Raw genomic sequence first — 57,671 nt, forward strand, 5'->3', positions numbered from 1 at the left:
ACATCCTCCCAGTAACTGGTATAGTGGGACTTCAGGAGGATGGTTCTGGTAGTGATAAGTTAGTTGCAGCTGACCAGACTATTACATTAACTCCCCGTCATCAGTACAACAAGGATGAGGACTGGGTCGTTGATGGGATTAAGCTGAGTTCAGACGGCGATGTCTATGCCACCCCCACTGGCATGCAGCCAGACAGTAACTATAGGCTTGGTAAGTTTAACCGTACGGTTACATGGTTAGCACCTGCAAAGTACAGAAATGTTTCATTTAAGTTCAACGGAACAGTTACCACAAACACTGGGAAGAATCTTGGTGTATTTAGCGGTTCTGTTACCCAATATGCTAGTGTGGTCAATCGGCTCTCAGGCAATGTGAGATATGACACCATGGGTGCAATAGTTGAAGAGGCGTATCAGTCTCTCCCGGTAGATGGTAAGCGTACAGTCATTGTAGCGTCTGGTGATAATTTCCCGGATGCGCTGGCAGCTTCTGGACTGTCCGGCTTGCTTGATGCTCCTATCGTGTTGACTAATTCGTATCAGCTTTCCGCTCGTGCAGATGGTCAGTTGGCACGTTTGCAGCCGAAGAGGGTTATTGTGGTAGGTGGCCCATCTGCAGTGTCTAATGGAGTTGTCGACCAGATTGCCAAGAGAGTAACAGCCCCCACTGAAGCTGACGTTGTCAGAATTGCTGGTGCAACTCGAAGGGATACTGCCAATGAGATTTTCGCTCAAGCTGAAAAGCAGCATGCCAAGGGACTGCCTGATGAGGACTGGAATGCTGATACAGCAGTCATTGCAACCGGTGATAACTTTGTTGATGCTCTGTCTATCTCCTCTCTTGCGAAGCAGAAGTCATATCCTGTCTTCCTGAGCGGGAAGGATGGACTTGATGCAAGCACGGTGAAGGCTATCAAGGATTATGGTTTTGCGAATGTCATCATTGCTGGTGGATCACAAGCCGTTCCGCAGTCCGTTGTAAGCCAACTGAAAACAGCTGGAGTTGCTGGACAGAACATTCATCGTATTGGTGGAGCAACGAGGTACCAGACTTCACTCCAAATTGCCCAGTACCAGCGGCAGTTCGATGGTGCAAGTCTGAAGAGCCCTGTATTCGCAACTGGTGAGAATTTCCCTGATGCTCTTGTTGGCGGTGTCCTTGCAGGTAAGAAGGCAAACCCGATTCTGTTGGTGAGCCCTGATACATCTGTAAACACGGATGCCCTGAACTGGATCAAGTCTGCAAGCAAGGGTGATACTCTTAAGGGCTTCAATGCTGATACAGATTTCGCGTACGTCCTCGGCGGGGTTGATGCAGTCAGTGAAGCGGTTGCAGATGAGATTTCCACGATTCTAGGGGACTGAGCTCAGTCTGCTTATGATTGAGAATCGGTAACCCGATAAGATATAGGAATTCCCAGCGACGAAAGTCGTTGGGAATTCTTTATTGGTTAAATAGGGCATTGAGAATACGTAATATTCAGCGATAAGTAGCCTGGTTGTCTGTAAGCAAACTGATAGCTTTAATTTATTTCTGTTAAAGCTATTGTGCAATATTAGAACATATTGTTTGGTGTTTCTTATAGCTTGCAGCTATTGAGATTGACTGCATGCTCAATGAAATGTGAATATGTGAGAATAAAGTCTCACAGATGAAGCTATATATTCATCTGGTACTTTACGCAATGTTTAATAGGAGCAAAAAATTCTGGATATCAAATAAGAGAATGGGCAAAACTGAAATAGCTTCTTGTGCAATATCTCGCTCTTGTATGGGGCTTCACTGAGTTATGACTAAACCCTACATTTGAATCGGTAAAGTAACCGAACTGATTTTAATATTGCGTAATACCTAAACACAAATTGATTTGAAGACCAAGATAACTAACTGATAGATAACAAGTCTCCTACGAGAATCACGCCGCCTACACTAATTGTCGATTCGTGAACTTAAATTAACCATTGAGATGAGTTGAATAGTATTGTCTCCAAAGATAGACGCAGCTGCTCAATCTGAAAAATTATCTGCTGAGAAATACGGTGTAGGAGAGCCTGTCTAATCTTAGAACAATGACGTTTGCTAAACTTCCGAGGTGCTTACAGGTGAAGACAGATCAAGAGGAGCAGAGAAGGGTACCGGTTAAATGGTTGAGTAGTGGAGTATTTACTTATAAAAGTCATAGACACTGTTTAAGACACTATTGGTCTTACTGCCTGGGTCTTTTACTTGCATTTCTCATTGTTGCAAGCTGGTTCCCCAAAACGTGGACCATGTGGAATCTGCCTATCCAGGCTATTGATGCGCCATCACACTATTACTTCATTCGTAAGCTTATGCAGAACGGTTTGTCAGTAGTATGGGAGCTTAATCCTAATGATAGTTTTTATCCACCCTTGTTCCATGTTTTAGTCTATGTCTTGCTTAGTGTATTGAGCTGGTTAGGGATTCAAGTCAATATATTTACCGGACTGAATTTGATATGGCTGGTCACCTCAGGTCTTCTCTTTCCCATGGGCATGTTGCTGTGGTGCTCTTATTTCTATTCGGATGCATCAAAGAGATGCCGGATAATCCTTAATATTGCAGTACCAGTGCTATCCGTGGTATCGGTGGCGCAACCCTACTGGATGCTGAGCGCCGGACCGCTTATTGCATATGGACTGGCTACGTCGATTCTGCCCTTTCTGATGTATTCCAGTCTTAGGTTAATGGATGCGGTCACTATACGGAGCGAACGCACAGTTGCTCACGTACTTCGTTGGTCTCTGCTGACGATTGTTCTCGGCTTGCTGATGTTATTGGCTCACCCTCGAGTGGCTTTTACTTATTTGGTCTTAATAGGTCCTTTTATACTGGTGAAAATGTCCAAAAAAGACATTCTCTGCTTCCTTCTATGCATTTTCCTCGCAGCGGGGCTTTTCTTTGCGTATGTCTCTCACCGTGATCACGGCAAGGATTACCTGCATCCTGGGTCATGGTTCCATACCTTTCGGCCTACCAGAAGTCTTGGTAATGCAGTGAAGACAGTTTTGACTGACGCCATTCCTGGCCTTGCAGGTATCTTTATGGCAATGTTGGTCTGTATATGTTTTATTGCAGTCCTGTTGCTTTGCGAGGAGCGTTTTCGTGATGCACTAGCTGTGGATGGAGCATTTCTTCTTACTGCTCTGATCTTCGTTTCCAGTTCCGCACTTACTGGGCCAGTGGCCAACGTGATCACTGCTGCCTGGTACCGTGGTGAGACTCGGCCCCTGACCATGATACCTTTGGCGGTTGTTCCTTTGCTGGCCTTTGGCCTGCGTTGCCTTCTTGAGTCTCGTCCTGTCAGAAGCCTGAAGACTCAAGCTCTACGCCGACCCGTTTCTCCACAGGTTCAACTCTCGCCTGTCAGTGTGATCACGGTGTTGCTTCTGGTCGTAGTCTTGGTGGTCTGCTCGTGTTTTGAACCGGCAAAAAGGCAATTGTCGGCCATTGTCGCTGGTAGCACGGATATCGAAACGCAAACTCCAGGGGAGCAATTGAGCCATGATAAATACTATGCCTTGAAGAAGGTACACAATTTGGTGGAAGACAATGCTGTAGTGGTGTCTGACCCCTTGAATGGCTCTATGTATGGAATGGCTCTCTACGGAATGGATATGTTGTATCCGGTATACAACCCCATGGATACGAAAAATGGCCAGGTGTTCGGACGTGTGGAACGTGCATTCGCCTCAGGTGATTCCGAACGCTTGCTGCATACAGTGTGCCCTGTCGTGACCAGCTATAAGGCAAAGAGCCAACCTGAAGAAAGAAGCAACAAGTACTTTTTGACCATGGGTCCGCAATCTCCAAGCTTGCGTATGTTCACCTACAAGGCGCAGTACTATCCCTTCCATGACGACCGTTTGATCAATGAATATGAACAACGGGGAACACTGGTGAAAATCAGTGCACTTGATTCTCCCAATGAGCCGGGGAGTCAATGGAATCTATATCGATTCGCATGCAGATAAGCAGTCTATGCGTCTTATATTTTAGGGCTTGGGAGGTAGTTGTCGGTTAACGGATTGGGATAGATACGAACAGTAGCGTCGCACTGCTGCTGAAAGAAATCAGACGCTGCCGGCCTTCTTCGCAGAAGGACCGGCAGCATCTGGATAAGGCTAGTGCCGACCTTCCACTGCCCTGGCTACCGTTTTCAAGATCTCGCGACGGGCGCTGCCGATTGGGGCGATAGGGTCTACCAATCTGCGGAGTCCATTGTCCTCAGCAATCACGCGTTCATGCTGTGCCACCTGTACCTGGTTATGGGAGGATCCTGACAGGTGTTGTATCAGGCTCTCGTAGAAGGGGGTCTGTCTGGCGTAGGACCAATATACGTCAGCCAGATCACAACTGGCATCATTCCAAGGCTTTATGAATCCAGCGTAGTGAATAATCCTTGGTTGCTTACGGGACTGGAGGTAGTCGCGGTAGGCATTGGCTGGTGCGTGGCTGAATATACGCTCCAGCCTGGTGTCACAGTCATGTATCACGTTCCATGACCAATCCAGATAAGTCACACGGCCCTGGCATTGGGCGTTCAGAACATCCTGGTCGTTGTAAATAAAGCTGGTATTTGAAGACAGCCGCAACCATTCCGGCAGGGAGTGCAGTTTTCTCATCTCAGCAGTGTTCAGCAACAGTACGCCTGCCTGGAAGTAGGAATAAGGATCCCGCATGCCTAATACCTGCCTGCTGTAGCGCAGCCGCTTGCCATCCTTGTTGTTCAGGTTGCCCAGGTAATCGATATCGTGGATAGCCGCTAAGAGATCAGTACCCAGATCTGTATTGTAGAGTTCTGCAATATCGTCGTTCACTACCAAATCTGAATCCAGATACAAAACCTTGTCATAAAAAGGCAGAACAGTCTGGATGATAAAGCGGTAGTAGGTTTCGATGCTGATGTGTTGGTTGGAGGTTGTAAGGTTGCAGCCGGCAATTTCACGTTCCACATTCACGAAGCGCAAGGTGATGTTGTGGGAGGACACAAGGAACTTCCTCATGACCGCCTTATGCTGCTTGCTGATGTCCCTTTCCAGAACGACAATATCGTAGTGATACTTGTCTGATGCGTTTAACAGGAGCGAGTATATGGCTGTAGTCAGCATGGGGACATAGGCGTCGTTGGCCGCGAAGACTACCGGAATGATCTCTTTTGCATTGTCGGCAAGTTTAAGAGGCCTGCAAATCGTCTGCTGTTCGGGGTGGGTAAAATGGACGCATTGCAGCTCTTTGATACGCAATGTGGGCTTGATCCGGCGCTGGTGAATAAGCCAGATGTTGAAAAGCCGCTCGGCCAGATGACCTGGCGTGCGCAGACCCTCCTGGCTGTATGCGGACATGTCGGTGCTCTGCTCGAATTCGTCAAGTATGGGGAACAGCCACTGGCAGTAGGCAAAGAAGAGGTCCTTGCGCATAATAAACATATTGCAGAAGCAGGAAGAATGCCCGTGCAAATACTGCTTGACGTCATCGCTATAGTCAGGGTGCGACTTCATGACGATGGCGCAGGCCTTTTGCAGATCCTTCAGATACAGGTCCGGTGCGGCCCTGTACAGAGCCAGCGGGCTGCCCCAATTGTCGATAGTTGTTCGAAGGTCCTTGATGCCGGTGGTGATAACGTCATAGCCTTTGACAGTTGCAGAGATAGTTGCGTCGTCCAGGCCATATCGTTTGATGGCAGCATCGTCGATATAGTCATCCATGATTTCCCCGTAAGTGTTCTCCCTGTGGGTGTCCTTGGAGAAATCAAAGTATCGGCGGTAATGGCAGAAGCCGTAATAGTCAGCGTCGACGTTTTTCCATGCCCAGTACTGTGTGGTGAGTTCGCAGTATCTGGGGTTTTTCTCTGAGATGTTGATGCCGTCATCATCGTGCAGGGTATTCTTCATCCTTGCCTTTTTAAGGCCAGGGCCTACCTGCACGGGCTGCAGAATCTCGGACTTGGGGATGTCGACCTTTTTGTGCGTTGTTACAAAAATCCTGATGCGTTGCCGGTTATAGGCATCAATCGTCTGTCGGGCCTTGAGATCGCTTAGATGTTCATCGGCCTTGCTGCGCATGCTTTGATAGCGTTCAAGCTGCAGAGGGGGAGCAGAGTTCACAAATATCCTATCTGCGATGGCTTTCCAGCTCCACAGAGGGTCCGTGTCATCAATGGCGGATTGCTGATGGAGAAAGTCATATGCCCTATCTCGAATAAAGCGATAGATCTCCCGGCCGGTGATGGCGGGGCCGAAAACGTCGCTCATAGCATGGGCGGCCTCGGCCTTATGCTCATCATCGATGCGCAGCAGCCAGTCATTGGCCAGTATTTCCGTGCCCTTATGCTCGAAGCCCAAGGCGCATTTCTGCAATATGGCCGAGTGCTGGCTGTTGGCGAAGTCATACGCAGCTGCAAAGTTCGATTGGAATTCCCGGCAATATCGTGCGTACAGCTTGGGGGTAATCTGCGCGGTGCCGCTGATTCCGCGGCCATAGTAATAGCGGTATCCCCTGCATTCCTTGATCGGCTGATAGGACCGCGCAAGCGCTGAGGTGACAAAGCACTCGTACCCGTCCTGGGAGCGGCCTAGACGATTGTCGGTCATGGCGGCAAAGGCTTTTTTGAGCAGGGCCGTTTTATAGAGCCGCTGGGTGAACCGCCAGTCCACCTGTTGTCCGCGGTCTTCATCAAAAATGTCGCGAACGATATCAAGACCCTGGCTTGGCTTGGTGGGCTTGTTATTGAAGCTCTCGAAATCCTGCCGTTCTCTGTCCAGAGTGCCGTTTGCGGCCGTCACAGTGATGCCGAAATGCATGATGTCAGCAGGGTGAAGGTCTATGGCCTCTGACAGCTCGCTGAGCATGGAAGGCGCCAGAGCATCGTCGCCATCTAGGAAGAAGGTGTACTCACCCTTGGCTTCCTGCACGCCAGTGCGTCTTGTCAAATGGGTGCCCATATTGCTGGGGTGCTCCACCAATCGAATTCTCTCGTCTTTGCCGGCCGCTTCCGCTGCAACGGCCGCCGTGTTGTCCGTGCTTGCGTCGTTGATGACCAGAGCTTCGAAGTCCTTATAATCTTGTGAGCTGATGCTGGCAAGGCATTCCGGAAGGTACCTGCCCACGTTGTAGGCAGGAATTACGACTGAGATCTTTGGCATATAGCTGGCATCTCCTTGTATAGCTAATCGGGGGCGACGAAGTCTTTACGTATCTTACCTGGATGCCGCAATAGGCAGGGGCATAACCATTGAATATTCAGCTGGATTACACAACTGGCTCCCTGGCATTCCCAGTATGGGATGAACTGTAGACTGTTAGGTATGAAAATAACGATCGTAGGTACTGGCTATGTCGGTCTGTCCCTGGCCTGTCTGTTGTCACAGCACAATGAGGTGCGAGCCCTGGATGTTCTTAAGGACAAGGTCGATGCCATCAATCAAGGGCATTCGCCCATCAAGGATTCTGAGATCAGCGCTTTTCTTGCTTCCGGAAAATGCAACCTGCAAGCTACGCTGGATCCTGACTGGGCTTACGAGGAGCCGGATTACATTGTTCTTGCCACTCCGACCGATTATGACGAGGAGCGCAACTACTTTGATACCTCATCAATCGAGCATGAGCTCCAGAGGTTGGCTGAACGGCACACCCAGGCATGCATTGTCATCAAATCGACGGTTCCGGTAGGGTATACCGAGACCATATGCAAGCGTTATCCGCAATTGCGCATTGTGTTCTCACCCGAGTTTCTTCGCGAGGGCCATGCGCTTGCCGATAACCTGCATCCATCGAGGATTGTCGTTGGTATACCTTCCGACCACGTGCAGGACTGGAGGCATTATGGTGAGCAGTTCGCTCAGCTGCTCCAGCAGGGCGCTGAGGATGACGGAATTCCTTGCCTGTTGCTCCGGGCCACTGAGGCAGAGGCCATCAAGCTCTTCTCAAACACCTATTTAGCACTGAGGATCTCGTACTTCAACGAAATGGACACCTACGCCGACGTTCGCGGTTTGGACACGGCACAGATCATCAAGGGTGTGTGCCTGGACCCCAGAATCGGCGATTACTACAACAACCCCTCATTCGGCTATGGCGGGTATTGCCTGCCCAAGGACTCCAAGCAGTTGCTGGCCAACTACAAGGATGTGCCGCAGACCCTGATCAAGGCCGTGGTTGAATCCAACGATACGCGAAAGCGGTTCATAGCGGAGCAAATCGCCTCACGCAAGCCCAAACTGGCTGGAATCTACCGGCTGGTCATGAAGAAGGGTTCGGATAACTTCCGTGCAAGTTCCATCCAGGGCATTATGGAGTACCTGGATAGCCTGGGTGTGGATTTCATCATTTACGAGCCCATGGCTGCCGATAGTTTCGCCGGGCATAGGGTGACCCATGATCTCGATGAATTCAAGGCCTCATGTGATCTGATTGTGTGCAACCGGATGACTGAGGAATTGAACGATGTGGCAGACAAGGTCTATACCCGCGATTTGTGGCATCGAGAGTAGAAGCAGTCAATTGCCAATGCGCATGCCAATGCTGTTTACGCTTTATGCAGTATGACTCGCAGCAGTGATTTGACGCGGGAGCGCCTCTTGGAGCCGACAGGAAGTATCTTGTCGGCATACTGCCTAAGAGGGCTGTCTTCGGTAATAAGACGTTTATGATGTCCGGTTGAAAGAGACCCGGTCTTGGTCATGATCGCCAGTATCTGGTGGAAAAGTGGGGAGTGCCGGACGTACAGCCAATACCAGGTGGATAGGTCACACCAAGGATCCAGCCAGGGCTTGTCGAAGCCGGCATAATGAACAATATAGGGCTCCTCACGGGCTTGCGCATATTCCTTGAACGCCTGTGCAGGCGCATACCGAAAGACCGTCTCGACACGGTCGTTGCAATCGTGCAGGACGTTCCACCGACCGTCAAGGAACCTGACTTTTCCTTGACATTCCATATTGAGTATGTCCTGATCGTTGTATATGTAGTGAGGGTTTGCTGCCAGCCGCATCCATTCGTTGGTGGTGTGTATTCTTCGGAGAGCCTTCAGGTTCATCACCAGCACCCCGGCCTGGAAGTATGAATATGGGTGCTTCAGGCGCAACACATTGCGGGCGTATTGCAGACGCTTGCCATCGGAATACCCCAGGTTGCCTAAAAAGTCCAGATCTTTGACTGCTGCCACGGCGTACTGGCTGACGTCGGTATCGTAGAGCTCGGCTATGTCTCGGTTGACAACCACGTCGGAGTCCAAATACACCACCTTGTCGTATTGAGGCAGCACCTCCTGGATCAGGAATCGGTAATAGGTTTCATTGCTGATAAAACCGTTGTTGGTTGTCAGAGCCCTGCCGGCCATACGCTGCCGTACATTAAGGAATTGCAAAGAACACCAGGGGTATTTTGCGAATATGCCTGCAAGGATTTCTTGATTGTCCTTTGATATATCCTGCTCCAGGACAGTGATGCGGTATTGACGATTAGCTGATGAATTGCGTAGTATGGACGTCAATGTCGTGGCCAGCATAGGCACATAGGCGTTGTCGGCCGCCAGTACCACGGGTACAGCCTTGTCCGTTGCGCTTGCCGGTTCAGCAGTTTCCTGAGCATCGGGATAACGGAAGTGCACGCATCCCAGTTGCTTGATTTTCCAATTCCCGCTGGTGCGTTGATGATGGCAAAGGAAGATGTTGAGCAGCCTTTCAGCCAGGTGTCCCGGCGTTCTCAGGCGTTCAATGTCGGCCGTAGATGTATCCCATAAGGCCGTGAACTTTTGCAGGAGCGGAAACAGCCACTGGCAATATTGGCGGAAGATTGCTTTCTTCATTATGAACATGTTGCAGAAAGAACCCTTGTCGCCGTGCAATACGGCATCCGCATCCTCCCTGTAGTCGGGGTAATTCTTGCAAAGAATCTCATACATGAGGCGGAGGTCGCCGACTCGCAGGTGATCGTTGCCTGCATAATGCTGGATCAGCGAATGATACCCCCCCATGGCTTCAACATTGTTGACGGGAGAGGTAATGACATCCCATCCGATCACCTGGCGCTTGATGGATTCATCATCCAGGCCATACCGTCGTGCAGCGGCCTCGTCGATGAAGTCGTCCATGATTTCGCCGTAGTCGTTGGCCCGGTGGGGTACGCCGCTGAAATCGAAGTAGCGACGGTAGTGGCAGAATCCGTAGTAATCGGCATCGACGTTTTTCCAAGCCCAATATTGTGCAGTGAGCTCGCAATACATGGCGTTGAGCGAAGAGATCGAGTCCCCGCTGTCGTCGTGAAGCATGTGCGGGAGCTTTTCCGGTGCCTGCGCTGTTCCGACTTGCAGGAGACTGATCGCATCGCATTGCGGGGCTGCAACGCGTGCGCGGGTGGCCACATAGATTTTTATTCGCTGCCCGTTTTGCCTGTCCTCGTTATTCATGCCGAATAAGACTCCTCGCTCGGTGGTTGGTACTTATGTTACTTCCCAATTGTGGGCTTCCTGTTTATATAAGGTAAAACTGCTGCCTTGCAAGAGGTTCCCTGCGATAATGAGCCTTTGCGCTATTGGACGAGTTCAGTAGAATAGGAGTTTTGTGAAAGCTTCTTTAAAGCGACTACAGCAAAGGTATCGCTACTCGTTTATCGTTTTCAAAGAGTTGGTGAAGACAGATTTTCAACTTCGGTACCAAGGGTCCTTCCTGGGTGTACTGTGGTCGGTTCTCAAGCCACTGATGCTGTTCTGCGTCATGTATGTGGTCTTTGTGAGATTCCTTCATTTCACCGACGGAACGCCCACATTCCCCATTGTTCTGCTTTGCGGCACCTGCCTGTGGAGTTTCTTCTCGGAAGCCACCAGCATGGGGCTGCAATCGATTGTCAACCGTGGAGACCTGCTGCGTAAGGTTCATTTTCCTACATACATCATCGTAGCGTCAGTCACGATGGGTTCCATGATCAGCCTGGCCATCAATCTGGGCGTGGTCATCGTTTTCGGGCTGTTCACTACGGCTCATTTCACATGGAGGATTCTCCTAGTCCCTCTCAATGTTTTTCAGCTCTATATCCTTGCCCTGGGCATTGCCATGATCCTATCCACGATGTTCGTTTATTATCGTGATATCGCCCATATCTGGGAAGTGGTTCTTCAGGCTATGTTTTATGCTGTTCCCATTATTTACCCATTGTCCATGGTGCAAAAGAATTATCCTTTGATTGCAAAATTCATGCTGTTGGATCCCGCAGCCCAGGTCATCATGGACGTGCGTCATAATCTCATTTCTCCTGAGAACGTGCCCACTGTTTGGACCCTGTACGGCAATAAGCTGTTCGCTTTCATTCCTTTGCTATTGACGGTTCTTATTTTCATGTTCGGCCTGTATGTCTTTCGGTCGCATAGCAGAAAATTCGCGGAGGTTCTGTAATGCAAGATGTTGATCAGTTTGATGATCGGCCAGTCGTGCTCTCTGTTGACCATGTGGCCAAGTCCTTCAGGTTGCCGACTGAGCAGGCCACTGGCCTAAAGCAGGCTTTCATCAACTGGACCAAGGGAATCAAAGGGTACAGAGAGCAGGTTGTTCTTAAAGACATCAACTTTCAAGTGCACCAGGGCGATTTCTTCGGCATCGTGGGAAGAAATGGCTCGGGCAAGTCCACACTGCTGAAAATCATCTCGGGAATCTACGTGCCGGAACACGGCAGTGTGGATATTCAAGGCAAGTTGGTGCCGTTCATCGAGCTTGGCGTGGGCTTCAATCCTGAATTGACCGGCCGGGAGAACGTTTTTTTGAACGGCGCGCTTCTCGGCTTCTCTCATGACCAGGTAGCAGCCATGTACGACGAAATCGTTGATTTTGCCGAGCTGGGCGAATTCATGGATCAGAAGCTGAAAAACTACTCCAGCGGCATGCAGGTCAGACTGGCCTTTTCCGTGGCCATCAAGGCACAAGGCGACATTCTGGTGCTTGATGAGGTTTTGGCAGTCGGTGATGAGGCCTTCCAGCGCAAATGCGATAATTTCTTCACTGAAATCAAGAAAGATCCGACTAAAACGGTCATTCTTGTTACGCATAGCATGGATTCCGTCAAGAAATACTGCAACAAAGCCATCCTGATCCGTGACGGCGAGATCGTGGTTTCTGGCGATAAGAATGATGTTGCCAGCCAGTACACCTTGGAGAACCTCCAGGTTGGGCAGAAAAAAACGGAAAAGAAGGTGGAAAAGCAGGAACATGAGCCAGGACTGAGCGATCAGGTGCCTATCTTTAGGGTCTTGCCAGTGTCGCCTCAGCTGCGTACCTGTGACGACACCTTCGAGTTCGATGTGGAGTATGACTATCGGGGAGACAGCGACTTCTACATACCCATGTCGGTCATGGATACCGGTCGGGGAGGGGTCCCCTATGATTGCGGAGCCCACTTCCATGTCAATGCCCCAGGGCATCATCTGGTTCATTTTTCCATGCCGCTCAAGCTCTTCAATGATGGGAACTTCCGCATCATTGCCTCTATGCGGATCATCCCTGACGTCACTAACCTTTCCAATTACGAGCAGCTCGCTTTCACCAGCGATGAGAACGCCTGCGATTTTGTGGTGCGCAATCATGGCACTACCAATTTTGCAGGCCTGATCAATGACAGAAGCATGGAGATCGTCCGTACCGGCATGGAGGACATGGATTGACGGATAAGGATGAAGTTGCCAGCCTTCTTGTCACCGGCGGTGCAGGTTTTATTGGCTCCAACTTTGTTCGATATCTTGCCCGAGTGAATCCGCAGGCGAAGGTCGTTGTTCTGGATAAGATGACCTACGCCGCCAATCCGCATAATCTGGATGGTTTGTCGCGCAAGCCCATAGTGATCAGGGGTGATATCTGCGATTCATCCTTGGTTGAGCAAATCGTCAAGCAGCATCATATTAATGGAATCATCCATTTTGCAGCAGAATCGCACAATGATAATTCCATTAGGGATGCTGCTCCCTTTATTCATACCAACGTTTATGGGACCTACGTTCTTTTGGAGGCCGCGAGACGCCATGACCTGCGTTTTCATCATGTATCTACGGATGAGGTCTTTGGCGATACATCCGTTGGGGATGTGACGAAATTTGATGAGAGCAGTCCCTATCGTCCATCGAGTCCGTATTCGGCGACGAAGGCGGCCTCTGATCATCTGGTCAGGGCCTGGTGGAGGACTTACGGCACCAGAGTGACCATAACGAACAGCTCAAATAACTATGGTCCGTTCCAGCACGTGGAAAAGTTCATTCCCCGGCAAATAACCAATATTCTGACTGGTCACAGGCCCAAGCTGTATGGCCAGGGCGAGGATGTTCGGGACTGGCTCAGCGTAGAGGATGATTGCAGAGCCATCTGGGATGTTTACCGTCGGGGTGGTTTGGGGCAAACCTATCTGGTTGGAGCGGATAATCGCCTCAGCAATCTCGCTGTGGTGCGGATGATTCTGGCAATGATGAACCGGCCTCTTGACGAAGTGGAGTTTGTAAGGGATAGGCCGGGAGCTGACAGAAGATACGCTATTGATGCCTCAAAAATACGGCGCGAGTTGGGGTGGAAGCCTCTTCAGGCCGATTTCGCCAAGAGCCTTGAGGCCACTATTGAATGGTACAAGAGGCACGAATCTTGGTGGATGCCTGCAAAACAAACGACGGAATTGCGGTATCGGCAAGAAGGCCACTGAAATCTCTGATTCAAGGAACTGAACCCGTTGATGTCAACCTGCCAGGTTGTCTGGCACGATAGATAATATATGGTTTATCTGTCTATGTATAAGTTGCATAGCGGGTTGATGTGCTACACCCTCCTGTCACGGAAGGCCCGTGACCTGTAAGTCCAAAGGAGGTGGGTGATGTCTGCGCATAAGTATGAATTGATGTTCATTGCCGATCCGGCCATGGATGAGCGCTCGCTGAAGAAGCTGACCGACCAGTATCTCGAGGTGGTCACCAAGGAAGGCGGCTCTGTCGACAATATTGATGTCTGGGGCCGTCGCAAGCTAGCCTACGAGATCGACAAGCACAAGGAAGGCAACTACGTAGTGGTCGAGTACACCTGCGAGCCCTCCGCCAGCGCTGAGCTTGATCGTGTGCTGAACCTGAACGAGTCCGTCATCCGTACCAAGATTCTTCGCAAGGACGACAAGTAAGCAAACAGCAAAGGACGTCGAAGCGTCGAAGGTTCAAGGGTGCGGGATTCGCCCCAATAGGCTCATTCCCAAATCCTCATTCCGAGGAAAGGTCGTGACATGGCGGGAGATACATACATCACCGTGGTGGGCAATCTCACTGCGGATCCGGAGGTGCGTACGACCTCCAACGGAGGCACGGTGGCCAATCTGACCATCGCGTCCACGCCCAGACAGTTCAATAGGAACTCGGGGCAGTGGGAGGACGGCGACTCGCTCTTCATGCGTTGCTCGGCCTGGGATTCCACCTACAGCCCCATGGCCTCCAACATTCAGGCCAGCCTGACCAAGGGCATGAGGGTTATCGCCCAGGGTCGTCTGGTGCAGCGCTCCTATCAGGATCGTGAGGGCAATAACCGCACGGTCGTGGAGCTGCGTCTGGACGAGATTGGACCCGCTTTGACACGGAACACCGCCCAGGTCACCAGGAACGCCAACACTGGTGGCGGTGGATCCCGCGGTGGTTTCGCCGGCTCCAACAACGGCGGCTACCAGGGTGGGGCTTCCTACCAGGGCGGCGCCAGTGCGGCATCGGCCCCCATGGGTCGTCAGCAGCCAGCGCAGAGCCAGCAGCCCCCTGTTCAGGATCCCTGGTCATCGACCGGGTCCGGCGATTCCTTCGGATCCTTCGGTTCCACCGGCGAGTTCGGTGGTTCCGGGGACGAACCCGAATTCTGAAGTTTCATAGCGTCATCATTCATTTAAGGAGTACCAATGTCACGTAAAAGGCCGCAACCGCCGGTCAAGCCCTTCAAGAAGAAGCCGAATCCTCTAAGGGCCGCCAAGATTCATACCATCGATTACAAGGACGTGGCTCTGCTGCGCAAGTTCATCTCTGACCGCGGCAAGATTCGTTCCCGCCGTATCACCGGCGTCACCGTCCAGGAGCAGCGCGAGATCTCCAAGGCCATCAAGAACGCCCGCGAGATGGCCCTGCTGCCCTACGCCACCAACGGTCGCTGAGGGAGGTCAGGATTATGGCAAAGGAAACCAAGGTTATTCTGACCGATACTGTGACTGATTTGGGTCACAAGGGCGACGTTGTCGGGGTCAAGCCCGGTTATGCGCGCAACTTCCTGATCCCCCAGGGGCTGGCTTTCGCCTGGTCCAAGGGCGCTGCTGCGCAGATCGAGTCTCTGCAGCGGGCCCGTCGCGCCAAGTCCATGGCCACTCGTGAGGATGCCGTGGCCGCCAAGGCAGCCATCGATGGGCAGACCGTCGAGATCGCAGCCAAGGTGTCTGATTCGGGCAAGCTCTTCGGCGGTATCTCCAACGATGCCATCGCCCAGGCTCTTCGCCCTCTGGCCGACGTGGACCCCCGCACCATCTCTGTGGAGACCATCAAGACCACAGGCGAGTTCCCGGCAACCGTGGCCCTGCACCCCGAGATCTCGGCCGCTTTCACGGTCAAGGTCGTCGCTGAGTAGCAGATCCGACTCCGATTATCCCACAAACGATCCTTTGAAATAGGGATCTGGGCTTAAGCAGGAGGCCTTCCCGCAGCAGATTATGCGCGGGAAGGCCTCCTTATGCGTTACTGGGGATTACTCAACTTAGAAATTGCCGCCGTTCCAACCCCAGTCAGTAGTAGCCGTGTAGCGGATGTAGGTGCGGTCCTTGGGGATGGACAGCTCCGATTCCAATGTATCCATGATGGTCTTGGTCAGGCTTTCCCAGGCGGACTTGGGCACGTCGCTGCCGAAGACGTTGACCTCCACATAGGCGGCAGGCTTGCTGTCATCACCGGCGAAGTAGATGGGCATGTCCGACTCGAAGGGGCACATGAGCCAGCCTTCCGACTTGCCGGGGACGGCGGTGATGGCCTTGCCATAGGCGGTCTTGATCCGTTCGCGCTGTTCGGCGGTGATGGGTGTGCTTACATGAGTGTGGATAACGGGCATGGTGCTTCCTTTCCGGTCCGCCAGGCGAATGGCTGACTATATTCCTGTCCCATAGTAGCCTCGACCGGGTTGATGGAGCTCAGCGCCAGCCAAAGGGACGATGACTCAGGGACCAGGCTCCTAGACGGTGGGCCACCGAACGCGGGTTGACCGGCTTGCCAGGCGCGGGCGCGTCCAGCAGCCACTTGCGGATTAGGAAGTTCCAGATGGCCACCACGACGGTGGCAGTGATCTTGGCGATGTTGGCGTAGAGCAGGTACCGGGCGTGCATGGTGGTGATGGCATCCGGGGGCAGCATGGCGGTACCCATCCATAGGATCACCTCATTGATTCCCAGGCCTATGACTGAGGAGACCAGGAAGACCGTCATCTCCATCCATCGGGCCATGTCCTCCCGATGCTTGAAGACGTAGCGCATGCTGGCCAGGTAGTTGAAGACCAGGGAGATCAGGAAGGAGATGGCCCCGGCCAGGACATTGTTCAGGTGCGGCCCCATGATCAGCAGGTTCATGATGCCGATGTCGATCAGGAAGGCGATGACGCCCACGATGCCGAACTTGAGCAGCTGTCCGATTAATCTACGCACGGTAGCCCATTCAATCATTCCTCCTGTGCTGACGGAGTGCCGGGAACCGCTTGTGTGCAAAAGCCTTACGTTATGCCCTAGGCGGGTAGCTCGGTCAGAATGGGCTCCTCAGTGCTGTTGCGAATCTGACGGAAGCCTACAAAGGCGATGGCCAGCGAGGCCAGAGCCAGGGTAGTGACCACCCCGAACCCGCCCTGGGATCCGTAACGGTCGATGAACTGCCCGGCCACAGCCGAACCTGCCGAGGACCCGATCGAATTCATGGCGCTCAGCCAGGCCATGCCTTCGGTGAAGCGGATGGGCGGCACCAGGTGGAGCATGAGCTGGTTGCCATTGATCCAGGTGGGTGCCTGGCAGACACCGATGATCAGGTAGATGACCATGATGGTCCACAGATTCCTGGCGAACATGAAGGTTCCGATGCCCAGGTTGACCACTAGCAGGCAGAAGTAGAAACGCTTCCAGAGAGGGATGATCCAGTTCTTGGCCCCGTAGAGCAGAGCGCCGACCAGAGAGCTGAAGGAGAAGCAGGCGAAGACGAACCCGGTCATCTGCTTCATCCCCTGCTCGGTGGCGAAGGCGATGATGGAGATGGATGCAGCGCTCTGGAAGGCTCCCAGGCCGAACCAGGTGGCACAGATGGCGATCATGCCAGCGCTCCAGAAGGCGCCACTGCGTCCGTTCCCTCCCTCCTGGGCACGCAGACGGGCAACCTGCTGAGCCTGCCGCTCCCGGTACTCCTTGCGGGTGATGCCCTGGGCGCGGGCCATGTCCGTCTGTGAAGGGGGCTCGGTTTCTCGACAGGAGAGGAACATCAAGGCCCCGACCAGCACACAGATCCCGGTGAAAGAGAAAGCCAACACGCCTGAAATGACCGCCAGTATTGAAGCCAATGGGTTGCCGATCACCCACATGGCCTCGTCGAAGACCCCTGACAGGGACAGGGCCTGGTTGGTGGCACGGTGGTCGCCGCGCAGCAGGTGCGTCCACCGGCTACGGCTCATGGCTCCCCAGGGCGGAATGGCAGCCATGAAGGGGGTGACCAAATAGAGCACCCAGGTGGGAGCGTGGGTGGTGATGGCTGTGATCAGGACCGTGGCGGCCACAACCCAGACCAGAACCGTGGGGATGGAGACCTGTCGCTGGCCGAACTTGTCAACCAACTTGCCCAGCATGGGGCTGACCAAGGCCAGGGCCACGGCCTGGATGGCGGTCAGGGCTCCGGCCAGGGAATAACTGCCGTAGTAGTGCTGCACCGAGATGGTGATGGTCATGCCCACCATGGGGAAAGGCATGGAGGCAATGACCGACCCTACTGCGAACCGCGCCGTATGAGGCAGTCGCAGAAGCGCTGAGTATCCTCCGAAGACTCTGTGACCGGCTTCGACCAGAGCCGCCTTCAGTTGCCGTGGCATGGGTTGTTCGTCTCGCTTTCCCTGGGTGTTTTCACGGTCCCGAAGCATGTTTTCACAAGACCTCCTAGACGCACGAAAGGAAGTTGGGGTGCTGGGGGGACTGCTACAGTGGTAACCATATTGGCGCCTGATCGGTGCCATTCGGATAGTGATAATTCTACCCCCCGCCATGGTCACTTAAGGGGCCCGTCGGGGAGCTTGGGAGGTGGGTCGTGCCTGCGACGACCATTCATTTCGTCCGTCATGGCCAGGTTGATAATCCCGATCATATTCTTTATGAGCGATTGCCGGGATTCCATCTGTCTGACAGGGGCAGGGCCATGGTCGAGGCGACGGCCCGTTTCATGGCAGAAGCTCCCGGTCTGCGCGATCTGGAGGCCGTCTATTCTTCTCCGCTAGACAGGACCAGGGAGACCACGGCCATCCTGCTTGAGCAGATCAACCCTGCTCGTGTCCAACACGGCTTGAAACCGTTGGAGCCCATTTATGACCGTCGCCTGATCGAGGCTGGCAACGAATTCCGCGGCAAGCGCATCGGTCACGGGCAGGGGGCTCTCTGGCGACCCTCCAACCTGCGGCTGATCCTGGATCTTCGCCGTCCCAGCTGGGGGGAGTCCTATCGGCAGATCGCCCGGCGAGTGGGGGATTTCGTCCGGCAGGTGGTTCGCAGCCATCCTGACGCACAGGTTCTGGCTGTCTCGCATGAGTCGCCCATCTGGTCGTATCGTCATCTCTTGGAGACCGGCCATCCCGAGCACAATATGCTCCTCAGAGCCACCGCCCTGGCTTCGGTGACCTCCATCACCCTGGACTGTGAAACCGGCAAAGTTCTGGGAATCGCCTATGCGGACCCGGCGGCAGGCGTGTAAAGACCGCTTGTGCGGCTTAGGATAGCTGGGGATACTGTCGTGGATGACTGTCCGAGAACCCGATGAAGGAGCGTGATGATCATGGTGGATGTACAGGCAAGCGCGGAGGCAATAGCCGGACGGCCCGCCGTGGCCCAGGCAGCTGAGCAGGGGGCCAGGCTGGTAGACCTTTGGCCCTTGACGAATGCCGAGCACCTGGCCAACGATGCCAAGTATGCGGAGGACCTGCAGGTACGTATCAGCATGGTGCTGGCGCAGCTGATGACGGGCGAGGATGTGACCATTCCCGACGCAGAATACGTCTATGAGGGCGCTGAGGACATCCCCGGCCGTCCCCAGGAGCTGGTGGATGCCCTCATGGCTGCCAACGATGCCATCGAGGCGGCTGCACAGGCGCAGGACGACCAGTCCAAGATGCTTGCGGATTTGGCTGAAACCTTGGGCAGCGGCTGGGATCAGGCCCGGCAGCAGGAGGTGGCCGCTGGCGTGGCCAAGGCCGAGCAGTCCGTGGATGACCAGAACGAATCTTCCGAATCCTCTCAGGGCAAGGAGGGGGTGGTCCGGGCCCTGGCTATGAGCCTGGAGATCTGCCGTGATCTGCTTCAGCGTGCAGGCGCTGACCCTGACCATGCTGCGACGGCTGCGCCAATTCTGGTCTATGTCAATGAGCTCAACGAGCGACTGGGCATTCCCCGGGCTTTCCTGTCTGACGAGGATGTCGTCCGTGCCCTGGGATTACTGGATGATTCTGAGGCTTTCGCCGACCTGCTGGCCCCTTTGGTGGGCGCTGAGTGGGACCACCATCGTCAGGAGGTGCTCTGGGACCCCGAGGAGGCCAAGCGCAAGGCCAAGGAGGACGACGAGCGCAAGAGCCGCGAGGCCCTGCAGGCCAAGTTTGCCCATGTGCCTGAGGACCCCAACAAGCCTCCTGTGGAGCTTTAAGACCTTCTGTCCTTCGCCTCGGCATCGGTCAAGACGAAGGGCAGGGTGAACTCAACGGTCGAAACGGGCTCCTCGTGGATCGCTGGGTCGGGCCAGCAGAATGATCCCGGCGACGGCTCCGGCGATCATGATCAATGCGCCCAAGCCAAGCAGGGAGAGCGAGGATCCTGGATGCCCGTCGATGATAGCCACAATGGCGAAGACCAGAGGGACGCCGCCCACCAGCTCGCTTACGAAGGGCAGGAGTATCCAGAAGCCGGACATGTTGGTGTCGTGAAGTCGCCGTATGCCCACGGCCAGATTCGGTATGAAAAGTCCAAGGGCGACCAGGAAGGATAGGATCCGTCCCACAAAGACGGATCCTGAGGTGATGATCGAAACCGCAAAGTCGATGAGGAAGATCATGAGAAAAACCCACCAGAATTCCCCACGGGAGGCCCTCCCGGAGAAGACGGAATATTTGACGAAGAAACGCTTGCAAGCGTTTACGAAGTCAATGCCGTACCAGGGTGCGTTCAGTGGCGGCTCGCCGTTGAAGCCGGCGTTCGCATAGGGGTAGGCCGGATACTGCGGGACCTGGGGTCCAGGCTGGTACCCTGCCTGATATCCCGATTGGTAGCCTGCCTGCGACCAACCTTCAGGCGATTGATAAGAGTTGTCCGATGCATAGCCAGCTGGCGGGGTCGTACCATTGGGCTGGCCATTGGCCTGGCCGGGATTCGAATTTTGACCGTAGGGCGTCTGCTGCTGTCCGTAGTACTGCTGCTCATTGGACTGTTGACCATAGGGCTGTTGCTGGTTGTAGCCTGGCTGTTGACCCTGCGGCTGTTGACCGTATGGCTGCCCTTGGTATGACTGTTCCCGTTGGTAATCGTCAGCAGGTTTTTGGGCTTCGTTGATTGGATGGTAGACGTCGCTCTGGTCAGAAGCTGCTTGTGCATAGCCGGGTTGGTCTGGTTGCGGCTGATTCGGGTAGGCTGCGGGCCCTGAACCGGTTCCATCTGTGTGATTGTTCTGGGACCAGCCGTTGGCGGAGCCCAGGTCATTGGGGGTCTGTTTCCCGTCGTTCGTATCATCTGGATGGCTCATGGATATCGTCCCTCTCATCTTCTATTGATAATCCTGAATCTGACTTTTGCGTACATCTCTATTATGGCAGGCCAGTTCTTTTGCTTGCCAGTCGTGGCCAGTGCAGAGGATGGGGGACTCGTCACACTTGCTTGGGCCAATCCGTCAGATTCGGTAGGTGATTGCTGTGGCAGCGCCCTTTACTCGTCGTCCGGATTGACCATGTGATCATCGCCGGCATCGCCGAGCAGTAGCCGCTCGGTCAGGGTGATCAGGCCCAGCAGGAGGGCGGTCAGCAGGATGATGACCAGGGTGGCTGAGAAGATCAGCGGGGTTCTAAAGGAGTTGAAGGCTGACTGCAGCCATATGCCCAGGCCGTTCCTGGCGCCCAGATACTCCGAGGTGGCCGCGGTGGCGAATACATAGGCGGCGCTGATGCGCAGACCGCCGAAGATCTGCCCCGCAGCCACTCTCAGCTTGACGTGCCAGAGGGTCCAAGTCCGGGTTGCCCCGCAATTCAGCGCTACATCCTGGTAGAAGCGCGGCACGGACTTGAGCCCCCGGTAGGTCTGGACCACGATGGGGAAGATGGCGAAGACGGCCACGATGACCACCTTGCCCAGAGGCTCGAACCCGAACCAGATCACGAACAAGGGTGCGATGGTGATCAGCGGAATCATCTGGGCGCCGGCGATCAGGGGGTAGAGGGCATCATGCAGGGTGCGCCAGCTGTAGAGGGCTAGGCCGATCACTATTCCCAGGACCGAGGCCAGGAGGAAGCCCAGAAGGCCCTCAAGAGCGGTGATGGTGGTGGCGGGCAGCAGGTCCTCCCGAGACTGCACTGTGGCAGCCAGGATTCGGCTGGGCGCCGGCAGAACCTGTTCGCTGACTCCGCCCAAGCGGGCAGCCAGTTCCCAGATGATGAGGAGTGCCAGCAGGGTGATGGTCGGAGGCAGCGCCCGGGTTCTGCTCTGCTTCCGCGACCTCATTTACCGGCTGCTTCCCGAACGTACCGATCGGTCCACAGATCCGTGGCCTGAGGGGCCTTGTTGTGGTCGCCCTTCTTGGCATCCCGGTAGGTGCCCGCCTTGAATTGGAAGTCCAGATAGTCCTGGGCATCCTTGACATTGATCAGTCCGGTGATGCTCTTTTGATCCGGACTGTCAACCCAGTAGCCCTCCTTGACGATGCTCTCCATGGAGCGCTTGGCCAGGGTCGGGTCGATGGCCGATCCCTTGGTCTCCTTGACCAGGATGTCCGCCGCCTGGTCGGGATGGCTCAGGGCGTAGTTGTACCCTTTCAGACAGGCCTTGACGAATGCTGTCAGGGCGCGACGGTGGCCGGCCTGCTGCAACCAGGAATTCTTGACCACGAAGCCCAGCTGATCGGGGTTGCCCGGCACTCCCCAGTCGGCCTGGGTGAAGCAGTGCAGGGCTGGGCCCTTGAGCTCGCTCTCCACACCCTCCCAGTTGGCGTAGAAGCCGGCGAAGTCGCCCTTGCCGCTGGTCAGTGTGGCGAAGGTGTTGGTGCCGCTGGTCACCCGCTTGAAATCGCCCTTGCCGCCTGCATAGCGGATCATCTGCTTGACCACGGCCGTCTGTTCGGCCGATCCGAAGCTGACGAAGGTCTTGCCGTCGAAATCCTTGGGGGTCTTAATGTCGGTGCGCGAGGCCAGCGAGCACCAACGTGCCACGGAATGCTGACCTATGTTGAAGACCTGCCGCAGGTCGGATCCCTGGGAGTTGAAGGTGGCCAGGTTGCTCAGCTTGGAGAAGCCTACGTCGGCGACCCCGTTCTGGACGGAGGTCTCGGCTCCCGCCTGGGCCGTCGGCAGGATGGTCAGCTTCAGGCCGGCCTTGTCGAAGTAGCCCAGATGCCGGGCCACATAGATGCCCACATGATTGGTGTTGGGCGTCCAATCCAGCATGAAGGAGAGCTTGGAGCCATCATCGGCCTTGTCATCTGCCCCCTTGGCCCCGCAGGCCGCACTCGTAGCTGCCATGCAGATCGCCGCTGCCAGGGCGAGCGCCCGTACGATCAGTCTGTGGCCGGGAGTTCTCCTGAAGCCACTATTCTCCGACATGCTCATCACTGTCACCTTGCCTCTCCGGCACCCCTGGTGCCCATCCGCATCGGGGCCGCTACGGGAAGGTGAGGAGCCCGCGCGACGATCCGGTACGGTCTTGACCGATGGAATTCTGCGATGTGTGCCACGGCTGCTGCCACCAGCCGCGCGAACAAGACCACTCTAGTCCAACCCAGCCGGTCATGCCTCGCCGTGGTGAAAGGTTGCATCATTTGCCCCTATACTGGAAACTCACGAGAGGTCTGTGCGGGCCGACCGTTGTCGGTCTCGTCCGGAGCAAGACATCCGATTTCGGTAGGGTTCGACGGAGGGTTCCCATGTCGGTGACCATCAGTGATGTGGCCAAGCAAGCGGGCATGTCCGTATCCACGGTCTCCCAGGCGCTCAATGACAAGGGGCGCATCTCCCCACCCACCAAGGACAGGGTCCGCAGGGCGGCCATGGAGCTGGGCTACATCCCCGACAGTCGAGCCCGTTCCATGCGATCCTCGCGCTCGCATGCCGTAGGTCTGCTGGTCCCCGATATTCGCAACCCTTATTTCTCCGAGTTGGTCTACGCCGTCCAGGACCAGCTCTACTCGGCAGGCTACGCGCCCCTGATTGGCGTGTCCTCCTGCCAAACCAGCAGGGAGGAGGACTATTACCGCATCCTTCTGTCTCGGCATATGGACGGTGTTCTGGTCGTGCCTGACGGGCCGACGTCGCCTATGCTGCGCACCATGCTGGCAAGGGAATTCCCTGTGGTCTTCGTGGATCGCCCCGACCGGGCCCTGCCCGGTGTCCCTCTGGTAGATTCTGACCCGGTGCCCGGCTTGGAGGCAGCCTTGGACGCTCTGGCAGCCAGGGGATGCAGGCGAGTGGCCTTTGTCCCGGGCCCAGAGAGCCGCTCCTATACCTTCCGCGAGCGCGAGCAGGCTTTTCTGGACGGCGTAGATGCCCGTCAGGGGCTGACGGGATTGGTGGTCCGCCAAGGATTCGAGGACCGTCCCCGGGCGGCCGCGACCATGCGCCACCTGCTCGGTCAGGGAGTGGACGCCGTTATCTTCGGCTACTCGGCCGATGCCATCAAGGCCATCGCCATGGAATGGGACAGCGACCAGCGCTCGCGTGTGCCCCTAGTCTCCTTCGACGACCTGGAGGTCTTTCAACTGATCAGTCCCCAGGTGTCGGTCATCTCCCAGCAGGTGGATCGCATGGGCCGTCAGGGCGTTGACATGCTCCTGTCCATGATCGAGCCGGGGCGGCAGGCTCCGGAGGGTATGAGCGTGGATCGTCGGCTGCGTACCCAAACCCTCTTCGTACCAAGGGGTTTGCTGGCTTAGTAATCCATTGCGTCCATACGTTCTCTTCTTGTCGTTATCGTATGACGTACCTGCCCAGGCATAACTATTGACATCCATCACAAAGGAGTATGAGCAATTATGAAATTTGAACATCTAGGGACAGCCGCAGCTGAAAGAATCCCCGGCATTTTCTGCATGTGTGATCTGTGCAAGCAGGCCAGACGCATCGGAGGCAGAGAAATTCGTACTCAGTCCCAGGCTTTGGTCGACGATGCACTCCTGCTTGATTTTCCTGGTGATACCTATTGCCATTTTATTAATAATAAGAACTTTGATCTACCGGCAATCACTCAGCTCTTCATCACTCATTGGCATTCTGATCATTTTTACGGTGAGGATCTGGCTTATCGCATGGATTCGTACGCCGATGACAATCCAACCCATATGGATGTCTATGGCTCTGAAACTGTCCAAGGCTTTTACGAGCGGGCTTTCTTCCTGGAGGAGCATTACGATTATGACAAGTTAACGTATCATGCTCTTCATCCTGGTGACAGTGTCACAGTGACGGCTGGGAATGGCAGGACCTACACGGTATATGCTTTTGAGGCAAAGCATGGCCATCATTTCGGTGATTGTCTCTTCTATGGACTGACAGACGGTCAAGTCGGGCTGCTGTATGCGCATGATACGGCCTGCTTCTATGAATCGACCTGGAAGGATCTGGCCAAAGCTGGGCTAAAATACGACTACGTTTCTTTGGATTGCACCCAAGGGTTGACTGATCTCAGTTCCGACGTCCACATGAACTTTTCTGACAACCTGCGAGTCAGGGACCGCATGGTGAAGATGGGGCTGGCCGATTCGCACACTATGTTCGTGTGCAACCATTTCTCTCATCGTGGCAATGCCAGTTATGAACGTATGCAGGAAGCAGCCGTCAGGGAGGGATTTGTCTGCTCTTACGACGGAATGGTGACGAACATCCATCCCCCAGCAGTCTAAGCGTTGCGTTTTGCAGGCGGCTATGACCATTTTGGCCAGGGCCGCCTTTCTGTGTCTTCGCATATGAAAGCTGGAGTGGAGGTGACGTATGCGTTGTCGCGAGGTCTAGACAAAAGGAGTACGTGGTACCGGAGTGTCGGGTAGTTGTGTCGTCCCTGTAACTGACCTCTACTGGTCTTTCGGCCATTTGCCGCCCTTGTCCAGACCCCGCTCTTTGTGACTCAGTTCACAAAACACGGGAATAACTAGATGTAGGAAACGAATCATCCTCAGGCACTACATATGGTGGTCACGACGTGATAGAGTGAGTCCTGTCAGCAAAAATGACATCCATGTGATTCGCCGTTCCCAATACGGAATTTGGGAACGCCAAAGCAACTGCACATGAACAACCGTATGAGGAGTGACGATGGATACTGAGGTCATGACCGATAGCGTGAAGGAGCGTGGCATTTCGGATCGCGATGCTGTCGATGGCATTCTGGTCGAGAAGCGCGACGGCCGGATCGTCGATTTTGATCCCGTCAACATCATGAACGCCATCGAAGCCGCCTTCAAGGACGTCAAGCACGAGGTCAGCCCTGAGGATCGCCAGCAGATCCGGGGTATGGCCCTGACCGTCCAGTCCGAGATCACCGACCGCTACACCAACCCGGTCAAGATCGAAGACATCCAGACCCTGGTCGAGCACGCCCTGGTCAATGCCCACCTTTACGAAATCGCGCGCTCCTATACCTCTTACCGACTCGACCGTGACATTCAGCGCGCCAAGGCCACCGATGTCAACGAGGCCGTTCACCGCCTGACCAGCAAGGATGAGACTCTGGTGCGCGAGAACGCCAATAAGGATGCCAACGTCTACGCCACTCAGCGTGATCTGCTGGCCGGCGCGGTCTCCAAGGCCTCGGCCTTCGCCATGCTGCCCAAGGATGTCTCCAATGCCCATATGAAGGGCGACATCCACTTCCATGACGCGGACTACTCGCCCTTTACGGCCGAGACCAACTGCTCCCTGCCTGACTTCGGCGACATGCTGGCCCACGGTTTCGAGCTTGGCAACGCCATGATGGACTCGCCCAAGTCCATCGGCACGGCCGCTACGCAGATTACCCAGATCATCAAGGACATCGCCGGCTCCCAGTACGGCGGCCAGACCGTCAACCGCTGCGACGAGATGCTGGACAAGTACGCGCGTCTGGACTACAAGAAGAACTATTCCATGGCTGAGGCCGTCCTGCCGGACGAGGAGCCCATCGACGTGGCCAAGGATGTCGTCCGAGGCCTCAAGGCCAGGGAGGCCGATTGGCTCCACCTTGACGATCGTGCCCCTATCGGCGAGGATGCCCCCTTCGATCTGGATGCTCCGCAGATTGTTCGGCTGCGTCAGGTCTATGCCAAGATCCTGACCCGCAAGAACATTTACGATGCCATGCAGACCATGGAGTACCAGATCAACTCCAACCGTGTCTCCAACGGGCAGACCCCATTCGTCACCGTGGGCTTCGGCCTGGGCACCTCCTGGTTCGCCCGGGAGATCCAGCGGGCCATCTTCCTGATTCGTATCCGCGGACTGGGCAAGGATCGCCACACCGCCATCTTCCCCAAGCTGGTCTTCACCATCAAGCATGGTCTGAATGCAGACGAGGGCGATCCCAACTACGACATGAAGCAGCTGGCCCTGGAGTGCTCGACCAAGCGGATGTACCCTGACGTGGTCTTCTATGAGAACCTGGTCAAGATCACCGGTTCCTTCAAGGCCCCCATGGGTTGCCGCTCCTTCCTGCAGGCCTGGACCAACCCCGAGACGGGCGAGGATGAGGAAGACGGACGCATGAACCTGGGTGTCGTCACCGTCAACATTCCCCGCATCGCTCTGGAGTCCCGCGGCGATAAGGATCGCTTCTGGAAGATCTTCGACCAGCGCATGGAGGTGGCCCACCATGCCCTGCAGTTCCGCATCATGCGCTGCAAGCAGGCAACACCCATCAACGCCCCCACCCTCTACCAGTACGGCGCCTTCGGCAGGCTGAAGCCGACCGACAGCGTGGACACGCTCTTCCGCAACAGCCGCGCCACCGTTTCACTGGGTTACATCGGCCTCTATGAGGCCACCAGTGTCTTCTACGGCAAGGATTGGATGAAGGACCACAGCTGGGATCCGGAAGGCAAGGAGTTCGCCTTGAGCATCGTGCGCCGGATGAACCAGCTCTGCAAGCAGTGGGAGAAGGCTGAGGGATACCACTATTCGGTCTACTCCACTCCGGCCGAGTCACTGACTGACCGCTTTGCCCGGATGGACAAGGAGAAGTTCGGTGTAGTCGACGGCGTGACAGACCACGACTTCTACACCAACAGCTTCCACTACCCGGTCTGGCTGCGGCCCACGCCCATGGAGAAGCTCAGCTACGAGCGGGACTTCCCCTACCTGGCCTCGGGCGGGTTTATCAACTACTGCGAGTTCCCCTCCATGCAGCAGAACCCCAAGGCCCTTGAGGCGGTCTGGGACTACGCCTACGACATCGGCATCGGTTACCTGGGCACCAACACACCCATCGACCACTGCTTCGTCTGCGGCTACGAGGGCGACTTCGAGCCTACCGAGGATGGCTTCAAGTGCCCCGAATGCGGCAACGACGACCCTGACAAGTGCAACGTGACCAAGCGCACCTGCGGTTACCTGGGCAACCCCGTCCAGCGGCCCATGGTCCATGGCAGGCACGAGGAGATTGCCCACCGCGTCAAGCATATGGAGGGCGAGACTGGCCACGTGGTCCTCAAAGACGGATCCACCAAGGAGTGGTTCGACGACAAGGCCGAATAAGCTCTGAAAAGACGCAGTAGATGGCGGGCCGGGTAGTTTGCGGCCCGCCATTGTCATGAGGAGGACCAGATGACGGACGAACAGGGAGCCATGAGAAAGACAGGCAGCCACCGTGACTTCGCTGCTGATGAGCAGGGGCGCGGTCCGGGGGTTCCCTCTGCGCTGACCAACAATCCCAAGGCCGGCCAGTGGGACGGTCGCCGGCTCAGTCGGGGAATCGTGGCGGACTACAAGCGCCTGGTCATGACCGACGGCGAGGGGATCCGTTGCTCCCTCTACGTCAGCGGCTGCCCCTTCCGCTGCCAGGGATGCTACAACGCCTCCATCTGGGACTTCGGCGCCGGGCACCCCTATACCCGGCAGCTTGAGGACCGCATCATCAAGGACCTGTCCTTGTCCTATGTGCAGGGCATTACCTATCTGGGCGGGGAGCCCTTGCTCAACACGCCCATGCTACTCAGCCTTTCAGAGCGCATCCGGCGTGAGTTCGGCCACGAGAAGGATATCTGGTGCTGGACCGGCTACACCTGGGAGGAGCTGAACCGGCCGGGAGAGACCCCGGACAAGGCCCAGCTGATCTCCTACCTTGATGTGCTGGTGGACGGACGCTACTTGGAGAATCGGAAGAACAGCCTGCTGCAGTTCCGAGGCTCGGACAACCAGCGGATTATCGACGTGCCACGGTCCTTGGAGCAGGGCCGGGTCGTCATCTGGCCCAAGCTGCATGACCAGACCAGGTTCATTCCGGAGACCTACAGCAAGGACCGGCAGCAGGAGCAGCAGCGAGGCTGATACCGGCTCCTGCCCTGAATTGGTCTACGTCGCCTTGCCGGGGCACAATGGGTGTCATGACTGATGAGCATGATCACGACGCCAAACCCGACCTGCCTAAGGATCTGAGGGTTCGCTTCTGCCCCTCGCCGACCGGCACCCCGCATGTAGGCATGGTCCGAACCGCACTCTTCAACTGGGCCCAGGCCCGGCACTCGCATGGCACTTTCGTCTTCCGCATCGAAGACACCGATGCCCAGCGTGACAGCGAGGAGAGCTACCAGCAGATCCTGGAGGCCCTCAAGTGGCTGGGGCTGGACTGGGATGAGGGTGTTGAAGTCGGCGGCCCGGACGGCCCCTACCGGCAGTCCGAGCGCGGCGATATTTACCGCGATGTGGCCCGGCAACTGCTGGAAGCCGGCTACGCCTACGAGTCCTACTCCACCGCCGATGAGATCAAGGAGCGCAACCTGGCCGCTGGCCGTCCGGCCGCTTTCGGCTATGACGGCTACGACCGCGACCTGAGCGACCAACAGCGCCAGGCCTTCCGCGACGAAGGTCGGCAGCCCGCCCTGCGCATCCGCATGCCTGACGAGGACATCGCCTTCGACGACCTGATTCGCGGGCATATCGAGTTCAAGGCCGGGTCCGTGCCTGATTATGTGATCGTGCGCCCCAACGGCGATCCCCTTTACACTCTGACCAATCCGGTGGATGATGCCCTGATGCGCATCAATGTGGTTCTGCGCGGCGAGGATCTGCTCAGCTCCACCCCCCGGCAGATCGTCCTCTATCGGTACCTGATGAAGCTGGGCATAGCCCGGGCCATGCCCCTGTTCGGACACCTGCCCTACGTCATGGGCCAGGGCAAGAAGAAGCTGTCCAAGCGCGACCCCGAATCCAACCTCTTCCTGCACCGGGAGCACGGCTTCATTCCCGAAGGGCTGCTCAACTATCTGGCCCTGCTGGGCTGGTCCATCGGCCCCGACCGCGATGTCTTCTCCATGGAGGAGATGGTTGAGCACTTCGACATCCGCGACGTCAAGGCCAATCCGGCCCACTTTGACATCGACAAGGCTGTGGCCATCAATGCCGAGCACATCCGCATGCTGGAACCGCAGGACTTCCTGAACCGGTCCCTGCCCTACCTCAAGCGTGACGGACTGGTGAGTGCCGAGCACTGGCAGGACTTGAGTGATCGTGAGCAGCGAATTCTGACCGCTGCCGCCCCCCTGGTCCAGCCTCGCGTGCGACTGCTGGGGGAGGTGTCCGGCATGGTGGGCAGTCTGCTCAGCCAGGAGGAGTACCTGGAGCCCGAGCCGGATGCCCGCAAACAGCTCAAGGACTCTGCTGGTCAGGTACTCGACCTGGCTATCGCCGCCCTACAGGATGTGTCAGACCAGGACTGGAAGACCGATCACCTGCACGACCTGCTCACTCAGGCACTCGTGGATGAGGGCGGCTATAAGCCCCGTCTGGCCTTCGGCCCGGTTAGGGTGGCGGTCTCGGGAAGGCGGGTCTCGCCGCCCCTGTTCGAGTCTCTGGAAATCCTGGGCAAAAACACAACACTCCGAAGGATGACCAACTTGCGCCAAAACCTCTGAGCGGGTATATTTCTTTTTTGTTGTGCTACTGACCTGCTGAACCGGGTTCGTACGCGGCGAAAAGTGAAGCCCCCGTCGTCTAGCGGTCTAGGACTACGCCCTCTCACGGCGCCAACACCGGTCCAAATCCGGTCGGGGGTACGACATGTGGCAACCGTCCAAGCGATTGTCGCACAGCCAATTGGGGTATGGTGTAATTGGCAACACAGGTGATTCTGGTTCATCCATTCTTGGTTCGAGTCCAGGTACCCCAGCGATAGAGACATAGAGTCCCAAGGAGCGGAACACCGACACGGTGTTCCGCTCTCCATTATTTACGCATTACCATGGATTCCAGGAATGCTTCTGGTTTGCAAAGCGGCGGCCGGCGGTATCCACGAGAGTTGCTCACGGTGTGAGCAAGCAAACAAAAAGAGGAGGCTCGGCAGACTGCTATGTCAGAGTTTCCGATGATGGAATCTGATACTTTGAGCATAGAAGCTTGAGTGATGAACCCAATCATCGGCTGATCGGGCAACATCACCCGGTATATGAATCATCGTACGATTTTTTCGGTAGAGGTGTGTGATTATGACGACAATCATGGTGTTGGGAGCTGGTTATGCGGGTCTTCGCGTGGTCAAGAAGCTGGATCATGCAAAAACTGATGCCCATATAGTCCTGGTCAATCAGAACGAGTACCACTACGAGTCCACCCAGCTGCACCAGGTTGCGGCTGGAACCAAGGAGCCGGCGGATGTGGTCTTCGACCTGCGCAAGTCCCTGCCTGATTCGGTGGAGCTGATCGTCGACAAGGTGGTCGGCATCGATCAGGACAACCGCCGGGTCAGCCTGGAGCACCACGATCCCCTCTCCTATGATTACCTGGTCAACGCCCTGGGTTTCGAGTCCGAGACCTTCGGCATCAAGGGTGCCGATGAATACGGATGGCCGCTCGTTGACGTGGACACCGCTCTGGCGGCCCGCAAGAAGCTGGAACAGACGCTGGCCCGATACCAGACCAGCCATGATCCGCTGGATCTGAGCATTGTGGTCTGCGGTGCAGGTTTCACCAGCATCGAGTACCTGGGCGAGCTGGTCTACCGGTTGCCTCAGCTCTCAAAGCGTCTGGGCTTCCCCATGGATCAGGTCAAGGTAGACTGCATAGAGGCCTCGCCCAAGATCCTGCCCATGTTCAGCCAGGACCTGGTCGACTGGGCTGTGGATTTCCTGCGCAAGCGCGGAGTCAACTTCCACACCTCGACTCCCATCACCGAGGTCAGGCAGGATGCCGTGATCTCCAATGACCAGGAGTTCAAGGCCCATACGATCATTTGGACAACGGGTGTGCGTGGCAGCCACGTTATTGCCGATTCCGGGTATAATCAGAAGCGTAACCGTGTAGTGGTCAGGGATGACCTATCGGTCGAACAGCATCCAGAGGAATTCCTGGTGGGTGATGTCAGTGCCGTTCCCGACCCCCAATCGGGTCGGCTCTACCCAACCACTGCACAGATTTCGATGGCCCAGGCTGATACCGCGGCCGCGAATGTCCTTGCCAGAATGCGGGGGCAGGAGCCCCAGCGGTTCACTTTCCGAAGCCTAGGGACCGTGTGCTCTCTCGGTCCCCATGACGGGGTTGCCGAAATCGACCGAATGGGCACGCTGAAGCTCAAGGGCAAGGTGGTCTCGGTACTGAAGTGGATCGTCAACGAGCGGTCGGTCCTGGAGCTGGCCGACGTGCGTACCATGTTGGAGAGCAACTGAACCAGCGTCTCGATGGACGCAAGGGGCTAGACGACGAGGAAGAAGAGGACGAACATGATTCAGGTCATGAGAATGCGGCGCGTGTTCGTCCCTATCCAGCCTCGGATTGGATCGTTCTGGGAGACGACGTCCATCGGCTCTGTGTTCATCGACATCATTGACTACCTCCTGCTCCTCCTCGTTCCGGCGGAAACTGTGGCCGACCTTGGCCTCCGCCAGGATTGCGGAGGCCCCCGTGCCAGTGTGCGGATCGGCAGGAGCGAGAGGAGAGTGGCATTAGCATGAGTTTTCTACAAGGTTTGTGGTTCTTTGTCATTGGCCTGCTTTTTGCGGGATTCCTTCTGCTTGAAGGGTTCGACTTCGGCGTTGGCATGGCTACCAGGTTCGTGGCCCGCGACGGTGATGAGCGCGCCACATTCATGAGGGCCATTGGTCCCCACTGGGATGGCAACGAGGTCTGGCTGATCACCGCCGGCGGCGCTATGTTCGCCGCTTTCCCGCTCTGGTATGCCTCCCTCTTCTCGGGGTATTACATCCTGCTCTTCCTGGTGCTGGTCTCTCTGATTCTGCGTGGCGTTTCATTCGAGTTCGCCTCTCATGCACTGACCAGCCGTGAGCGTGGTGTCTGGCAGTGGGCCAACTTCATCGGCTCGCTCTTCGCGCCATTCTTCCTGGGGATGATGCTGACCAGCCTGATCCAGGGCATCCCCATGGATAAGAACGGCGATGCCTGGCCCGGGTTCTTCGATGTGTTCAACTGGCTGTCCGTGGTCGGCGGCATTGCTGTCGTCTTCTTCAGCTTCGTTCATGGCCTGCACTTCCTGAGCCTGAAGCTTGGTGTCATGGATTCCCGCCGGATGCTCAACGTGAGCGAGAAGGCCTACTGGATCGCCTATCCGGCCCTGGTCGTCTTCGTGCTCCTGGCCATCTTCAACACCGACTTCTACAAGGCACGCCCCCTGTCCACCTGGCTGATTACCGTAATCATCCTGGCATCCGTCATTGGAGGCCACGTCGCCGTCTTCAAGAAGCACGGCGGCTACGCCTTTACTTGCTCGGGCATCACCCTGATGGCCATCATCGCCTTTATCTTCAACGGGCTCTTCCCGCGTGTGATGATCTCTGATGATCCGGCCTACAACCTGCTGATCCAGGATGCCTCGGCTTCACCGCTGACCATGAAGATCATGACCGTGGTGCTTTGCATCTTCCTGCCCATCATGCTGGCCTACTTCATCTGGAGCTACTTCATCCAGCGCAAGCGGCTGGACACTGATGGCGCCCACCTGACCTCGCCTGTGGCCCCTTCGGCCACCGTGGCTGAGACCGTCTGAAAGTTAAAGGAGGCAGGGGGGCAGTGCTGGCAGGACCGGAGCGCATCCGGAGGATAATGCATTGATTGACAAAAATCTCTTCCGTTTCGACGGAGTCCGGTCCACCTTGGGCCTGCTGGCTGCCCTGTCCCTGGTCCAGGGAATAGGTGTGGTGGCTCAGGCCTATGGGTTGACCCTGGCTCTGGTGCGTATTTGGCACCTTCAGAACCTGAATGTTCTGGTGGTGCCAGTGCTGATTTTTCTGGCCGCCTACACCTGTCGACAGCTCTGCGACGTGGCCAAGGATCGTATCGCCACCGACCGTGCCGATGCCATCGTGGCTGAGCTGCGGCCCCATATTCAGGACAAGGTCTTTTCACTGGGACCATCAGCTCTCGCTCGGCGTGGCACGGGCTCGGCTGTCACCATGCTGGTGGACGGTCTTGATCAGGTGCGCACCTACGTGCTGACGGTCCTGCCGAAGATGATGGACCTCATCCTCATTCCCCTGATCGTCCTGGTGGTGGTCTGGACACAGGATGCAGGTTCCGGGCTCATCCTCCTGCTCATGCTGCCCCTGCTTATCTTTTTCATGGTCATCCTGGGCCTGGCAGCCAGGGATCGTTCCAGTCGGCAGTACGCTCAGTTCCGCAAGCTCAACACCAGGTTCATGGATACGGTTCTGGGCCTGCCGACCCTGAAGATGCTGGGCATTGACAAGGAGTACGAGGACGAGATCTATTCGGTCTCGGACCGCTTCCGCAAGAGGACCATGAGCGTTATCCGGGTGGCCATGACATCTACCTTTGCTCTGGACTTCTTTGCCACCTTGGCTATAGCCATCATGGCCGTCTTCCTGGGCAACAACCTGATCAACGCCAAGGTGGAACTGTTCCCAGCCCTTCTGGCCCTGATTCTGGCTCCTGAGTACTTCATGCCCATCCGCCAGTTCGGCGACGACTTCCACGCTACTCTGAACGGTAAGAACGCCTTGGACGACATCGCGGATATGCTGGACCAGCCAGAGCCCAAGCGTTTGGAGGAACTGGACTGGCCCGGGTGGAAGGAAGACAGCCACCTGCGCCTGGAAGGAATCGACTTCGCCTATCCTGGTCCCAAGCCGGTGGAGAGCAATGCCTCAGCCGGGGCGCAGATGGATGCCATGGCCAAGTCCGAAAGTCAAAAGACCAGCAAGAAGAGCCGCAAGCCCAAGGCATCCAAGGTTCACGACAGTGATGGGAGGCCGTCCTCGGTAAAGTCCGGTTCCACGGCATCGCAGGGAACCGGAGCCGAAGCTGTTGCAGATTCGCAGATCAATGGATCCGCCGGGAGTTCGGAGGAGCAGCCTCTGGCTTTGAGCGGTTTGAACTTCAACCTGCACGGTTTTTCCAAGGTGGCCATAGTCGGTCGTTCGGGAGCCGGCAAGTCTACGCTGATGAATCTGCTGGCAGGTTTTGACCAGCCCAAGGCGGGCACCATCGACCTGGATGGTCATCAGCTGGAGCACTGCAACGTGGCTGCCTGGCAGCGGCACATCAGCTACATTCCTCAGAACCCCTTCATCTTCCACGGCACTGTGGCTGACAACATCCGCTTTTACAACCAAGAGGCAGACGATGCCGAGGTGGCTCGTGCTGCCGATCGAGCCGGACTGACCGACTGGCTGAAAACATTGCCAGACGGTCTGAACACTCAAATTGGGGAGGGCAACCGCGGCATCAGCGGCGGTCAGGCCCAGCGAATCGCCCTGGCCAGGGGCATCCTGGACCCATCGCGCGAGATTCTGTTCTTTGACGAGCCCACTGCCCACCTGGACATCGAGACGGAATACGACCTGAAGCAGACTTTGTTGCCCATTATGGACGGGCATCTGGTCGTCTTGGCCACCCACCGGTTGCACTGGCTGGCCAACATGGATTGGGTGATCATGCTGGAGCATGGACGAATCGTGGCCCAGGGCGATCCGCATGAGCTGATTGGTCGGGGCGGACCCTTGGATGCGCTGATCGATGAGATGGGAGGGAACCAGATTGCCGACTACCAGCAGGACTGAAACCGCCGGAAGAGACGGCATGGGATCGTCGAAGGCCTCCCGCCGCGGCCGCGGTCTGTCGGGCTATATGCATATCTGGCACAAGGATCATTGGTTCTGGCCATACCTTCGTCAAAACAAGGGGCTGCTTGCCCTGATCTTCTTCCTGGGAACCATCACCTTCGTGTGCGCGGCTGGACTCATGTTCACCTCGGGCTTCCTGATCAGCAGGTCGGCCCGCCATCCCTTCAATATCTTCGCCGTATACGTGCCGGTGGTTCTGACCAGGGCCTTCGGCATTGGACGGCCCACATTCAAGTATCTGGAACGCATCAAGAGTCATGACTGGGTGCTGCGCGTGGTTTCCAAGCTGCGGGTTCAGCTTTACCGCACCCTCTCGCAGGACGCGGCCTTCCTGAATGAGCATGAGCGCACGGGCACGGTCCTGGGCATGCTTTCGGACGACCTGGACCATCTGGAGAACTTCTACCTGCGCACCATCTTCCCCACGGTTGTGGCCTACATGATGTGGGTGGTGGTCACCATCGCCGTAGGCGTCTTCTCCTGGCTGACCTCGCTCCTGCTTTTCCTGCTTTTCGCCCTGATCTTGATTCTGGTCCCGCTGGTCTCGCTGGCTTATTCAGACGGGCGTTACGACATGGAGAAGGCGCGGCGGCAGGACCAGTACACTGCAGTGACCGAGAGCTACATGGGCTTGGGGGATTGGGTGATCACCCACCGTCGGCGGCGCTTCGTGGATACAGCGTCCGGCGACTTCAACGACATCGCCGCCGGCCGCAGAGAGCAGAAGCGGTTCGAACGTTGGCGCAACTGCGGCATCCAGATGATTTTCGCCCTCATGGTGGTGGCTTTGATTGTTGGAGCGGATCTGCGTATGACCAGCTCTACCTCCATTGCAGACTTCGCGGCAGCCGTGGTCCTGGCGGTTTTCCCCCTGGTCGACTGCTTCATCGTGGTCTCCCAGGCTGTGGCTGAGGTTCCTCTCTACACAGACTCGCTGGACCATCTGAACGATCTGACCGAGCGTGTAGAGTCTCGGCGAATTGAGCCGAGTGCCCAGACCAAGCTGGAGGGGCCGATCAAGTCAATCGTCTTCGACCATGTCAGCTTCTCCTACGGCCCTGATGACCCCCTGTTGCTGGACGACTTCAGCCTGCGAATCGAGGGTGGGCAGCGGGTGGCCCTGCTCGGTCCCAGCGGCGAAGGCAAGACGACGGTTCTTCAGCTGCTCCTGGGCGACTTGCGCCCAACCAGCGGCCGCATTTTGATCAATGGAATACCGGTCGATGCCTTGCAGGATCAGCGTCCTGAGCTTTTCGGCTACCTGAACCAACAGGCATTCCTCTTCAACACCACCATTGCCTCCAATGTGCGTCTGGGTGCCCCTCAGGCCGATGACGATCAGGTTCGCCAAGCCTTGAAGGCTGTACAGCTGGATCAGGTCGTGGCTGACATGCCCCAAGGAATAGATACGCCGGTTGATGAGGCCGGCGGCCGACTCTCAGGCGGGCAGCGCCAGCGTCTGGCCCTGGCCAGGATCGTGCTCAAGCGCACCCCGATCATCCTTCTGGACGAGCCCACCATCGGTCTGGATCCCATAACCGAGCGGCGGCTCATGGCCATGATCTTCAAGGTCAGCCAGAATCGCACACTTCTTTGGGTGACTCACCACCTTCAGGGGCTGGAGGAGGCCGACCAGGTCATCTTTATGCAGGACGGGCACATCGCCATGCAGGGGCGCCCGGTCGATCTGTACCGTGAAAACGCCCGTTTTCGTGAACTTTATCGCATGGACGTCTCGGACGTGGACAAGGGTGCCGGTCAAGGGATATACTCAGAGAAGCAGTCAGATTCAGATGGACGGAACCCTGTTGAATGACCATCAGGCTGTTTCCCGAGCAATGACTTTTGCACGGTTGTCGGGTCGCCGATCCTGGCGGATGGCATCCCGGCCGGTCACCGTGCGCCGTCGGTTCATGGACTGGACGGCATGGAAACCTGAGCCCGTGGAAGCGACCAGGTCGCGAAGTCGGGGAGAGCTGAAAGGTTCTCGTGGGCATGAGCCTGGTCATATCTGAATTTGTCCGGATTCGACCCGTGTACCCGCGCCCGACGAACCCTGCAGAGATTGGGAGGAACGATGTTCACTGTATTGGGATTGTCAAGATTCCAGTTCGCCATGACGACGATATTCCACTTCTTCTATGTCCCTATGACCATCGGTCTGGCCCTGGCGGTCGCCATCATGGAGACTATCTATGTGGTGACCAAGAAGGATGTCTACAAGAAGATGACCATGTTCTGGTCCAAGATCTTCCTGCTCTCCTTTGCGGTCGGTGTGGTCACCGGTATCATCCAGGAGTTCCAGTTCGGCATGAACTGGTCCAATTACTCCAGGTTCATGGGTGACATCTTCGGAGCCCCCCTGGCAATCGAGGCCTTGGTTGCATTCTTCCTGGAATCAACTTTCATCGGCGTGTGGATGTTCACCTGGAACCGTTTCAAGCCGGCCGTGCATGCGGTCTTCATCTGGCTGACCTTCCTGGGTTCCTCCATGTCTGCCATCTGGATTCTGGCTGCCAATAGCTTCATGCAGCATCCGGTTGGATTTGAGATCAACCAGGCCACCGGCCATGTTCGGTTGCGCAATTTTGGTGACGTCGTATCCAATCCCCAGCTGTGGATTGAGTTCCCCCACGTCTTCTTCGCCGCTGTCTGCACAGGGGCCTTCGTGGTCATGGGCTGCAGCGCTTTCAGCCTGCTGAGGATGCACATGGGGAACAAGGACCAGGCCGTGGCCGCTGTCGAAGCTGACTCCGAGAAGCAGGCCAAGGTCAACCTGTTCACCAAGTCCATTCGTCTGGCCGCTCTGATCGGGCTTATTGGCTCAATCTGCGTGATCACCTACGGCGATCTGCAGGGCAAGTTCATCGTGACCGATCAGCCTATGAAACTGGCCGCCACCGAGGCCATCTACGAGGACACGGGTGATCCCGCCCCTTGGAATGCCGTGGCTCTGATCAATGAGAAGGACCATAAGATCGAGGGATCCGTCGAGATTCCCGGAGCCATGTCACAGCTGGCTTACGGCAAGAAGACGGGCGCCGTCAAGGGCATGAACACCGTCAACAAAGAGCTGCACGAGAAGTACGACGCCAAGTTTGGCAAGGACATGAACTACTATGTGCCTGTCACCACCCTATTCTGGGTCTTCCGCCTGATGGTCGGAATCGGGTTTGCCTTTGCCTTGATATCAGCATTGGTGCTCTGGTTCACACGTAAGAAGAAGAACACCCTGTTCACCTCGCGTTGGAAGCTCTGGATTATGGGCATCTTCACCTTCGCCCCCTTCGCTGCGACGACCAGTGGCTGGCTGGTGACTGAGCTTGGACGTTATCCATGGCTGGTTTACGGTTATCAGACCATTGCCGATGGGGTTTCGCCCACCAGCACGGTGCCGAACCTGCTCTTCACTTGCATTGTCTACTTCCTGCTCTTCCTGGTTCTGGGCGGAGTCATGGTCTTCTACACCAGGAGGACCCTGCATCAGGGACCCTTCTACAAGCCGGATGACGGCAATGGGCCACAGCCTGCCAAGGTGCATGGCGCACCGGCCCGGGTAGCCCTGGCCTGATGCTCGACTGAACTTAAACACTTCCTTCCCCTTCGGTAAATCCCCCGCTTCGGACTGCATGGTTCGGAACGGGGGATTTGCTGTCCTAAGGGTTTTCCATCAGCGGCGGACAGTGGTGAAATTCGGAAAAGAGAGCAATGCCGAGCATGAAGCGACGGATGTAATGCAGGTTCGGCATATGCCTGATACAGGGACTGGCCTCACTCGTTCAGGTTCGGTCAGACTTGGGCGGTCAGTTTAACTGTGATTCGCTGCAACAGGTCGCGCACGCCTTTGTCGATGTGGGAATCCTCCAGGCTGTCTGAAGCCCGTTTTAAATAGTCCTTGGCGGTTTGCCGGCTGCTCTCCATCAGCTGTGGGTGGGCTCTGAGATAGTCGACCACACGGTCGGGATCGTCCTGCTGGACCAAGGCTCTGAAGTTTTCGTCCTCCTGGAACCCCAGCAGAACCGGCAGAGTGTAAATCCCGTCGCGAATATCCTCCAGCTTGGGCTTGCCGGTGTCGCGATCCAGATCGAAGTCGTTGATGTCATCGATGATCTGGAAGGCCATGCCTAGATTGCCGCCGAAGTCTCTGGCGGTCTGCTCCAAAGCGGGGTCAGTCGGCTGGTCATCAAGGCGAATCCCAGTCAGGCAGGCAAGGCGGAAGAGGGCTGCGGTCTTGCCGGAGATGGCTCGGTCGTAGTCGTTAATGGTTGTATGTGTGTGGTGGCGGTCTGACTCTTGGTAGAGTTCGCCGCCTACGATCTCGCAGACCGTGCCGGCCTGCTCGCGGATAAAGGCTGTGTCAGGGGCGATGGAGGCCATGATCTCCATATAGCGTGAAAGGATCAGATCTCCTAGATAGATTGCGGCCTTGTTGCCCCGGATGGTGTGGATCGTGGGCTTGTTGCGGCGGATGGGGGCATTGTCCAGAACGTCATCGTGGACCAAGGTAGCCAGATGAAGCATCTCGATGGCGGCAGCGCCGGTGATGACGATGTCGTCCAGACGCCCTCCGGTTCGTGCTCCGGCACGGGCAAAGAGGATCACCATGGCAGCACGGATCATCTTGCCATGGTTGTCCAGCAGTCGACGGTAATCCTCTTGATAGGGAGCCACATGGGTACGCTCCTGGTGCAGACGGTCGACAACCCGTTCAAGATCCTTGCGCAACAGGAGCTCTTGTCCTTCTGCCATGGAGGTACGCTCCCTCTATCTCGTTAAGAACCGCAACGTATCCAATATAGCAAGACCGGGGCCACGTCTGAAGATTGTCGGCCTGGTCCTGGCTGTCGCCGTAATCACTGTGGTCAAGCTAACATTAGGCCATCGCCGTGCTGTGAGGACGCTGCAGCTGAATACCATTCGTAATCCCATTCGTAATGGGGTTGCGCAGAACGACCTAGGAGCGAAACCGGGTGAAGTAGGCTAGATGTATGAGTCAGCATTACCACCCGGATCAGGTCTCCCCACAAGGCGGCGAGGGAGAGCATGATCGACCGCTGTCCATTTCGGCCAGGCTGGGGCGACTTCAGTTCCATTACTCGGGCAAGTTCAGACTTCTGCAGCTGGCCGACGTCCAGGAGGGCCCCAAGGTCTCTCCGGACACAATCAGGCTCATAGCCGCGGCTTGTGATGCGGCAAAGCCTGATCTAGTGGTTTTCTCGGGTAACCAAGTGGCCGGTTATGACACGGCCTATGAGCGCACCTTCCGCAAGAGGCGTTGGAGCACCCCCCTGGACGGCGTCTACTCTGCTGGTCTGAGCATGGGTGGCGCCCTGGGGCTTGGGGGAGCCTCCCTGAAGCGCTCATCCAAGCCCCAGGAGAACCAAGCTGCTACGGACCGTCGGGAACCAGACCGTAGGGATGCCGAGCGTGTACGTCGGCAGAACATCAAGCACACCGAGGATCTGGTCCGTAGAACCGTTGGCCTGATCACCGGCCCACTGGTTGAACGCGGGATTCCCTTCGTCGTCACCTATGGCAACCACGACTTCCAGTGCGGCCTGGACACCGATCAGATGGATGCCATCTATCGGGAGGTGCCCGGCTGCCTGAACCCGGAGGCTACCGTCGCTCATCCTGATCGGGTTCATGCGCTGATCGGATCGGCCCTGCCCTCCCAGACCGCATTCGTCTGTGCTCCGGGCACCTTCGCCCTGCCTGTGGCGGATTGTGACGGTCACGGGGTGGTCATGGGCCTGGTTCTGGTGGACTCTGGTGATTATGCCCGCGCAGGCGGCTATGGCCCGCCGTCGGCCCAGGCCCTGGATTTCCTGGCAGCCGCTCCCGATCTTCTGGGCAACCGATCCATAGTCTTCCAGCACATGCCCATCCCCCAGTTCTATGATCTGCTCAAGCCGGTGCCGGCCACCACGGCCTATGCGGTCCAGGGCTACCGAAGCTTCGACTCCCGCTGCTACATCCTGGACGAGTCGCGCACCTGCCCGGGCTCCTACCTGGGCGAAGGCGTCTCCTGTCCGGACGAGGACAGCGGCGAGTATGACCTGCTGACCCGGAGCCGGGGCTATTTTGCTCTCTTCGCCGGGCATGACCACCGCAATGGTTTCGTCGGACGCAGTGGAGATCTGACTCTGGGAGCCACGCCCACATGCGGATTCGGTTCCTACGGTCCGGTGCCCAGCAAGCGGGCGGCCCGGCTCTTCGAGTTCGACATCCGCCATCCCCATCATCCTCGCACCCAGCTCCTGGAGTTTGGGCAATTGGTGGGGCGGCCCGGATCCCACAAGGTCTACACCTTCGCCATGAGCCATGTGCCCACCTCTACCGGGGACGCGGTCAACCTCTTGCGTCGGCCTGGGTTTTTGGCGGGCGGCCTGACGGCTCTGGCAGGGCTGATAGCCTCCTGGGGATCCTCCCGGCGGCGATAAAAGGACCAGGATGCTGCTCAGACCCTACGACGGGCAGGGGATGAGGCTCGCAGCAGGGCTTCGGTCAGATATTTGCCGGCGGCCATGACCAGTGGGGCGTAGCGCCTTCCTGGTGTGGTGGACATGCGGTTGACCGGTCCGGAGATGGATATGGCGGCCATGACCTGCCCGGATCCGTTGCGGATGGGGGCCGAGATGGAACAGACGCCCTCCTCGCGCTCGTTGATGGACTCGGCCCAGCCGCGCTTGCGAACTGTGGCCAGAGTCGCTGCGTTGAACTTGGCGTGTCGTAGACCCTGATGGAGGCGCTCAGGTTCCTCCCAGGCCAGCAGAATCTGTGCAGCCGACCCGGCCTCCATGGACAGCAGGGCGCCGACAGGGATGGAGTCGCGCAAGCCGGAGGCGCGTTCCACTGCGGCGATGCAGACCCGGACCTCGCCCTGGCGGCGGAAAATCTGAGCCGACTCGCCCGAACGGTTGAGCAGTGTATGCAAAATGGGCCCCGACGCGGTCAGCAGTCGATCCTCGCCGGCGGCAGCAGCCAGTTCGGCGAAACGGGAGCCCAGGACGAAGCGACCATGCGCGTCCCGCAGAACGAAGCGGTGGCGCTCCAAGGCGATGGCCAGTCGGTGGGCCGTGGGTCGAGCCAACCCGGTGGCGTTGACCAGCTGGCCCAGGGTCATGGGTCCGGTCTCCAAGGTGTCCAGAATTCGCACCGTCTTGTCCAGAACGCCGACGCCCGAATGAATCTCCTCCTGATGCATGTTCTGATCGTTTACGGAGGGGTATCTGTCGTCGTCGTTCATAGAAGGTGTGTCCATGGTTGAATTATGCCATCTCAGTATATGAAATGCAAAAGTTCATAACGGTTGGGCAGTTCCATACTCGGTGGTAAGAGGCCGGCGGGGTGCCGATGAGGTTGGCGCCCCGGCCGGTCGTAGGTTTTCAGGAGGCGATATGGGACGCACAATGGCGGAAAAGGTCTGGGCCGATCATTTGGTCAGAAAGGGCCAGGGAGGCGAGCCCGATCTGATCTACATCGATCTGCAGCTTATGCACGAGGTGACAAGTCCACAGGCCTTCGAGGGACTACGATTGGCAGGCCGAAAGATCCGTCACCTGGACCAGGTCATCGCTACTGAGGACCACAACACCCCCACCATCGACATCGATCGGCCCATCGCCGACAAGGTTTCGGCCCTGCAGATCTCCACACTGGAGCGCAATTGCCGCGAGTTCGGCGTTCGTCTGCATCCATTGGGGGACGCGGACCAGGGCATCGTCCATGCTTTTGCACCCGTCCTGGGACTGACCCAGCCCGGCATGACCATCGTCTGCGGCGATTCGCACACCTCGACCCACGGGGCCTTTGGCGCCCTGGCTTTCGGCATCGGCACCTCCGAGGTGGAGCATGTTCTGGCCACCCAGACCCTGAGCCTGAAGCCTTTCAAGACCATGGCCATCACCGTCCGCGGCCAGCTCAAGCCCGGCGTGGGCGCCAAGGACGTCATTCTGGCTGTCATCGCCAAGATCGGCACTGGCGGCGGCCAAGGGCACGTTCTGGAGTACCGGGGCGATGCCATTCGGCGCATGTCCATGGACGCGCGCATGACCATTTGCAACATGTCCATCGAGGCCGGGGCGAGGGCTGGGATGATCGCGCCGGACGAGACCACCTTCGCTTACCTGGAAGGGCGGCCGCACGCCCCTAAGGGGGCCATGTGGGAGCAGGCTCTGGACTACTGGCGGACCCTTCCCACTGATCCGGATGCGGTCTTCGACAAGGAGGTCATCCTGGATGCCGACCAGCTGACCCCCTACGTGACCTGGGGAACCAACCCCGGACAGGGCCTGCCCATAGGGGCTGATGTGCCTGTGCCAGAAAAGATCGCCGACCCGTCCAAGCGTCAGGCAGCTCAGGATGCCATCGACTACATGGGTCTGAAGCCTGGGATGCCCATTCGTGACATCGCCGTGGACACCGTGTTTATTGGCTCCTGCACCAATGGGCGCATCGAGGATCTGCGCGCAGCAGCGGCCATCATGAAGGGGCACCACAAGGCCAAGAACCTGCATCGCGTCCTGGTGGTACCGGCTTCTTCGCGAGTTCGCATTCAGGCCGAAAAAGAGGGGCTGGACCGCATCTTCGAGGACTTCGGAGCCGAATGGCGCAACGCCGGCTGCTCCATGTGCCTGGGAATGAATCCCGACCAGCTGGTGCCGGGGGAGCGTTCCATTTCCACATCCAACCGCAACTTCCAGGGTCGTCAGGGCAAGGGCGGCAGGACGCATCTGGCCTCGCCCGAGGTGGCCGCTGCGACGGCCATCAAGGGAACCATCTGCTCCCCGGCCGATCTGTAAGCCCATTAATCATTCGTAATCGCCATCCAGAAGGCAGGAGGTCATCATGGAGCCACTTTCCGTTGTAACCGGGGTTGGAGTGCCCTTGCGCCGCTCCAACGTCGACACCGATCAGATCATCCCCGCCGTATTCCTGAAGCGGGTGAAGAAGACGGGCTTCGAGGATGCGCTCTTCTATGCATGGCGAAGGGATCCGAATTTCGTGCTCAACAGGCCTGAATATTCAGGTGCTCGCATCCTGGTGGCCGGGCCGGACTTCGGCATCGGATCCTCGCGCGAGCATGCGGTCTGGGCTCTGCGGGATTATGGATTCCGCGTGGTCATTTCCCCACGCTTCGCGGACATCTTCTATGGGAACACCGCCAAGAACGGGGTTCTGGCCGCCATCATGCCCCAGGAATCAGTGGAGTTGCTCTGGAAGCTCCTGGAGGAGGATCCTGGCACCGAGATGACTGTGGACCTGGGCGCTCGCACGGTCACCTGCGCGGATGTGACTCTGCCCTTTCAGGTTGACGACTACGTACGATGGCGACTCATGAATGGCTATGACGACATCGATCTGACCCTGCAGCACGAGGATGACATCCGTGCCTATGAGCGCATGAGGGCTGAGCGTTTCCCCTTCAAGCCGCGTACCCTGCCGGCACAGCACATGCCCGAAGAGCCGGTCACTTCAGCCAGGGAGGGCCAGATCGATTGGCCTGGGCCCCTGGCTGATCGCGGCATCATCTGACCGACGGGCCGTGCGCCCTCATATGAAAGTTTCCGCTCTTTTTCGCTTACCATGGCAAGTGACAGTCATTGGTCGACTGTGACCGGTTGGCAAACGAAGAGGGGCGGTTATCATGAGGCATAGCAGCGGCGATGTGCACGACTGGGGCGTTAGACGGGCAGTGAATGCCCTGAGTGCTTTCGCCTTCATCTACGTGGCCATCGAGACCCTGGCAGGCCTTTTGGGAGGCAAGGTAATCCTTCCTGCTCTTTTCCCGCACGCGTCCAAGGAGCAATACAACGGTCCTTTGGGGGACTGGACAGTGGTCACCTCCGTGGTGCTGGCCTTGCTATTTGCCTTGATCAGTCAATGGCCGGTCATTGTAGGCCATGAACGGCATGGCCAGGACCAGGTGCGTTGGGTTACTGCGCGCCGATTCAGCCTGTTGGCGTTGATCATCGCCCTGGCCTGCTTCTTCCTCAGTCAGCTGGTGGCCAGTGCGGCCGACTCTGGACTAGGCGCTATTCTGTCCGGTACTGGGCTGCACCCGCCAACCTCACCTGACGACGGCGGCATGGAAACGCCGATCATGCTCTTCTATGGCATTCTTTTGGGACCTTTTGCTGAGGAACTGGTCTTTCGCGGGGTCATCATGAACGGCTTGCGCCGCTTTGGTCGGGTCTTCGCCATTATTACCTCTTCCTTGCTTTTCGGCTTCATGCATGGCTCCTTGGTCCAGGGTCTGTTTGGTTTCATTTCCGGCCTGGTTCTGGGCTATTTGGCCATGGAGTACGGGCTGGTCTGGTCCCTGTTGGTGCACATGCTCAACAATGCCTTCTCTTCAGGTCTGCTTGCCAAGTACATGCCCCTGGCACCCGAGGTGGTTCGCATCGGCCTGGGCCTGCTCATGATCCTGGTGCTGCTGATCGGTGTCGTCGGGCTGCTGTTCAAGATTAGGACTCTCCGTGATTACTGCCGCAGCAATCGCGCTCCCAAGGGAATCTATGCTTCCTGGAGGGCGCCTTGGTTCCTGCTCTTCTGCCTGGCGTGCCTGCTGATGGCCCTGAGCGAATTTGTACCAGGGCTGGCCTGACCGGACGGCCTATGGCACCGGCTCATTGTTGGGATTCTGTCGAGGAAGGGCAGGGTCGGGCTAGACTCGGTTATGTAGTGTCATGATATGAACGCGGGGAAGGTTCGTGTCGCTGGACGCCCTTGACGGTCGTACGGTAGTGCATGAAGGGGAAGGATCATCGACGGATGAGGGATGATGAGGATCACGACAGCGGCGGCGAGTCTGCCGATGTCCAAGATGAGCAGGGGCGCTGGAAGGCCTCGCGTTCCTCTCTTGCCCTCGTGACCGCAACCCATACCGCCGGCAAGGACTACGCCCGCCACTGGGACTACCAGGAGGGGTCCATCGATCTGCCGCCGCTCAGCCTGCCGGGCCAGGCCGTGGATGATGGCCTGGCCTACCCGGGACGGATTGCCCATAGAAAGATTGTGCTTCCGGGCGCTGAAGGGGCTGGCCATCGTGGGCACACGGGGACCATGCCTGTCGGTGAACGACCCTCGGTGCTTCCTGGATCCGATGATTTTTTGACATCGGTCACTATGGCCAGTCAACCGGCTGTTCCAGCATTTCCTCCGACGGACCTGTCTGCCGACGAGCACGGAGAGAAGGGGGCCGGCGAGGGGTCTGTACCCCGGCGCGTGGTTATTCGCCGGGATCTGGAGGCCCCCAAAGCTACGAAGGCTCCGAAGAAGCAGGATCATTCTGCAGCCAAGGTTGTCTGGTCCTGGACCAAGCCGGAGGTCAGTGATGCTCCGGTTTTCTCCTGGAATATGGGCAAAGGCCGCAAGCCGGCAGCAAAAACCCATGCAGGCAAGCCCAAAGCCCCTGCCGCCAAGGCTTCGTCTCTTGCCACATCTGTTCCTGCCTCGCCAACCAAGCCTACAGGTTCTGCCGTTTCAACAGCATCTGCCCCCGGTTCTTCGTCCGCCGAACCGGCTGAGTCCAAGCCGACGGCTACGGCTGGGGCGTCTCCGGTTGCCGTTTCGGCGGATTCGCTGTCTGCCAAGCCGGATACAGCGGCTTCCGCACCTGCAAAAGTGTATGTTCAGCAGTCCCCGACCCCAGTGGTATTCACCGATCGACCGGTCGTCGTTCGCCGCTCAAATGCCGACTGGGACTCGCTTATCGCTGGTTCATCAGCTTCAGGTCAGAACGTCGCAGCTGCACAATCCGTTGCCAGTGGCGCCAAACATCAGGGGCGCCAGGTCTGTTCGACCCCACGGGTAGTCGATCAGCTGGCCGAGGTCGGCGGCATCAGCACAGGTGGCCGGACCGTTTCGTCATCACCGAGGACTCCGGCCGCTCAGGCGGATCATGCCGCTCAGCCTGTGCAGGCCGTCCAGACAGTAGGTGAAGTTCAATCCGTCGGTGCCCAACCCGCTCCGTCTGATTCCTCTAGGGCTGCGAATGCATCGGCTCCAGCCGCGCAGCACGTTGGCGTCTCAAGCAAGCTGGACGAGGGCACGCAGAATGCTTCGGCAGCAGCCAAGGCCCAGGTTCAAGCCAAGACGAAACCACAGACGGCCACCAAATCGGCACCCTCTGGCAAGCCCGTCTCCTACAGGGCCAGTTCGGGGGTTCTCCACGCCGTCAACGGCCAGGCCGCCTTCGCCTTTGTCTACCTTGCCATATCCGTTCTGATGCTCATGGTCGGTTCGGGGATGATCCTGCCGGTCATCATGGAGCGGGTCAAGGATCCGAGAGCCATTGTCTTCATGTCCGATGGGAATACTCTCCTGTCGGTCCTGCTGGCGCTGGCCTATGCCTGTATTTCAGAGTGGAGCGTTATTCGAGGTAAGGAGCAGCGAGGACAGGACGCTGTCCATTGGCGAACAGATAGAAGAATGACGCTGGCGGCTCTGCTGGCCCTTGTAGCGGTGCTTCTGCTGGGCCAAGGAATGGTCCATGGACTGAACAAGTTCTTCAACCACTTCTGTCTGCTTCTGCACATCCCCTCCCTGGCCTCGCGCAGTCTGCTGGTCACCGGCACTTCCTCGCCGATGATGGCCGTGTATGCCCTCTTGGCGGTTCCTCTGGCTGAGGAGCTGGTTTTCCGTGGCATCATCCTCAACGGGCTGCGCCGGTTCGGCAGAGTCTTTGCCATCCTGACCGCATCCCTGCTCTGCGCACTGTTGCAGTGTGACCCGGTCTCTGGGCTCTGGATCTTCCTGCTGGGGCTGGCACTGGGGTATTGCTCCCTGGAGTATGGCCTTGTCTGGGCCATTGGAGCCCGTGTGGTCGGCAATCTGCTCTTCAGCGGCCTGCCCAACCGTTACCTGATGAGCGCTCCACGAACTGCTCGTATGTCGATTTTGGCAGTGGCATTGGTCTTGGTTCTGGCTGGACTGGTCATGTTCTTCCTGCACCGCGCCAGTCTGTTTGACTACCGGCGGCGCTATCGAGCCCCTAAGGGAACCTACGCTTCCTGGAGGCAGCCCTGGTTCCTGCTCTATTTGCTGCTCTGCCTGCTGCTTACAGTCTTCAAGTTCGTGCCCGGTCTGCTCTAGAGCATGACGTATTGGGGCTGCCAGTGGTGGCGTAGACTTGGACCAGCTGGAGGTCAGTGCCGGATGGCCAAACCTGCAGAGGATCATGAAAGGGCATGGTGACATGGGGCAGACAGCGACGGCAGCCGACGCGTCAGCGACTGGGCAGACTCAAAAGCCCAGACGAGGCATGGCGGATCGCGCATGGATGAGTGCGGCCAGGGGGATGCTTAACCGTCAGGCCGCCCTGCTGCTGGTCTATCTGCTTATCATCAACAGCGTCGGTTTTCTGTTCGGTGTTCTGGCTCAGATGGAGTGGAATGCCGTGTTTGATCCGGTGCCTGCCCACTCGGGATTTATGTATGTGATCGTCCATGCTGACAAGGAGTATGGAGGCATCATCAACCTGATCGCCGCCTGCACAGGTCTCTGCTTCCTGGTCTTCACGCGGCGGCGGCAGATCTGCGATTCAGGCCCTATGGGCATATTCCACACTGATCTGCACCCCATGACCTGGCAGGTTTTGCTGGGATGCTTTGCACTGACGCTGACCGGGCAGACCCTGGCGGACTGGTATCAGTCAGGCATGGACTGGACCACGGCGCGGTTGGGAGTGCAGCAGTCCTGGACCACGACTGAGCAGATCCAGCAGGCCTCGGGTACTATCCCCATGTTCATCTACGTCAGCCTGCTGGCCCCCGTCATCGAGGAGCTGGTCTTCAGAGGGGCTATCCTGCACGCGCTGAAGCCCTACGGCCACGTCTTCGCCATCGTCACCTCCGCTGTTATGTTCGGCTTCTTCCACGGCGATCTGGATCAAGGATTCTTTGCTTTCATTATGGGTCTGCTCTTGGGCTATCTTGCCTGCGAATACTCCATCTTCTGGTCCATAGCCCTGCACGTGTTCAACAACCTGGTCGTCAGCGACGGGCTGGAACTCCTGCTCGGGTTTATGAGCGACAATATGTCTTCTTACGTCAACGTGCTCATGATGTTGGCAGGCATGCTGGCAGCCGTGCTGGTCCTTTACTTGGGCCGCCATAGGATCGTCGCTTTTCTGCGGGAAAACCGCACGTATACGAACGTCTATGGTGCCTGGGCCTGCCCGTTCTTCATCATGCTGCTACTGATCATGGGCTTCACGATGCTGACCCCCTTCGTTTCGACCGGTGCTTGACCAGTATCTGACTGGGTGGACGCTCTATGCCGGAGGCGACAATTCACGGTGTCCCCACACCCCCTGTGGCAGACTTGCAAATAGGGGCCGATGATGCGCCAAAGCCCGGCTCTGAGCGGATACGAGAAAGAAGCCGATGTATGGCCAAGATGAATACACAGAATGATGTGCTGCATGTGGTGGGCGGCAGGCCCCTGCATGGCACCATACAGGTCCGCGGGGCCAAGAACTTCGTCAGCAAGGCCATGGTGGCTGCCCTGCTGGCTCCTGGTGTATCAGTGCTCAAGAACGTGCCTGAAATCCGCGACGTCCAGGTGGTCTCCGACCTGCTGAGGCTGCATGGTGTCAAGGTGGATGTCCGTCCACAGGAGGGCGTGGTCACCATTGATGCCAGCCATGTAGAGCTGGCCGACGTGGCCGATGTGGATACCCTGTCGGGATCTTCCCGCATACCCATCCTCTTCTCCGGGCCGCTTCTGCATCGGATGGGAGAGGCTTTCATTCCCGCGCTTGGCGGCTGCCGCATCGGTAGCAGGCCTATCGACTTTCATCTGGAGACCCTGCGCAAGCTGGGGGCCAATGTCGACAAGGAGCATGAAGCCGGTATCCACATCACGGCGCCTGACGGCCTGCACGGAGCCAAGATTCACCTGCCCTACCCCTCGGTGGGAGCCACGGAGCAGACCCTGCTGGCTGCCGTCCTGGCCGAGGGGCGTACCGAGCTGTCGGGGGCGGCTACCGAGCCCGAGATCATGGATCTGGTGGCGGTCCTGCAGAAGATGGGTGCACAGATCTCAGTGGACGTGGACCGTACCATCCGCATTGAGGGGGTGCCCTCCCTGAAAGGCTTCACCCATACCTCATTGCCAGACCGGATCGAGGCTGCCTCCTGGGCCTCGGCCGCCCTGGCCACCCATGGCGACATCATGGTCAAGGGCGCCCAGCAGCCCGACATGATGACCTACCTGAACGTCTTCCGCAAGATCGGCGGCCAGTTCGATGTGCGCGACGACGGCATCCGCTTCTGGCATCCGGGCGGCGACCTGCGGCCCGTGGCCATCGAGACCGACGTGCACCCCGGGTTCATGACCGATTGGCAACAGCCTCTGGTAGTCGCTCTGACCCAGGCCAAGGGTCTTTCCATCGTTCACGAGACCGTCTATGAGAACCGCTTCGGCTTCACCAAGCCGCTGATTCAGATGGGCGCCACCATCCAGCTCTACAAGGAATGCCTGGGGTCCCTGCCCTGCCGCTTCCAGCAGCGCAACTTCAACCACTCTGCGGTTATCTTCGGACCCACCCCGCTGACTGGTCAGGACATCGATGTACCCGATTTGCGTGGCGGTTTCAGCCACCTGATTGCGGCACTGACAGCCTCCGGCCCCTCCACCGTCCACGGCATCTCCTTGATTGACCGCGGTTACGAGGACTTCCGCGACAAGCTACTGGCCTTGGACGCGCAGATCGACTGATCCGGCAGGCATAGATGGCTTCCAAAGGTAAACCCTCCCCCCGGTCTGCGGTAGCAGCCCTGCCCGACCAGCAGGTGGCCCTGCTGGCCCAGCGGCACAGACTGGTGGATCCGACCCGCTACTATCCCACTGGTCACCGCGCACCGGCCCTGGACGAGATAGACGGTCAGCACCCTGTGGGGACTACCCGTCTATTGCGCGGGGTCTCCCAGGTGGTGCGTGACTCCTGCCGTGTCTATGCCTGGGGGTTGGAGCGGGTGCCGCAGACCGGGCCCTTTATCACCGCAGCCACCCATGTGACCCAGTTCGACGTTTTCATTCCTATGATGGCCCTCTTCCACCTGGGTCGTCGTCCCCGCTATATGGCCAAGGCCGAGATGGCCCACTGGCCCCTTATCGGCAGCTGGTTTCGCATGGTGGGCATGCAGCCGGTAGAACGCAAGTCCGGCAAGGCCAGGTCGATTGAGGAGGAGTCGATCAATATCATCACCTCGGGCAGGCCCCTGACCATCTGGCCGGAGGGGACCGTGACCCGTGACCCTCTGAAGTGGCCCATGTCGCTCAAACCCGGGGTCGGATTCATCGCCTTGGAAGCCTCACGGCAGCTGGGTCGCATGGTTCCACTCTATCCCAGCATCACCTGGGGGGCGGCTTCGATCAACCACAAGTGGCCTTGGCCTCGCAAGAACGTGGTCATGTGCTATGACCGGCTCCTTGACTATTCCGACCTTCTGGACGACATGGATCAGTGGGGTGCGGAACCTCCCAAGCAGTCCGTACATGCCCTCTGTGTCCGCCTGCGCAACCGGATGGAAGAGGTCATGGCCGAGATTCGTGGCGAGGAGCCCCCGGCGGCTGGATACTTCGACTACGTAACCATGACCCGTCGGCCCAGAAGCGAGCAATAAGGCCGGAACCCACCTCTGATTCCTCCTGCTTGGCGGTGGTGTCATAGGATGGTGGGGACAAGAATGAGGATGCTGGTCGGCGTTCCCGTGCGCACGGCATTATGCAAAGGAGAATGATGACGAAGATCGCGGTATTGGGAGCAGGCGCATGGGGAACCGCTTTTGCCCAGGTACTGGCTGATGCTGGCAACCAGGTGGTCATGTGGGACATCGATCCGAATGTCGTAGAGGAAATCAACAGTCAACATTCGAATACTCGCCGCCTGCCGACCGTGAAGAGGCTGCCCGACGCCATCAGCGCTGAGGGTGACCGTGCCAAGGCCGTCTCGGGGGCTGAAATCGTGGTCGTGGCCATAGCTGCTCAGCACGCCTGTGAGGCCTTGACGGAATTCAAGAGTCTATTGGATCATGATGCCATTGCGGTTTCCCTGATGAAGGGGATTGAACGGGGCACCGACAGGCGGATGGATCAAGTGGTCTGCCAGACGCTGGATCTGGACCCAGTCAGGTTTGCGGCCGTCTCCGGTCCCAACTTGAGCAAGGAGGTGGCCGCCCGCGAGCCAAGCGCCACCGTGGTCGCCAGCGCTGATGCCGATACCGCCATGAGAGTAGCCCGTGCTTGTACGACCGACTATTTCAAGGCCTTCGTTTCGGACGATGTGATCGGCCTGGAAATGTGCGGGTCGCTGAAGAACGTCACTGCACTGGCTGTCGGGATGTCACGGGGGGCTGGATTCGGGGAGAACACGGCTGCCATGATCCAGGCCAGGGGTCTGGCTGAGCTCACTGCCTTGGGGGAGGCCTGCGGGGCCAAGTCCAAGACCTTCGCCGGTCTTGCTGGGGTCGGCGACCTGGTAGCCACCTGTGGGTCGTCTCTGAGCAGGAACTACACTTTTGGCTTTAATTTGGGACAGGGCAAAAGCATCGAGGAAGCCACTCGCGTCAGCAAGGGTGTCGCCGAAGGCGTACCCACCACCGATGCTGTCGTCGCCTTGGGCAAGCGCTACCAGGTGGCGACCCCGCTGGCTACGGCCATGAGCCATGTCTTGGATCAGGGTCTGAGCTGCCGGGGCATGATCGACGAGCTGTTCGGCGGGCAGATCACTGCAGAGTGAGTCTGGCGGCTGTCAGAAAATTCTGAAGGCTATAGGGGTACAAAGGCTCTGAAACCAGCGCTACCAACATCCGATTGATGGTGTACGGTTTTCCGAATCAGCCAGCAAGCCCAGCTTGTCTGGTGCCTGCATCAGCTCCACCTCGGCTGTGTTCGTGCCAAGCTTGTGGATGAGCGACTCCGACCAGGCCTTGCTGCCTGCCGAGGGGATATTCTGCTGTCTTGAATGATGCATCTGCTCGGGCAGGTGCGTGATGTTGAAAATCATGTGCAGGATGAGGAAAGCCGAGGGATGATGGTCAGGAAACGTGTTGTAGTGCTTTATGGCGGGCGTGCCGACGAACATTCCATATCCTGCGTGTCGGCGGCTGGCGTGCTCAACGCCATCGATATCGATCGATACGAGCCCATCCCTATTGGCATCACCAAGGACGGTCGTTGGATCATCGGCGGTCAGGATCCCAGGCAGTGGGGTCTGGGCGATGCCAGTCTGCCAACCGTGCAGATAACTGAAGGCAGCCGTCCGGTCATTCTCGACATGGCTCGCGGCCGGGAAGGGTTTTTGATCGGCGACCATGCCGATCTGGTCTCAGGAGCCGAGCCTTCCAGGACCGTTGGTTCACTGGAGCCTTTGGGGCATGTTGATGCGGTTTTCCCGGTGCTTCACGGCCCTTATGGTGAAGACGGCACCTTGCAGGGCCTGCTTGAAATGATGGGTCTGCCCTACGTCGGATGCGGGGTCTTCGCCTCTGCTGCATGCATGGACAAGCACTACACCAAGATTCTGCTCAGCCAAGCCGGCATACCTGTGGCTCCTGGCATCACCATTGATTCGCGTGAACAGCGATCCGGGGCCGACCTGCTGGCCGCTGTGGAGAAGGCAGAGTTGCATTATCCGCTCTTCGTCAAGCCCTCCCGTGCAGGATCCAGCTTTGGTGTGGTCAAGGTAGAAGAGCCCCAAGCCGAAGCCCTGGCTGCTGCAGTCGCCGAGGCTGCAAAGCATGACTGGCGGGTCCTGATAGAGGAGGGTATTGAGGGGCGGGAGATCGAGTGTGCCGTGCTCGCCTCCAGCAAGGACAGACAGCCCCGTACAGCCTGGCCTGGCGAGGTGGTGCTGGACAAGGCTGATCAGGACGAGGCCTTCTACGACTTCGACAGCAAGTATGTGGACTCTTCCGCTTCCCATGTGGAGGTTCCTGCCGACCTGCCAGAAGAGACTCTTCAGAAGGTTCGCGACCTGGCTGCCAAGGCTTTCAGAACCGTGGACGGCGCAGGTCTGAGTCGTGTCGACTGCTTTGTGACGCCCGAGGGCAGGGTCATCGTCAACGAGATCAACACCATGCCTGGTTTCACGCCTATCTCCATGTATGCCAAGGCCTGGGAGGCCACGGGGATTACCTACACCGATCTGATTACTGACTTGATCGAGGGTATATCGGCCTGACTGTGGCAGTGGGTGCTTCCTATAATGGGAGCGTCCGCCGATGTACCCGCTGGTAAGGCAAGGTTCCTCATGGATGCTGGTCCCGTTAAGCTGCTGAGTCTGATTGCCGATAAGAGCAAGCGTTTTATTGTCCCTGTATATCAGCGCCCCTATTCCTGGGATAAGGAACAATGCGAGCAACTTTGGAACGACGTGCTTGCCATTGAGCGTTTACACGAGAGCGCCCATTTCATGGGTTCACTGGTCTGGATTCAAGAGGGCACCATGGGCGCCGATGGGGTGACATCAGCCCTCATTATCGATGGTCAGCAGAGAATTACAACAGTCAATCTTCTCCTAGCAGCACTTGCTGATTATGCAGACAGCCACCAAAGCCAGGCCAATAAGTTGCAGTTTTCCTGCGAAACACTCACACGAGAATATCTGATTGATTTTTCTCGTGAAGGCGAAGGACATTATCGTTTATGCCTATCGCAGAGTGATTGTGACACATACGAGTCCATCATTCACCATTTGGAAAATTCTAAAGCTCCGATTAAGGGCCAGTCCCGTAGACTTATCGATAACTTCCACTGGTTCAGTCATCAATTGGAGGGCATGAAGGACCCGAACAGTGTGTGGTCTGGGCTTATGTCCTTGGAGGTAGTGTCGATCTCCTTGACGCAGGGTCAGGATGATCCACAGGCCATCTTCGAGTCCATGAATTCTACTGGTAAGGACCTGTCGACTGCAGATCTGGTTCGTAATTATGTTCTCATGCGGCAGCCTTTGGAGACCCAGGGGATGTTATATGAAGATCATTGGAGAAGAATTGAAATAGCGCTAGGTGTGAACGTCTATGATGACGTTTTTGATGATTTTCTCTATGACTGGCTTGCCATCATCAACGCCCCCAGACCAGTGCCTACACGAGACGTATACAGGTTCTTTAAAGACTACGTGACCAACAATGGCTACGATAACCACGATCAAATAGTCGGACTTCTGGACCAGATGAGCAAGTTTGCCGGGTACTATTCGCGTATTACTTCGAGCTCGGGGGATGATCCTGAAATAGACCAATTGTTTGGCCGTATTCATGCTCTAAATATGTCCGTCATCAACCCCCTGCTCATGACCCTTTTGGACGATTACCAGGAGGGGGATGATCTCTTCAGCCGCAGTGATTTTATATCCATGTTGAGGTTGTTGGAGAGTTATCTCTTCCGCCGCATTGCCTGCCAGATATCGAGCAATGGGCTGAACAGGTTTTCACTTTCGGTCATAGCACGTCTCAGACAGATAAAGGAAGACGGGTCATCCGGTTATCGGCAGGCCTTCGAAGCAGCCTTGCTGAGCGGGGCCGGTACAAGCCATCGAATGCCTGATGACAATGAATTTCGCCAAACTCTTCTTTCGCGCGACTTCTACCCCCTTTCGCGTTGTTATTACATGTTGACAACACTGGAAAATGAGCACCATCCTAAGAATCCGATTGACTTTTCCTCAAGGAAACTCACTATTGAGCATATTCTGCCCCAGAATGCGCTCGCTCATGAGCAGTGGCGGCAGATGTTAGGTGCTGATTGCGAAAGGGTTTTTGCGGAGCATGTCAACAAGCTGGGTAATTTGACTCTGACCGCTTATAACTCAGAACTCTCGGATGGGTTGTTCAAGCAGAAGAGGGATCGAATTGTCGGTGGATATCAGGATGAATACCTGTCTATTTCGCATGAGTTGCGTGATGCGCAGACTTGGAATGCCGAGCCCATCGAGGCCTAGACGCGTCGGCTAGCCGATGAGGCTTTGCAAGTCTGGTCTATGCCGAAGATCGATCGTGCGACCATCGACAAGTATCAATCCGATAAGCAGGCGAAGATTCCGGCAAAGACGGTTTCCTTGCACATGTTGGGTGTCAGTGGCCTGCTGAAGCCTGGCGATCAACTGGAAAGCCTTTCCCGCAAGTATGAGGCCAGCGCTCTGATTACTGAAGAGATGATGATTAGGGTCTCGGACGGGCGTGAATTTGAGAGTCCCTCGTCGGCGGCTTCGCATGTTCTCAAATTGGCTGGGGCGAGCAGCAGCTCAATCAATGGCTGGACGTTCTGGGGGCATGGGGGCATCAGCCTTGACGATTTTCGTTCTCGTTACCGGGTTTCGCAAGGTGATATGGAGTCTCTGGACCGCTCGAAGTTGAGGGCCATGTTCTGGGAGGGGTTCGTTGACTTCTGCAAAGCCAGGGATGACTTCATGGCCGCTTTCGGTTCGGCCTTTACCAGAGCCGACCATACGAGGTACCTGTTGAGTTTTGGCTCGCCCGTGTCTGGCTGCAATCTGGAAGGTCTCATCGGCATCAGGGACGGGTACGCCACTGTTGAATTCCTCTTTCATGATCCTGTGCAATACATGGACTTCCTTGAGCACAAGTCTCAGGTCGAGAGCGACCTGTCAGGCCAGGAGGGTGATTTGGACTGGGATGATAAGGATGCAGACAAGAAATCACGCCACCTGACTCTGACTAGGCGTACTGATTACAAACAAGACCAATGGGATGATATCTACCGTTGGGTAGCCGACGCTTTGCTAAAGATGACGGGAGTCAAGCAAGTATGTCCGCTAGCCGAGTGTTAACAAAGCTAAATACTGTTCGATAGTAATATACCACTTCAATACGATTGCAATTATTCAACTTCTATTGTAATGCCCTTACTTGGTCGATTAGGTCCTGGTAGGTGACGACTTGCTCATAGTGTACATCATCCGCTAAGTTGAGTTCGTTGA

47 protein-coding genes and 2 tRNA genes (2 of these 49 cut by a window edge) are annotated in these 57,671 nt (G+C 57.1%); 37 read left to right on the forward strand and 12 right to left on the reverse strand.

Annotation, left to right across the window (positions count from 1 at the left end; all coding sequences use genetic code 11):
- Together ACVWNW_RS06035 and ACVWNW_RS06040 are read left to right on the forward strand one after the other, a co-directional pair.
- Positions 1-1,364: the 3' portion of a cell wall-binding repeat-containing protein gene (locus tag ACVWNW_RS06035; RefSeq protein WP_454481681.1), read on the forward strand. The gene continues 709 nt to the left of window position 1, outside the view; the window shows 1,364 of its 2,073 coding nt (coding positions 710-2,073); its start codon lies off the left edge, out of view; the stop codon is at positions 1,362-1,364.
- Positions 1,365-2,102: 738 nt separating this feature from the next.
- Positions 2,103-3,995 carry a DUF6541 family protein gene (locus tag ACVWNW_RS06040; protein ID WP_454481683.1) on the forward strand — a complete coding sequence of 631 codons (1,893 nt, stop codon included), beginning with the start codon at positions 2,103-2,105 and terminating at the stop codon, positions 3,993-3,995.
- A gap of 150 nt (positions 3,996-4,145) precedes the next feature.
- Here the strand turns inward: ACVWNW_RS06040 and ACVWNW_RS06045 are convergent, their stop codons facing one another.
- Positions 4,146-7,166 (reverse strand): DUF4422 domain-containing protein, encoded by a 3,021-nt coding sequence (locus tag ACVWNW_RS06045; protein ID WP_454481685.1) that lies wholly within the window; start codon positions 7,164-7,166, stop codon positions 4,146-4,148.
- Positions 7,167-7,328: 162 nt separating this feature from the next.
- On the opposite strand from ACVWNW_RS06045, the gene ACVWNW_RS06050 reads away from it, so the two are divergent.
- Positions 7,329-8,513, forward strand: a complete 1,185-nt coding sequence (locus ACVWNW_RS06050; RefSeq protein ID WP_454481687.1) for a nucleotide sugar dehydrogenase — start codon at positions 7,329-7,331, stop codon at positions 8,511-8,513.
- Positions 8,514-8,548: 35 nt separating this feature from the next.
- Here ACVWNW_RS06050 and ACVWNW_RS06055 read toward each other — a convergent pair whose 3' ends face one another.
- Positions 8,549-10,429, reverse strand: coding sequence for a DUF4422 domain-containing protein (locus tag ACVWNW_RS06055; protein WP_454481689.1), 1,881 nt, complete (start codon positions 10,427-10,429; stop codon positions 8,549-8,551).
- A 154-nt stretch (positions 10,430-10,583) separates the two neighbouring features.
- On the opposite strand from ACVWNW_RS06055, the gene ACVWNW_RS06060 reads away from it, so the two are divergent.
- The 7 genes from ACVWNW_RS06060 to rplI all read left to right on the forward strand — a co-directional run bounded on the left by ACVWNW_RS06060 (position 10,584) and on the right by rplI (position 15,620).
- Entirely contained in the window at positions 10,584-11,411 is an 828-nt protein-coding gene (locus tag ACVWNW_RS06060) for an ABC transporter permease (RefSeq protein WP_046322381.1), read from the forward strand.
- Positions 11,411-12,670 (forward strand): ABC transporter ATP-binding protein, encoded by a 1,260-nt coding sequence (locus ACVWNW_RS06065; RefSeq protein ID WP_454481692.1) that lies wholly within the window; start codon positions 11,411-11,413, stop codon positions 12,668-12,670. Before ACVWNW_RS06060 ends, ACVWNW_RS06065 begins: the two co-directional genes overlap by 1 nt.
- The gene (rfbB, locus tag ACVWNW_RS06070; RefSeq protein ID WP_454481694.1) at positions 12,667-13,689 is read left to right on the forward strand and encodes a dTDP-glucose 4,6-dehydratase; all 1,023 of its coding nucleotides are present in this window, start codon (positions 12,667-12,669) and stop codon (positions 13,687-13,689) included. The genes ACVWNW_RS06065 and rfbB overlap by 4 nt, the downstream gene beginning before the upstream one ends.
- A gap of 168 nt (positions 13,690-13,857) precedes the next feature.
- Positions 13,858-14,154 (forward strand): 30S ribosomal protein S6, encoded by a 297-nt coding sequence (gene rpsF, locus ACVWNW_RS06075; protein WP_015021308.1) that lies wholly within the window; start codon positions 13,858-13,860, stop codon positions 14,152-14,154.
- Positions 14,155-14,253: 99 nt separating this feature from the next.
- On the forward strand, positions 14,254-14,871 hold the full coding sequence (locus ACVWNW_RS06080) for a single-stranded DNA-binding protein (protein WP_110424819.1): 618 nt from the start codon (positions 14,254-14,256) through the stop codon (positions 14,869-14,871).
- A gap of 36 nt (positions 14,872-14,907) precedes the next feature.
- A complete protein-coding gene (gene rpsR / locus ACVWNW_RS06085) occupies positions 14,908-15,156 on the forward strand; it encodes a 30S ribosomal protein S18 (RefSeq protein ID WP_015021310.1) in 249 nt (82 codons plus the stop codon).
- Positions 15,157-15,170: 14 nt separating this feature from the next.
- A complete protein-coding gene (rplI, locus tag ACVWNW_RS06090; protein WP_110424820.1) occupies positions 15,171-15,620 on the forward strand; it encodes a 50S ribosomal protein L9 in 450 nt (149 codons plus the stop codon).
- Positions 15,621-15,746: 126 nt separating this feature from the next.
- Here the strand turns inward: rplI and ACVWNW_RS06095 are convergent, their stop codons facing one another.
- The 3 genes from ACVWNW_RS06095 to ACVWNW_RS06105 all read right to left on the reverse strand — a co-directional run bounded on the left by ACVWNW_RS06095 (position 15,747) and on the right by ACVWNW_RS06105 (position 18,095).
- A complete protein-coding gene (locus tag ACVWNW_RS06095) occupies positions 15,747-16,094 on the reverse strand; it encodes a phenylpyruvate tautomerase MIF-related protein (RefSeq protein WP_046322390.1) in 348 nt (115 codons plus the stop codon).
- A gap of 79 nt (positions 16,095-16,173) precedes the next feature.
- Positions 16,174-16,680, reverse strand: coding sequence for a GtrA family protein (locus ACVWNW_RS06100; RefSeq protein ID WP_313840673.1), 507 nt, complete (start codon positions 16,678-16,680; stop codon positions 16,174-16,176).
- Between the two features lie 77 nt (positions 16,681-16,757).
- Entirely contained in the window at positions 16,758-18,095 is a 1,338-nt protein-coding gene (locus ACVWNW_RS06105) for an MFS transporter (protein WP_454481697.1), read from the reverse strand.
- Between the two features lie 212 nt (positions 18,096-18,307).
- On the opposite strand from ACVWNW_RS06105, the gene ACVWNW_RS06110 reads away from it, so the two are divergent.
- Both ACVWNW_RS06110 and ACVWNW_RS06115 read left to right on the forward strand, forming a co-directional pair.
- Complete coding sequence (locus tag ACVWNW_RS06110; RefSeq protein ID WP_454481700.1) at positions 18,308-18,964, forward strand: histidine phosphatase family protein; 657 nt, start codon at positions 18,308-18,310, stop codon at positions 18,962-18,964.
- A gap of 75 nt (positions 18,965-19,039) precedes the next feature.
- The gene (locus ACVWNW_RS06115) at positions 19,040-19,906 is read left to right on the forward strand and encodes a hypothetical protein (RefSeq protein ID WP_461196342.1); all 867 of its coding nucleotides are present in this window, start codon (positions 19,040-19,042) and stop codon (positions 19,904-19,906) included.
- A 51-nt stretch (positions 19,907-19,957) separates the two neighbouring features.
- Here the strand turns inward: ACVWNW_RS06115 and ACVWNW_RS06120 are convergent, their stop codons facing one another.
- The 3 genes from ACVWNW_RS06120 to ACVWNW_RS06130 all read right to left on the reverse strand — a co-directional run bounded on the left by ACVWNW_RS06120 (position 19,958) and on the right by ACVWNW_RS06130 (position 22,976).
- Positions 19,958-20,995 carry a DUF805 domain-containing protein gene (locus ACVWNW_RS06120; RefSeq protein WP_454481704.1) on the reverse strand — a complete coding sequence of 346 codons (1,038 nt, stop codon included), beginning with the start codon at positions 20,993-20,995 and terminating at the stop codon, positions 19,958-19,960.
- A 179-nt stretch (positions 20,996-21,174) separates the two neighbouring features.
- A complete protein-coding gene (locus ACVWNW_RS06125) occupies positions 21,175-21,963 on the reverse strand; it encodes an ABC transporter permease (protein WP_198191525.1) in 789 nt (262 codons plus the stop codon).
- The gene (locus ACVWNW_RS06130; RefSeq protein ID WP_454481706.1) at positions 21,960-22,976 is read right to left on the reverse strand and encodes an ABC transporter substrate-binding protein; all 1,017 of its coding nucleotides are present in this window, start codon (positions 22,974-22,976) and stop codon (positions 21,960-21,962) included. The genes ACVWNW_RS06125 and ACVWNW_RS06130 overlap by 4 nt, the downstream gene beginning before the upstream one ends.
- 401 nt (positions 22,977-23,377) lie before the next feature.
- On the opposite strand from ACVWNW_RS06130, the gene ACVWNW_RS06135 reads away from it, so the two are divergent.
- The 13 genes from ACVWNW_RS06135 to ACVWNW_RS06195 all read left to right on the forward strand — a co-directional run bounded on the left by ACVWNW_RS06135 (position 23,378) and on the right by ACVWNW_RS06195 (position 39,290).
- Complete coding sequence (locus tag ACVWNW_RS06135; protein WP_454481708.1) at positions 23,378-24,382, forward strand: LacI family DNA-binding transcriptional regulator; 1,005 nt, start codon at positions 23,378-23,380, stop codon at positions 24,380-24,382.
- A 99-nt stretch (positions 24,383-24,481) separates the two neighbouring features.
- Positions 24,482-25,348, forward strand: coding sequence for an MBL fold metallo-hydrolase (locus ACVWNW_RS06140; RefSeq protein WP_454481710.1), 867 nt, complete (start codon positions 24,482-24,484; stop codon positions 25,346-25,348).
- Positions 25,349-25,772: 424 nt separating this feature from the next.
- Complete coding sequence (nrdD, locus tag ACVWNW_RS06145) at positions 25,773-28,169, forward strand: anaerobic ribonucleoside-triphosphate reductase (protein WP_046323629.1); 2,397 nt, start codon at positions 25,773-25,775, stop codon at positions 28,167-28,169.
- 69 nt (positions 28,170-28,238) lie between these two features.
- Complete coding sequence (gene nrdG, locus ACVWNW_RS06150; protein WP_082097687.1) at positions 28,239-28,961, forward strand: anaerobic ribonucleoside-triphosphate reductase activating protein; 723 nt, start codon at positions 28,239-28,241, stop codon at positions 28,959-28,961.
- A gap of 56 nt (positions 28,962-29,017) precedes the next feature.
- Positions 29,018-30,544 carry a glutamate--tRNA ligase gene (gene gltX / locus ACVWNW_RS06155; protein ID WP_454481713.1) on the forward strand — a complete coding sequence of 509 codons (1,527 nt, stop codon included), beginning with the start codon at positions 29,018-29,020 and terminating at the stop codon, positions 30,542-30,544.
- 68 nt (positions 30,545-30,612) lie between these two features.
- Positions 30,613-30,685: transfer RNA gene (locus tag ACVWNW_RS06160), tRNA-Glu, on the forward strand.
- 41 nt (positions 30,686-30,726) lie between these two features.
- Positions 30,727-30,798: transfer RNA gene (locus ACVWNW_RS06165), tRNA-Gln, on the forward strand.
- A gap of 316 nt (positions 30,799-31,114) precedes the next feature.
- Positions 31,115-32,290, forward strand: a complete 1,176-nt coding sequence (locus tag ACVWNW_RS06170; protein WP_110424829.1) for an NAD(P)/FAD-dependent oxidoreductase — start codon at positions 31,115-31,117, stop codon at positions 32,288-32,290.
- Between the two features lie 54 nt (positions 32,291-32,344).
- Positions 32,345-32,575, forward strand: a complete 231-nt coding sequence (locus tag ACVWNW_RS06175) for a hypothetical protein (protein WP_461196343.1) — start codon at positions 32,345-32,347, stop codon at positions 32,573-32,575.
- Positions 32,572-33,624: a cytochrome d ubiquinol oxidase subunit II gene (gene cydB, locus ACVWNW_RS06180; RefSeq protein ID WP_110424831.1), complete on the forward strand. Its 1,053-nt coding sequence runs from the start codon at positions 32,572-32,574 to the stop codon at positions 33,622-33,624. The genes ACVWNW_RS06175 and cydB overlap by 4 nt, the downstream gene beginning before the upstream one ends.
- A gap of 61 nt (positions 33,625-33,685) precedes the next feature.
- Positions 33,686-35,656, forward strand: a complete 1,971-nt coding sequence (locus tag ACVWNW_RS06185) for an ABC transporter ATP-binding protein/permease (protein ID WP_454481716.1) — start codon at positions 33,686-33,688, stop codon at positions 35,654-35,656.
- 19 nt (positions 35,657-35,675) lie between these two features.
- On the forward strand, positions 35,676-37,535 hold the full coding sequence (cydC, locus tag ACVWNW_RS06190) for a thiol reductant ABC exporter subunit CydC (protein WP_454481718.1): 1,860 nt from the start codon (positions 35,676-35,678) through the stop codon (positions 37,533-37,535).
- Positions 37,536-37,796: 261 nt separating this feature from the next.
- Positions 37,797-39,290 carry a cytochrome ubiquinol oxidase subunit I gene (locus ACVWNW_RS06195; RefSeq protein WP_046322412.1) on the forward strand — a complete coding sequence of 498 codons (1,494 nt, stop codon included), beginning with the start codon at positions 37,797-37,799 and terminating at the stop codon, positions 39,288-39,290.
- A 218-nt stretch (positions 39,291-39,508) separates the two neighbouring features.
- Here the strand turns inward: ACVWNW_RS06195 and ACVWNW_RS06200 are convergent, their stop codons facing one another.
- A complete protein-coding gene (locus ACVWNW_RS06200; RefSeq protein WP_454481721.1) occupies positions 39,509-40,468 on the reverse strand; it encodes a polyprenyl synthetase family protein in 960 nt (319 codons plus the stop codon).
- A 239-nt stretch (positions 40,469-40,707) separates the two neighbouring features.
- On the opposite strand from ACVWNW_RS06200, the gene ACVWNW_RS06205 reads away from it, so the two are divergent.
- Positions 40,708-42,162, forward strand: a complete 1,455-nt coding sequence (locus tag ACVWNW_RS06205; RefSeq protein ID WP_454481723.1) for a metallophosphoesterase family protein — start codon at positions 40,708-40,710, stop codon at positions 42,160-42,162.
- 17 nt (positions 42,163-42,179) lie between these two features.
- On the opposite strand, the gene ACVWNW_RS06210 is transcribed toward ACVWNW_RS06205, so the two are convergent.
- Complete coding sequence (locus ACVWNW_RS06210) at positions 42,180-42,968, reverse strand: IclR family transcriptional regulator (RefSeq protein ID WP_046322418.1); 789 nt, start codon at positions 42,966-42,968, stop codon at positions 42,180-42,182.
- Positions 42,969-43,119: 151 nt separating this feature from the next.
- Between ACVWNW_RS06210 and leuC the strand changes: the two genes are divergently transcribed.
- The 8 genes from leuC to ACVWNW_RS06250 all read left to right on the forward strand — a co-directional run bounded on the left by leuC (position 43,120) and on the right by ACVWNW_RS06250 (position 53,468).
- Positions 43,120-44,523 carry a 3-isopropylmalate dehydratase large subunit gene (gene leuC, locus ACVWNW_RS06215; RefSeq protein WP_454481725.1) on the forward strand — a complete coding sequence of 468 codons (1,404 nt, stop codon included), beginning with the start codon at positions 43,120-43,122 and terminating at the stop codon, positions 44,521-44,523.
- 46 nt (positions 44,524-44,569) lie between these two features.
- Positions 44,570-45,256 carry a 3-isopropylmalate dehydratase small subunit gene (gene leuD / locus ACVWNW_RS06220; protein WP_046322421.1) on the forward strand — a complete coding sequence of 229 codons (687 nt, stop codon included), beginning with the start codon at positions 44,570-44,572 and terminating at the stop codon, positions 45,254-45,256.
- A 112-nt stretch (positions 45,257-45,368) separates the two neighbouring features.
- Entirely contained in the window at positions 45,369-46,328 is a 960-nt protein-coding gene (locus tag ACVWNW_RS06225) for a CPBP family intramembrane glutamic endopeptidase (RefSeq protein ID WP_454481728.1), read from the forward strand.
- Between the two features lie 167 nt (positions 46,329-46,495).
- Positions 46,496-48,817: a CPBP family intramembrane glutamic endopeptidase gene (locus tag ACVWNW_RS06230; protein ID WP_454481730.1), complete on the forward strand. Its 2,322-nt coding sequence runs from the start codon at positions 46,496-46,498 to the stop codon at positions 48,815-48,817.
- A gap of 103 nt (positions 48,818-48,920) precedes the next feature.
- Positions 48,921-49,973, forward strand: a complete 1,053-nt coding sequence (locus ACVWNW_RS06235) for a CPBP family intramembrane glutamic endopeptidase (protein ID WP_198207457.1) — start codon at positions 48,921-48,923, stop codon at positions 49,971-49,973.
- Positions 49,974-50,122: 149 nt separating this feature from the next.
- The gene (gene murA / locus ACVWNW_RS06240) at positions 50,123-51,445 is read left to right on the forward strand and encodes a UDP-N-acetylglucosamine 1-carboxyvinyltransferase (RefSeq protein ID WP_454483412.1); all 1,323 of its coding nucleotides are present in this window, start codon (positions 50,123-50,125) and stop codon (positions 51,443-51,445) included.
- A gap of 14 nt (positions 51,446-51,459) precedes the next feature.
- Positions 51,460-52,353, forward strand: coding sequence for a lysophospholipid acyltransferase family protein (locus ACVWNW_RS06245; protein WP_454481732.1), 894 nt, complete (start codon positions 51,460-51,462; stop codon positions 52,351-52,353).
- A gap of 113 nt (positions 52,354-52,466) precedes the next feature.
- Positions 52,467-53,468, forward strand: a complete 1,002-nt coding sequence (locus ACVWNW_RS06250) for an NAD(P)H-dependent glycerol-3-phosphate dehydrogenase (RefSeq protein WP_454481734.1) — start codon at positions 52,467-52,469, stop codon at positions 53,466-53,468.
- A 60-nt stretch (positions 53,469-53,528) separates the two neighbouring features.
- On the opposite strand, the gene ACVWNW_RS06255 is transcribed toward ACVWNW_RS06250, so the two are convergent.
- The gene (locus tag ACVWNW_RS06255) at positions 53,529-53,813 is read right to left on the reverse strand and encodes a hypothetical protein (protein WP_454481736.1); all 285 of its coding nucleotides are present in this window, start codon (positions 53,811-53,813) and stop codon (positions 53,529-53,531) included.
- On the opposite strand from ACVWNW_RS06255, the gene ACVWNW_RS06260 reads away from it, so the two are divergent.
- The 3 genes from ACVWNW_RS06260 to ACVWNW_RS06270 all read left to right on the forward strand — a co-directional run bounded on the left by ACVWNW_RS06260 (position 53,763) and on the right by ACVWNW_RS06270 (position 57,521).
- A complete protein-coding gene (locus tag ACVWNW_RS06260; RefSeq protein ID WP_454481738.1) occupies positions 53,763-54,911 on the forward strand; it encodes a D-alanine--D-alanine ligase family protein in 1,149 nt (382 codons plus the stop codon). The genes ACVWNW_RS06255 and ACVWNW_RS06260 overlap by 51 nt on opposite strands.
- Positions 54,912-54,980: 69 nt before the next feature.
- Positions 54,981-56,672: a DUF262 domain-containing protein gene (locus ACVWNW_RS06265; protein WP_454481740.1), complete on the forward strand. Its 1,692-nt coding sequence runs from the start codon at positions 54,981-54,983 to the stop codon at positions 56,670-56,672.
- Positions 56,673-56,711: 39 nt separating this feature from the next.
- Positions 56,712-57,521: a DUF4268 domain-containing protein gene (locus ACVWNW_RS06270; RefSeq protein ID WP_454481742.1), complete on the forward strand. Its 810-nt coding sequence runs from the start codon at positions 56,712-56,714 to the stop codon at positions 57,519-57,521.
- Positions 57,522-57,582: 61 nt separating this feature from the next.
- Here the strand turns inward: ACVWNW_RS06270 and ACVWNW_RS06275 are convergent, their stop codons facing one another.
- Positions 57,583-57,671, reverse strand: the final stretch of a protein-coding gene (locus ACVWNW_RS06275; protein WP_454481744.1) for a restriction endonuclease. 3,115 nt of this gene lie beyond the right edge of the window; the window shows 89 of its 3,204 coding nt (coding positions 3,116-3,204); its start codon lies beyond the right edge, outside the window; the stop codon is at positions 57,583-57,585.

This window comes from Bifidobacterium sp. JNUCC 75 (genome assembly GCF_054819865.1).

Bases quoted from the DNA above. Each gene is read 5' to 3' on its own strand.
- ACVWNW_RS06055 (WP_454481689.1), bottom strand. From the start codon at position 10,429: ATGAATAACGAGGACAGGCAAAACGGGCAGCGAATAAAAATCTATGTG.
- ACVWNW_RS06130 (WP_454481706.1), bottom strand. From the start codon at position 22,976: ATGGCAGCTACGAGTGCGGCCTGCGGGGCCAAGGGGGCAGATGACAAG.
- gltX (WP_454481713.1), top strand. From the start codon at position 29,018: ATGACTGATGAGCATGATCACGACGCCAAACCCGACCTGCCTAAGGAT.
- ACVWNW_RS06140 (WP_454481710.1), top strand. From the start codon at position 24,482: ATGAAATTTGAACATCTAGGGACAGCCGCAGCTGAAAGAATCCCCGGC.
- ACVWNW_RS06095 (WP_046322390.1), bottom strand. From the start codon at position 16,094: ATGCCCGTTATCCACACTCATGTAAGCACACCCATCACCGCCGAACAG.
- ACVWNW_RS06265 (WP_454481740.1), top strand. From the start codon at position 54,981: ATGGATGCTGGTCCCGTTAAGCTGCTGAGTCTGATTGCCGATAAGAGC.
- ACVWNW_RS06135 (WP_454481708.1), top strand. From the start codon at position 23,378: ATGTCGGTGACCATCAGTGATGTGGCCAAGCAAGCGGGCATGTCCGTA.
- ACVWNW_RS06105 (WP_454481697.1), bottom strand. From the start codon at position 18,095: ATGCCACGGCAACTGAAGGCGGCTCTGGTCGAAGCCGGTCACAGAGTC.
- ACVWNW_RS06235 (WP_198207457.1), top strand. From the start codon at position 48,921: ATGGGGCAGACAGCGACGGCAGCCGACGCGTCAGCGACTGGGCAGACT.
- ACVWNW_RS06245 (WP_454481732.1), top strand. From the start codon at position 51,460: ATGGCTTCCAAAGGTAAACCCTCCCCCCGGTCTGCGGTAGCAGCCCTG.
- ACVWNW_RS06210 (WP_046322418.1), bottom strand. From the start codon at position 42,968: ATGAACGACGACGACAGATACCCCTCCGTAAACGATCAGAACATGCAT.
- ACVWNW_RS06115 (WP_461196342.1), top strand. From the start codon at position 19,040: ATGATCATGGTGGATGTACAGGCAAGCGCGGAGGCAATAGCCGGACGG.
- leuC (WP_454481725.1), top strand. From the start codon at position 43,120: ATGGGACGCACAATGGCGGAAAAGGTCTGGGCCGATCATTTGGTCAGA.
- nrdD (WP_046323629.1), top strand. From the start codon at position 25,773: ATGACCGATAGCGTGAAGGAGCGTGGCATTTCGGATCGCGATGCTGTC.
- ACVWNW_RS06120 (WP_454481704.1), bottom strand. From the start codon at position 20,995: ATGAGCCATCCAGATGATACGAACGACGGGAAACAGACCCCCAATGAC.
- ACVWNW_RS06175 (WP_461196343.1), top strand. From the start codon at position 32,345: ATGATTCAGGTCATGAGAATGCGGCGCGTGTTCGTCCCTATCCAGCCT.
- ACVWNW_RS06050 (WP_454481687.1), top strand. From the start codon at position 7,329: ATGAAAATAACGATCGTAGGTACTGGCTATGTCGGTCTGTCCCTGGCC.
- nrdG (WP_082097687.1), top strand. From the start codon at position 28,239: ATGACGGACGAACAGGGAGCCATGAGAAAGACAGGCAGCCACCGTGAC.
- ACVWNW_RS06270 (WP_454481742.1), top strand. From the start codon at position 56,712: ATGCCGAAGATCGATCGTGCGACCATCGACAAGTATCAATCCGATAAG.
- ACVWNW_RS06080 (WP_110424819.1), top strand. From the start codon at position 14,254: ATGGCGGGAGATACATACATCACCGTGGTGGGCAATCTCACTGCGGAT.
- rpsF (WP_015021308.1), top strand. From the start codon at position 13,858: ATGTCTGCGCATAAGTATGAATTGATGTTCATTGCCGATCCGGCCATG.
- ACVWNW_RS06250 (WP_454481734.1), top strand. From the start codon at position 52,467: ATGATGACGAAGATCGCGGTATTGGGAGCAGGCGCATGGGGAACCGCT.
- rplI (WP_110424820.1), top strand. From the start codon at position 15,171: ATGGCAAAGGAAACCAAGGTTATTCTGACCGATACTGTGACTGATTTG.
- ACVWNW_RS06045 (WP_454481685.1), bottom strand. From the start codon at position 7,166: ATGCCAAAGATCTCAGTCGTAATTCCTGCCTACAACGTGGGCAGGTAC.
- ACVWNW_RS06205 (WP_454481723.1), top strand. From the start codon at position 40,708: ATGAGTCAGCATTACCACCCGGATCAGGTCTCCCCACAAGGCGGCGAG.
- leuD (WP_046322421.1), top strand. From the start codon at position 44,570: ATGGAGCCACTTTCCGTTGTAACCGGGGTTGGAGTGCCCTTGCGCCGC.
- cydC (WP_454481718.1), top strand. From the start codon at position 35,676: ATGGGATCGTCGAAGGCCTCCCGCCGCGGCCGCGGTCTGTCGGGCTAT.
- ACVWNW_RS06260 (WP_454481738.1), top strand. From the start codon at position 53,763: ATGGTCAGGAAACGTGTTGTAGTGCTTTATGGCGGGCGTGCCGACGAA.
- ACVWNW_RS06255 (WP_454481736.1), bottom strand. From the start codon at position 53,813: ATGTTCGTCGGCACGCCCGCCATAAAGCACTACAACACGTTTCCTGAC.
- rpsR (WP_015021310.1), top strand. From the start codon at position 14,908: ATGTCACGTAAAAGGCCGCAACCGCCGGTCAAGCCCTTCAAGAAGAAG.
- ACVWNW_RS06230 (WP_454481730.1), top strand. From the start codon at position 46,496: ATGAGGGATGATGAGGATCACGACAGCGGCGGCGAGTCTGCCGATGTC.
- ACVWNW_RS06200 (WP_454481721.1), bottom strand. From the start codon at position 40,468: ATGGCAGAAGGACAAGAGCTCCTGTTGCGCAAGGATCTTGAACGGGTT.
- ACVWNW_RS06065 (WP_454481692.1), top strand. From the start codon at position 11,411: ATGCAAGATGTTGATCAGTTTGATGATCGGCCAGTCGTGCTCTCTGTT.
- ACVWNW_RS06225 (WP_454481728.1), top strand. From the start codon at position 45,369: ATGAGGCATAGCAGCGGCGATGTGCACGACTGGGGCGTTAGACGGGCA.
- ACVWNW_RS06170 (WP_110424829.1), top strand. From the start codon at position 31,115: ATGACGACAATCATGGTGTTGGGAGCTGGTTATGCGGGTCTTCGCGTG.
- ACVWNW_RS06195 (WP_046322412.1), top strand. From the start codon at position 37,797: ATGTTCACTGTATTGGGATTGTCAAGATTCCAGTTCGCCATGACGACG.
- ACVWNW_RS06125 (WP_198191525.1), bottom strand. From the start codon at position 21,963: ATGAGGTCGCGGAAGCAGAGCAGAACCCGGGCGCTGCCTCCGACCATC.
- cydB (WP_110424831.1), top strand. From the start codon at position 32,572: ATGAGTTTTCTACAAGGTTTGTGGTTCTTTGTCATTGGCCTGCTTTTT.
- murA (WP_454483412.1), top strand. From the start codon at position 50,123: ATGAATACACAGAATGATGTGCTGCATGTGGTGGGCGGCAGGCCCCTG.